Annotated in this window: 52 protein-coding genes (2 of these 52 only partly in view); 35 read left to right on the forward strand and 17 right to left on the reverse strand. The window is 64.6% G+C overall.

From position 1 onward, the window contains the following. The 7 genes from FJ419_RS01500 to FJ419_RS01530 all read left to right on the forward strand — a co-directional run. Positions 1-49 carry the 3' end of a hypothetical protein gene (locus FJ419_RS01500; protein ID WP_140686933.1) on the forward strand. It extends 545 nt beyond the left edge of the window, so only the last 49 of its 594 coding nucleotides appear in the window; its start codon lies beyond the left edge, outside the window; it ends in the stop codon at positions 47-49. A 58-nt stretch (positions 50-107) separates the two neighbouring features. After that, complete coding sequence (locus tag FJ419_RS01505; RefSeq protein WP_140688099.1) at positions 108-713, forward strand: glutathione S-transferase family protein; 606 nt, start codon at positions 108-110, stop codon at positions 711-713. Continuing rightward, positions 710-1,276, forward strand: a complete 567-nt coding sequence (gene ureE, locus FJ419_RS01510; protein ID WP_140686934.1) for an urease accessory protein UreE — start codon at positions 710-712, stop codon at positions 1,274-1,276. The genes FJ419_RS01505 and ureE overlap by 4 nt, the downstream gene beginning before the upstream one ends. Then, positions 1,269-1,940, forward strand: coding sequence for an urease accessory protein UreF (locus FJ419_RS01515; protein ID WP_140688102.1), 672 nt, complete (start codon positions 1,269-1,271; stop codon positions 1,938-1,940). The genes ureE and FJ419_RS01515 overlap by 8 nt, the downstream gene beginning before the upstream one ends. Beyond that, positions 1,937-2,377, forward strand: coding sequence for a DUF3995 domain-containing protein (locus tag FJ419_RS01520; protein ID WP_140686935.1), 441 nt, complete (start codon positions 1,937-1,939; stop codon positions 2,375-2,377). The genes FJ419_RS01515 and FJ419_RS01520 overlap by 4 nt, the downstream gene beginning before the upstream one ends. Continuing rightward, positions 2,374-3,006, forward strand: a complete 633-nt coding sequence (gene ureG / locus FJ419_RS01525) for an urease accessory protein UreG (RefSeq protein ID WP_140686936.1) — start codon at positions 2,374-2,376, stop codon at positions 3,004-3,006. Before FJ419_RS01520 ends, ureG begins: the two co-directional genes overlap by 4 nt. 82 nt (positions 3,007-3,088) lie before the next feature. Continuing rightward, on the forward strand, positions 3,089-3,856 hold the full coding sequence (locus tag FJ419_RS01530; protein ID WP_140628305.1) for a class II aldolase and adducin N-terminal domain-containing protein: 768 nt from the start codon (positions 3,089-3,091) through the stop codon (positions 3,854-3,856). 262 nt (positions 3,857-4,118) lie between these two features. Here FJ419_RS01530 and FJ419_RS01535 read toward each other — a convergent pair whose 3' ends face one another. Then, complete coding sequence (locus FJ419_RS01535; protein ID WP_140686937.1) at positions 4,119-4,751, reverse strand: HAD family phosphatase; 633 nt, start codon at positions 4,749-4,751, stop codon at positions 4,119-4,121. A gap of 209 nt (positions 4,752-4,960) precedes the next feature. Here FJ419_RS01535 and FJ419_RS01540 point away from each other — a divergent pair, with 209 nt between their 5' ends. Then, entirely contained in the window at positions 4,961-5,917 is a 957-nt protein-coding gene (locus FJ419_RS01540) for a sugar-binding transcriptional regulator (RefSeq protein ID WP_140686938.1), read from the forward strand. Positions 5,918-5,937: 20 nt separating this feature from the next. Here the strand turns inward: FJ419_RS01540 and FJ419_RS01545 are convergent, their stop codons facing one another. Further along, positions 5,938-6,123, reverse strand: coding sequence for a hypothetical protein (locus tag FJ419_RS01545; protein ID WP_140628312.1), 186 nt, complete (start codon positions 6,121-6,123; stop codon positions 5,938-5,940). Between the two features lie 110 nt (positions 6,124-6,233). Between FJ419_RS01545 and gcvA (FJ419_RS01550) the strand changes: the two genes are divergently transcribed. The 9 genes from gcvA (FJ419_RS01550) (at position 6,234) to FJ419_RS01590 (ending at position 16,209) form a co-directional block, all read left to right on the forward strand. Further along, positions 6,234-7,142, forward strand: a complete 909-nt coding sequence (gene gcvA / locus FJ419_RS01550; RefSeq protein ID WP_140686939.1) for a transcriptional regulator GcvA — start codon at positions 6,234-6,236, stop codon at positions 7,140-7,142. A gap of 174 nt (positions 7,143-7,316) precedes the next feature. After that, the gene (locus tag FJ419_RS01555) at positions 7,317-8,627 is read left to right on the forward strand and encodes a sugar ABC transporter substrate-binding protein (protein WP_140628318.1); all 1,311 of its coding nucleotides are present in this window, start codon (positions 7,317-7,319) and stop codon (positions 8,625-8,627) included. Positions 8,628-8,770: 143 nt separating this feature from the next. Next, positions 8,771-9,643 (forward strand): sugar ABC transporter permease, encoded by an 873-nt coding sequence (locus tag FJ419_RS01560; RefSeq protein WP_140686940.1) that lies wholly within the window; start codon positions 8,771-8,773, stop codon positions 9,641-9,643. Positions 9,644-9,653: 10 nt separating this feature from the next. Next, on the forward strand, positions 9,654-10,478 hold the full coding sequence (locus FJ419_RS01565) for a carbohydrate ABC transporter permease (RefSeq protein WP_140686941.1): 825 nt from the start codon (positions 9,654-9,656) through the stop codon (positions 10,476-10,478). A 46-nt stretch (positions 10,479-10,524) separates the two neighbouring features. After that, complete coding sequence (locus tag FJ419_RS01570) at positions 10,525-11,529, forward strand: ABC transporter ATP-binding protein (protein ID WP_140686942.1); 1,005 nt, start codon at positions 10,525-10,527, stop codon at positions 11,527-11,529. After that, positions 11,526-12,296: an L-iditol 2-dehydrogenase gene (locus FJ419_RS01575; RefSeq protein WP_140686943.1), complete on the forward strand. Its 771-nt coding sequence runs from the start codon at positions 11,526-11,528 to the stop codon at positions 12,294-12,296. The genes FJ419_RS01570 and FJ419_RS01575 overlap by 4 nt, the downstream gene beginning before the upstream one ends. A gap of 147 nt (positions 12,297-12,443) precedes the next feature. Then, positions 12,444-13,922, forward strand: a complete 1,479-nt coding sequence (locus tag FJ419_RS01580; RefSeq protein WP_140686944.1) for a mannitol dehydrogenase family protein — start codon at positions 12,444-12,446, stop codon at positions 13,920-13,922. A gap of 20 nt (positions 13,923-13,942) precedes the next feature. Further along, positions 13,943-14,626: an HAD family hydrolase gene (locus FJ419_RS01585; protein WP_140686945.1), complete on the forward strand. Its 684-nt coding sequence runs from the start codon at positions 13,943-13,945 to the stop codon at positions 14,624-14,626. Continuing rightward, positions 14,623-16,209, forward strand: a complete 1,587-nt coding sequence (locus tag FJ419_RS01590) for an FGGY-family carbohydrate kinase (protein ID WP_140686946.1) — start codon at positions 14,623-14,625, stop codon at positions 16,207-16,209. The genes FJ419_RS01585 and FJ419_RS01590 overlap by 4 nt, the downstream gene beginning before the upstream one ends. Positions 16,210-16,224: 15 nt before the next feature. Here FJ419_RS01590 and ugpC read toward each other — a convergent pair whose 3' ends face one another. The 6 genes from ugpC to FJ419_RS01620 all read right to left on the reverse strand — a co-directional run bounded on the left by ugpC (position 16,225) and on the right by FJ419_RS01620 (position 22,597). Further along, a complete protein-coding gene (ugpC, locus tag FJ419_RS01595; RefSeq protein WP_140686947.1) occupies positions 16,225-17,310 on the reverse strand; it encodes a sn-glycerol-3-phosphate ABC transporter ATP-binding protein UgpC in 1,086 nt (361 codons plus the stop codon). A gap of 2 nt (positions 17,311-17,312) precedes the next feature. Further along, positions 17,313-18,359, reverse strand: coding sequence for an NAD(P)-dependent alcohol dehydrogenase (locus FJ419_RS01600; protein ID WP_140688104.1), 1,047 nt, complete (start codon positions 18,357-18,359; stop codon positions 17,313-17,315). A gap of 14 nt (positions 18,360-18,373) precedes the next feature. Continuing rightward, positions 18,374-19,201, reverse strand: coding sequence for a carbohydrate ABC transporter permease (locus FJ419_RS01605; protein ID WP_181170576.1), 828 nt, complete (start codon positions 19,199-19,201; stop codon positions 18,374-18,376). Continuing rightward, positions 19,198-20,064, reverse strand: a complete 867-nt coding sequence (locus FJ419_RS01610; protein ID WP_140686949.1) for a sugar ABC transporter permease — start codon at positions 20,062-20,064, stop codon at positions 19,198-19,200. The genes FJ419_RS01605 and FJ419_RS01610 overlap by 4 nt, the downstream gene beginning before the upstream one ends. Before the next feature lie 102 nt (positions 20,065-20,166). Further along, a complete protein-coding gene (locus FJ419_RS01615; protein ID WP_140686950.1) occupies positions 20,167-21,438 on the reverse strand; it encodes an extracellular solute-binding protein in 1,272 nt (423 codons plus the stop codon). 241 nt (positions 21,439-21,679) lie between these two features. Further along, positions 21,680-22,597 carry an AraC family transcriptional regulator gene (locus tag FJ419_RS01620; RefSeq protein ID WP_140686951.1) on the reverse strand — a complete coding sequence of 306 codons (918 nt, stop codon included), beginning with the start codon at positions 22,595-22,597 and terminating at the stop codon, positions 21,680-21,682. 242 nt (positions 22,598-22,839) lie between these two features. Between FJ419_RS01620 and FJ419_RS01625 the strand changes: the two genes are divergently transcribed. Then, positions 22,840-24,243, forward strand: a complete 1,404-nt coding sequence (locus FJ419_RS01625) for an MATE family efflux transporter (protein ID WP_140686952.1) — start codon at positions 22,840-22,842, stop codon at positions 24,241-24,243. Between the two features lie 40 nt (positions 24,244-24,283). Here the strand turns inward: FJ419_RS01625 and FJ419_RS01630 are convergent, their stop codons facing one another. From FJ419_RS01630 to speB, 5 genes are all read right to left on the reverse strand, one after another. Beyond that, on the reverse strand, positions 24,284-24,931 hold the full coding sequence (locus FJ419_RS01630; protein ID WP_140686953.1) for an amino acid ABC transporter permease: 648 nt from the start codon (positions 24,929-24,931) through the stop codon (positions 24,284-24,286). After that, complete coding sequence (locus FJ419_RS01635) at positions 24,928-25,596, reverse strand: amino acid ABC transporter permease (protein ID WP_140686954.1); 669 nt, start codon at positions 25,594-25,596, stop codon at positions 24,928-24,930. The genes FJ419_RS01630 and FJ419_RS01635 overlap by 4 nt, the downstream gene beginning before the upstream one ends. 66 nt (positions 25,597-25,662) lie before the next feature. Further along, positions 25,663-26,463 (reverse strand): transporter substrate-binding domain-containing protein, encoded by an 801-nt coding sequence (locus FJ419_RS01640; RefSeq protein ID WP_140686955.1) that lies wholly within the window; start codon positions 26,461-26,463, stop codon positions 25,663-25,665. Between the two features lie 2 nt (positions 26,464-26,465). Beyond that, positions 26,466-26,603 (reverse strand): hypothetical protein, encoded by a 138-nt coding sequence (locus FJ419_RS30675; protein WP_181170577.1) that lies wholly within the window; start codon positions 26,601-26,603, stop codon positions 26,466-26,468. After that, a complete protein-coding gene (speB, locus tag FJ419_RS01645) occupies positions 26,603-27,658 on the reverse strand; it encodes an agmatinase (protein ID WP_140686956.1) in 1,056 nt (351 codons plus the stop codon). The genes FJ419_RS30675 and speB overlap by 1 nt, the downstream gene beginning before the upstream one ends. Positions 27,659-27,871: 213 nt before the next feature. On the opposite strand from speB, the gene gcvA (FJ419_RS01650) reads away from it, so the two are divergent. The 8 genes from gcvA (FJ419_RS01650) to FJ419_RS01690 all read left to right on the forward strand — a co-directional run bounded on the left by gcvA (FJ419_RS01650) (position 27,872) and on the right by FJ419_RS01690 (position 37,166). Continuing rightward, complete coding sequence (gcvA, locus tag FJ419_RS01650; RefSeq protein ID WP_140686957.1) at positions 27,872-28,846, forward strand: transcriptional regulator GcvA; 975 nt, start codon at positions 27,872-27,874, stop codon at positions 28,844-28,846. A 189-nt stretch (positions 28,847-29,035) separates the two neighbouring features. Then, positions 29,036-30,340 carry a nicotinate phosphoribosyltransferase gene (pncB, locus tag FJ419_RS01655; protein WP_140686958.1) on the forward strand — a complete coding sequence of 435 codons (1,305 nt, stop codon included), beginning with the start codon at positions 29,036-29,038 and terminating at the stop codon, positions 30,338-30,340. A 183-nt stretch (positions 30,341-30,523) separates the two neighbouring features. Then, a complete protein-coding gene (locus FJ419_RS01665) occupies positions 30,524-31,963 on the forward strand; it encodes a hypothetical protein (RefSeq protein WP_140686959.1) in 1,440 nt (479 codons plus the stop codon). Between the two features lie 151 nt (positions 31,964-32,114). After that, positions 32,115-33,419 (forward strand): ABC transporter substrate-binding protein, encoded by a 1,305-nt coding sequence (locus tag FJ419_RS01670; RefSeq protein ID WP_140686960.1) that lies wholly within the window; start codon positions 32,115-32,117, stop codon positions 33,417-33,419. A gap of 460 nt (positions 33,420-33,879) precedes the next feature. After that, on the forward strand, positions 33,880-34,761 hold the full coding sequence (locus FJ419_RS01675; RefSeq protein WP_140686961.1) for a branched-chain amino acid ABC transporter permease: 882 nt from the start codon (positions 33,880-33,882) through the stop codon (positions 34,759-34,761). Next, positions 34,758-35,720 carry a branched-chain amino acid ABC transporter permease gene (locus FJ419_RS01680; protein ID WP_140686962.1) on the forward strand — a complete coding sequence of 321 codons (963 nt, stop codon included), beginning with the start codon at positions 34,758-34,760 and terminating at the stop codon, positions 35,718-35,720. Before FJ419_RS01675 ends, FJ419_RS01680 begins: the two co-directional genes overlap by 4 nt. Beyond that, a complete protein-coding gene (locus tag FJ419_RS01685; RefSeq protein WP_140686963.1) occupies positions 35,717-36,445 on the forward strand; it encodes an ABC transporter ATP-binding protein in 729 nt (242 codons plus the stop codon). The genes FJ419_RS01680 and FJ419_RS01685 overlap by 4 nt, the downstream gene beginning before the upstream one ends. Next, on the forward strand, positions 36,438-37,166 hold the full coding sequence (locus FJ419_RS01690) for an ABC transporter ATP-binding protein (RefSeq protein WP_140686964.1): 729 nt from the start codon (positions 36,438-36,440) through the stop codon (positions 37,164-37,166). Before FJ419_RS01685 ends, FJ419_RS01690 begins: the two co-directional genes overlap by 8 nt. Before the next feature lie 238 nt (positions 37,167-37,404). Here FJ419_RS01690 and FJ419_RS01695 read toward each other — a convergent pair whose 3' ends face one another. Further along, positions 37,405-38,826, reverse strand: coding sequence for a sodium:proton antiporter (locus FJ419_RS01695; RefSeq protein ID WP_140686965.1), 1,422 nt, complete (start codon positions 38,824-38,826; stop codon positions 37,405-37,407). A gap of 548 nt (positions 38,827-39,374) precedes the next feature. Next, the gene (pncA, locus tag FJ419_RS01700; RefSeq protein WP_140686966.1) at positions 39,375-39,989 is read right to left on the reverse strand and encodes a bifunctional nicotinamidase/pyrazinamidase; all 615 of its coding nucleotides are present in this window, start codon (positions 39,987-39,989) and stop codon (positions 39,375-39,377) included. A 301-nt stretch (positions 39,990-40,290) separates the two neighbouring features. Here pncA and FJ419_RS01705 point away from each other — a divergent pair, with 301 nt between their 5' ends. From FJ419_RS01705 to FJ419_RS01730, 6 genes are all read left to right on the forward strand, one after another. Next, entirely contained in the window at positions 40,291-41,148 is an 858-nt protein-coding gene (locus FJ419_RS01705; RefSeq protein ID WP_140686967.1) for a xanthine dehydrogenase family protein subunit M, read from the forward strand. A gap of 62 nt (positions 41,149-41,210) precedes the next feature. Then, positions 41,211-43,958, forward strand: coding sequence for a molybdopterin-dependent oxidoreductase (locus FJ419_RS01710; protein WP_181170607.1), 2,748 nt, complete (start codon positions 41,211-41,213; stop codon positions 43,956-43,958). Beyond that, positions 43,955-45,496: a 6-hydroxynicotinate reductase gene (locus FJ419_RS01715; RefSeq protein WP_140686969.1), complete on the forward strand. Its 1,542-nt coding sequence runs from the start codon at positions 43,955-43,957 to the stop codon at positions 45,494-45,496. The genes FJ419_RS01710 and FJ419_RS01715 overlap by 4 nt, the downstream gene beginning before the upstream one ends. Further along, positions 45,496-46,380: a UPF0280 family protein gene (locus FJ419_RS01720; protein WP_140686970.1), complete on the forward strand. Its 885-nt coding sequence runs from the start codon at positions 45,496-45,498 to the stop codon at positions 46,378-46,380. The genes FJ419_RS01715 and FJ419_RS01720 overlap by 1 nt, the downstream gene beginning before the upstream one ends. Further along, positions 46,373-46,957 carry an amino acid synthesis family protein gene (locus FJ419_RS01725; RefSeq protein WP_140686971.1) on the forward strand — a complete coding sequence of 195 codons (585 nt, stop codon included), beginning with the start codon at positions 46,373-46,375 and terminating at the stop codon, positions 46,955-46,957. Before FJ419_RS01720 ends, FJ419_RS01725 begins: the two co-directional genes overlap by 8 nt. Next, on the forward strand, positions 46,954-47,415 hold the full coding sequence (locus FJ419_RS01730; protein ID WP_140688106.1) for a MarR family transcriptional regulator: 462 nt from the start codon (positions 46,954-46,956) through the stop codon (positions 47,413-47,415). The genes FJ419_RS01725 and FJ419_RS01730 overlap by 4 nt, the downstream gene beginning before the upstream one ends. Before the next feature lie 289 nt (positions 47,416-47,704). On the opposite strand, the gene FJ419_RS01735 is transcribed toward FJ419_RS01730, so the two are convergent. Next, on the reverse strand, positions 47,705-49,393 hold the full coding sequence (locus FJ419_RS01735; protein WP_140686972.1) for a hydantoinase B/oxoprolinase family protein: 1,689 nt from the start codon (positions 49,391-49,393) through the stop codon (positions 47,705-47,707). A 1-nt stretch (position 49,394) separates the two neighbouring features. Beyond that, on the reverse strand, positions 49,395-51,467 hold the full coding sequence (locus tag FJ419_RS01740) for a hydantoinase/oxoprolinase family protein (protein ID WP_140686973.1): 2,073 nt from the start codon (positions 51,465-51,467) through the stop codon (positions 49,395-49,397). A 221-nt stretch (positions 51,468-51,688) separates the two neighbouring features. Between FJ419_RS01740 and FJ419_RS01745 the strand changes: the two genes are divergently transcribed. From FJ419_RS01745 to FJ419_RS01755, 3 genes are all read left to right on the forward strand, one after another. Continuing rightward, a complete protein-coding gene (locus tag FJ419_RS01745; RefSeq protein WP_140686974.1) occupies positions 51,689-52,516 on the forward strand; it encodes a ferredoxin--NADP reductase in 828 nt (275 codons plus the stop codon). A gap of 433 nt (positions 52,517-52,949) precedes the next feature. Beyond that, positions 52,950-53,996 carry a deoxyribose-phosphate aldolase gene (gene deoC, locus FJ419_RS01750; protein WP_095768140.1) on the forward strand — a complete coding sequence of 349 codons (1,047 nt, stop codon included), beginning with the start codon at positions 52,950-52,952 and terminating at the stop codon, positions 53,994-53,996. 244 nt (positions 53,997-54,240) lie between these two features. Then, a protein-coding gene (locus tag FJ419_RS01755) for an aldehyde dehydrogenase family protein (RefSeq protein ID WP_140686975.1) crosses the window boundary here: on the forward strand, positions 54,241-56,284 show its 5' portion. The gene runs 332 nt beyond the window's last position; only the first 2,044 of its 2,376 coding nucleotides appear in the window; it begins with the start codon at positions 54,241-54,243; the stop codon falls past the right edge of the window.

Consider the following 56,284-nt stretch of genomic DNA (forward strand, 5'->3'; position numbering starts at 1 on the left):
GATCTATCAGATATCGTTTATCCTGCGGCTCTTCGACACCATCGTTTAACCGCCATTGGGTTGATCCTTGCATTGATCTAGGATTTGGGGAAATGCAGGACTCAACCATGTACAAGGCCGTCGGATCGCGCGGCTCCCGGGTCAGCCGGGTGCTCTGGATGCTGGAGGAACTCGGCCAGCCCTACGAGTTCGTCGAGGTGAGACTGCGCTCGCCGGAGGCCTATGCGCTCAACCCCTCCGGCAAGGTGCCGATCCTGATCGACGGCGACCTCAAGGTGACCGACTCGGCGGCGATCTGCGTCTATCTGGCCGACAAGCACGCCGATAAGGGTATGGGCGCCAATCCCGGTCTCGCCGGCCGCGCCGAGATGGATTCCTGGATGCATTTTGCCCAGAGCGAATTGGAAGCGCCGCTTTGGAACAAGCTGCGTCATCGCTTCCTGCTGCCGAAGGACTTGCGGGTCGATGTCGGCCCGGCCGCGGCCTATGATTTCGCATCCGAAATAAAGGCGCTGGAACGGCGGCTTGGCGACAAGCCCTTTGCGCTGGGCGACCGCTTCTCGGCCGTCGACGTGTTGCTGGGCGATATTGGCGGCTGGGCTCGTGCCGGCCGTTTCCCGATCGATTCCCAGCGCGTCAACGCCTATTTCGACCGTGTCCTTCAGCGCCCCGCCCGTGCAAGGGCGCAAGCCAATGGCGGAGCCATGAAATGAAACTCAACATCACCACCGATTTCACCAAATTCCCGCGCGCCGTCTTGGTGTTGCCAGCTGGCGAGGCCGGTTCGACGTCAGCCTATGACAAGGCCGTGCTGCCGCATGACGAGCGGCATCTGCGTCGCCGCGCCATCGAGACGGCGGGTGGCGAAAAGGTGCTGGTCGACCTGCCCGAGCCGGTGGCGCTCGCAAATGGCGACCGGCTGGTGCTGGAGGATGGGCGCCAGCTTGAGATCGTCGCGGCACCGGAGGAGGTCTACGACATACGCGCCCGCGACGCGGTTCATCTCGCCGAGCTCGCCTGGCACATCGGCAACCGTCACCTCGCCGCGGCCATCGAGGCGGAGCGCATCCTCATCCTGCGCGATCACGTCATCAAGGCGATGCTGGAAGGCCTCGGCGCCACGGTGAACGAGGTTTCGCAGCCGTTCAGCCCGGTCCGCGGCGCCTATTCCGGACATGGCAGCGACCACGGCCATTCGCATGACCATCACGATCATGATCATCATGACCACGGCCACCACGACCACGACCACGGCCACCACCATCATCATGACTGAGGAGCTTTCCAGCATCGCGCTGCTGCGGCTGATGGCTTGGCTGTCGCCGGCCTTTCCGGTCGGTAGCTTCTCTTACAGCCACGGGATCGAGCGCGCCGTGCAGGATCGGCTAATCGCGGATCGCGAAGATCTCTCCGGCTGGCTGGAGACGCTGGTCGAGGTCGGCTCGGGCTGGAACGACGCTGTGCTCTTCGCCGAAAGCTGGCGGCGCGGACGTGACGGCGGCGATCTCCAGGAGACAGCAGCGCTGGCCGAAGCGCTTGCCGGGTCGCAGGAGCGGCACATGGAAACCATGCTGCAGGGCACGGCCTTCCTCCAGGCGGCGTCGGCCTGGTCGTCTCGAGCGCTGGAGCGCCTGCCGGCCGATTGCCCCTATTGCGTAGCAGTCGGCGCCGTTGCGGGCAGCAGCGGCATCGGACTTTCGGAGGCGCTCTCCGCCTTCCTGCAGGCTTTCTTCTCCAACCTCCTGCAGGCGGCAATCAGGTTGGGTATCGTCGGCCAGGTCGACGCCGTCGCATTGTTAGCCGGCTTCGAACCTCTGGCGCTGGCGACCGCATCGCGCGCCGCCGCTTCCAGCCTGGACGATCTGGGCGGCGCGGCCGTCATGTCCGACATCATGGCGATGCAGCATGAGACGCAATACTCCAGGCTGTTCCGCTCATGATCGTGCTTGCCGTCATCCTCTCTTCCGTCCTGCTCCTGATCACAACGCTGCATGTCTATTGGGGCATAGGCGGCATCTGGCCGGGCACGGACCAGGCATCCTGCGCCCGCGCCGTCGTCGGTTTTCGCGGCGTCGATGAGATGCCGTCGCCCTTCGCGAGTTTTGCTGTCGCCGCTTGCCTCGTGCTCGCGACGCTGTGGCCACTGGCGCTCACGGGTGTCTTTGCGACGCCGTTTCCAAGAGAAGGCCTGGCGGCCACGGCATTGATGATCGGCCTCGTCTTCCTCGGTCGCGGCATTGCCGGCTTCACGCCCTGGTGGCGCCGGCTTGCGCCCGAACAGCCTTTCGCGCGGCTCGACCAAAGCCTTTATTCGCCGTTTTGCCTCTTGATCGGGGCAGGCTTCGCAATCCTTGCCATCACGGAGTTTCCGGCATGACATCGAAAAACGGTCCTCTTCGCATCGGCATCGGCGGGCCGGTCGGCTCCGGCAAGACGACGCTCACCGAAAAGCTCTGCAAGGCGCTGCGCGACGACTTTTCGATCGCCGTCGTCACCAACGACATCTACACCAAGGAGGATGCTATGATGCTCGCGCGGCTACAAGCATTGCCCGAAGAGCGCATCGTCGGCGTCGAGACCGGCGGCTGCCCGCACACCGCCATCCGCGAGGACGCCTCGATCAACCTGCGCGCCATCGCCGAGCTGAACAAGAAATTCCCCGATCTCGACATCATCTTCATCGAATCCGGCGGCGACAACCTCGCCGCCACCTTCTCGCCCGACCTTGCCGACTTGACCCTCTACGTCATCTCGGTCTGCCAGGGCGAGGAGATCCCGCGCAAGGGCGGCCCGGCCATCACCCGCTCGGATTTCCTGATCATCAACAAGAGCGATCTGGCACCCTATGTGAACGTCAACCTCGACGTCATGGAGAGCGACGCCGGCCGCATGCGCGGCAAAAGGCCGTTCGGCTTCACCGACCTGTCGCGCGGCAAGGGATTGCAGCAAGTGATCGACTTCATCGTCGAGCAGGGCGGGTTGCAGTCGGCGCGCCCGGCGGCTTGATCCACTGAGCCAGCGTTTATCGGTTGCTGGCAGCCGCTATGCGCGGCATTCTCGGAAAACAAACCCAAGCGGAGGATTTTCGATGAGCCTTGCCCGCCTGCACAAGGAACCGCTGAGCAACCTGCCCTATTATGAGGAGCGGGTCGATCTCGCCGCCGCCTTCCGCTGGACGGCGCGGCTCAACATGCATGAGGCGGTGGCCAACCATTTCTCGCTGTCCGTCAACGACGAAGGCACGAAGTTCCTGATGAATCCCAACCAGGTGCATTTCTCGCGCATCAAGGCGAGCGACCTTCTTCTGATCGACGCCAACGATCCCGACACGCTGTCCGGCCCCAACGCGCCCGACCCGACCGCCTGGGGCCTGCACGGCGCCATCCACCGCAACGTCCCGCATGCGCGCTGCGCCATGCATGTCCATTCAATCCACGCCACCGTGCTTGCTTCGCTCGCCGATTCGACGCTGCCGCCGGTCGACCAGAACTCAGCCATGTTCTTCAATCGCCATGTCGTCGACGCCAATTATGGCGGCTTGGCCTTCGAGGAAGAGGGCGAGCGCTGCTCGCAGCTTCTCACCGACCCCAAGGTCAAGGTGATGGTCATGGGCAACCACGGCGTCATGGTCATCGGCGACACCGTCGCTGACACCTTCAACCGCATGTTCTATTTCGAGCGTGCCGCCGAGACCTACATCAAGGCGCTGTGGACCGGCCGCCCGCTGCGCACGCTCTCCGACGAGATCGCCGAGAAGACCGCGCGCGAGATGGACGATTATCCCGGCCAGGCCGAGCGCCATCTGGCCGAGCTGAAGGCGATCCTCGACGAGGAGGAGCCTGTTTATCGGAATTGAGGGCTGCCGGTTTCGGAATGACCGGTCGGCGAAAGGCGGGAATTGCCGGCCTGTCGCGGTTGTCTTCGGGCTTGGCGTCTCGCGCCCCGTCATCCTCGGGCTTGTCCCGAGGATCTACCGAGCTCCCAAGAATGATCGCCCCATATTCCCGTTGGACGGCAGATCCTTGGGACAAGCCCAAGGATGACGGCGCTGGGCTGGGGTGAGGGGCCTACGATGGCTGCGTGAAGCCCCGGATGTCCGCGCCAAACTCGCCCGCGCCTCAGAGCCCCAACTGCGCCCGCAGCTCTTCAGCGCTGTTGATGACGATCGCTCCTGCCGGGCCTTCCATCGGCGCCTCCGGCCAAAAGATCGTCTTCATGCCCGCCGCCAGTCCGGCCATGGCGCCCGTTAGGCTGTCGTCGACGGCAAAAGCATCCGCCGGATCGACGCCGGCGAGATAGGCGGCGCGCAGGAATGGTTCGGGAAGCGGCTTGCCGTCGATCACATCGTTGCGGCTGACCGTCATCATGCCCGGATAGGTGAGGCCGACGGCGCGCAGATTGGCGTCGACGATCAGCCGGTCGGAGTTGGACACCACCGCCTGCTCGACGCCGAGCGCGCGCAATTCGTTGAACACTTCGATTGCGCCGGGGCGTGGCTTCAGCGTTTCGGCCAGCGGCAGATAGTGATCGTATTTGCGCACGATCCAGTCGTCGAAGGGCAGGCCAAGGCCGAACTCGTCGCGCAGCATTTCGTAGACCGGCCATGCCGCGATGCCCAGCACGCGCTGATGCAGGTCGGGCGGCGGGGCGATACCGACGCTGCGCAGCGCCGCTACAAGTGCCGCCTCGTGCAGCGGCTCGCTGTCGACCAGCGTCCCGTCCATATCCCAGAAAACGGCTTTCGGCACCATGCGCGGCTCCCTTCGCCGATCCCCTTAATCGGTTTCCCGGTGGAGATAAACCGTCCCGCCGGCAAATGGTTGGACAAGCGGCGGATTGATCCTTCAGGCATCGAGGAGCCTTCCAAGCAATTGCTCTTTCGATAGACAATTGCGCGTTGGCGCAATCGCTGTAAGCTATGGCGCCCGTTTCAGCATTCTTGCGGGCTGGGAGGCGAGACGTGAATTCGCGACAGGAAATCGGCAGCACCAGGTTGGACGACGCCGCGCGCGCCGGCTGGCTTTATTATGTTGCCGGCAACACGCAGGACCAGATCGCCGCCAAATTAGGCATCTCCAGGCAGACGGCGCAGCGGCTGGTATCGCTCGCCATGTCGGAGGGCCTGATCAAGGTGCGGGTCGATCATCCGATCGCCAACTGCCTGGACCTCGCCGCGCGGCTGAAGTCGCGCTTCGCGCTCGACCTTGTCGAAGTGGTGCCGAGCGATCCGACCTCGAGCTCGACGACGATCGGCATCGCCGAGGCGGCCGCGGCCGAGATCGAACGCCGGCTGCGCTCCGAGGCTCCTATCGTCATGGCGATCGGCACCGGGCGCACGCTGAAGGCGGCGATCGAGCAACTGCCGCCGATGGAATGCCCGCAGCACAAGGTCGTGTCCTTGACCGGCAACATCTCGCCCGATGGCTCGGCAGCCTTCTACAACGTCATCTTCACCATGGCCGACCGCGTCAAGGCGCGGTCCTTCCCGATGCCGCTGCCGGTCATTGCGTCCTCGCCGGAAGAGCGCGAGATGCTGCTCAACCAGCCGATGATCCAGCCTACATTGGCGCTGGCGGCCGAGGCCGATGTCACCTTCGTCGGCATCGGAGATCTCGGACCCAAGGCCCCGCTCTACGAGGACGGCTTCATTTCCGAAAACGAGTTGAAGGCGCTGCAGAAGGCCGGCGGCATCGCCGAGATCGTCGGCTGGGTGTACGACCGCGAAGGCCGCATGATCGAAGGCATCACCAACGACCGCGTGTCTTCCGCCGCGCTGCCGTCGCGGGAAAGGTCGTTGGTCATCGCTCTGGCCATGGGCGAACGCAAGCTGGCGGGCATCCTGGCCGCCGTCAATCGCCGGCTGGTCAACGGCCTCATCACCGACGAACGCACGGCCGAAGCACTGCTTGCCGGCTGATTGCCAATAAAAAGTGCCGGCTATTGCGAGCGGCCGCGCGGATCGTTGCCGTCGAGAAAACCCATGTCGCGCTGCAGATGCTCGGAAAATTCCCGGACATCGAGATAGCCGCGCCTGCGGCCCGAAAACCTTGCAAATTCCCGCACGAGCGTGAAAAACCAGCCTTGTGCCGGGGTGGAAACGAGCTTTTCCTGAACCGTGACCATGATCGTCAGCCTTCGCGATGCTTGAACTGGATTGACCGTCGACCCCAAATATCGGCCTGGCCGGTTCGTGCTTCCAATCAAACCTCGATCATGACCCATAAGGAGGCCTTATGCCCGATCTCAGCTCTCCGCAGCTTGCGCCCCTGCCGCCGCTGCAGGCGATCCGGGTGTTCGAGGCGGTGGCCAGACACCTGTCCTTCACCAAGGCCGCGCAGGAGCTGGGCATGACCCAGGCGGCTGCGAGCTACCAGATCAAGTTGCTCGAGGAGCGCATCGGCGCGCCGCTGTTCCTGCGCCGGCCGCGGCAGATCGAATTGACCGAGCCCGGCCAGCGCCTGGCGCCCGCCGTCAGCGAAGCCTTCGCTATCCTGGGCCAGGCCTATGCCGCGGCGCGCGGCGGCGCCGACGGCCTGCTCTGCATCACCACCGTGCTGACCTTTGCCTCGAACTGGCTGGCGCAGCATCTGGGCGCGTTCCAGCTCGCGCATCCGGCACTTGCCGTGCGGCTCGACACGTCGAGCCGCCTGACCGATTTCGCGCGCGAGGATGTCGATCTCGCCATCCGCTCCGGCGCCGGCAAATGGCCTGGCCTGGAGGCGCATAAGCTGCTCGATGCCGATTTCACGCCGATGCTGAGCCCGAAGCTAGCGGCGAGCATCGGCGGCGTCAGGGAGCCGGCGGACCTGTTGCGCCTGCCGATCCTCGACCCGGGCGACATCTGGTGGACGCAATGGTTCGAGGCCGCCGGCGTGACCGGGCACGACCTCGCCAAACGGCCGGGTTCCAGCATGGGCGCGCAGGCCTATGAAGCGAACGCGGCCATGGCCGGCCATGGCGTTGCGATCTTGACGAGGGCGTTGTTCAAGAACGAGATCGCCGACGGCCGCCTAGTCCAGCCCTTCGATCTGGTCGGCGACGACGGCCATGCCTATTGGCTGGTCTATCCGACGGCGCGCCGCAACGTGCCGAAGATCCGCGCCTTCCGTGACTGGCTCCTGGCCGAGATCGCCTGCCCGTAAGCCAATCGCCCTCACTTTCCTCCCTCCGAAGGTACCGGCGCGTCGGCCGACCGGGTCGTGCGGCGTCATTTCTGCTGCGCTGCAGCACAGATTCAGGGTTGACATAATTCATGCCAAGTGAGTAATTGCCCACAGCCAAGGCAAATGCTCATCTTGGTTTATGGGAGGAATTTGATGAAACTTCGCACGCTCACCCTGGGCCTGTTGTCGGCCAGCGCCCTCGCTTTCGCCGCGCATGCCGAATCCATCACCATCGCCACCGTCAACAATGGCGACATGGTCCGCATGCAGAAGCTGACGGACGACTTCACCAAGGCCAACCCCGACATCCAGCTCAACTGGGTCACGCTTGAAGAGAACGTGCTGCGCGAGCGCGTCACGACCGATATCGCCACCAAGGGCGGCCAGTACGACGTCATGACCATCGGCACCTACGAGGTTCCGATCTGGGCGAAGCAGAGCTGGCTCCTGCCGCTCGACAAGCTCGGCGACGACTATGACGTCAAGGACATCATCCCGGCCATCGCCGGCGGTCTTTCGGTCGACGGCAAGCTCTATGCCGCGCCCTTCTACGGCGAGAGCTCCTTCGTCATGTACCGCAAGGACCTGATGGAGAAAGCGGGCTTGAAGATGCCCGACGCGCCGACCTGGGACTTCATCAAGCAGGCCGCCGACAAGATGACCGACCGCGCCAACGGCGTGAACGGCGTGTGCCTGCGCGGCAAGGCCGGCTGGGGCGAGAATATGGCCTTCCTCACCGCCATGTCGAACTCCTTCGGCGCCCGCTGGTTCGACGAGAACTGGAAGCCGCAATTCGATCAGCCGGAATGGAAGAACACGCTGCAGTTCTATGTCGACCTGATGAAGGCCGACGGTCCGGAAGGCGCTTCGTCCAACGGCTTCAACGAGAACCTGGCACTGTTCCAGCAGGGCAAGTGCGGCATGTGGATCGACGCCACCGTCGCGGCGTCCTTCGTCTCCGATCCGAAGGCCTCGCAGGTCGCCGACAAGGTCGGCTACGCGCTGGCGCCCGACAATGGCCTCGGCAAGCGCGGCAACTGGCTGTGGGCATGGTCGCTGGCGATCCCCGCCGGCACCCAGAAGGCCGATGCCGCCGAGAAGTTCGTCTCCTGGGCAACCAGCAAGCATTATGCCGAGCTGGTCGCTTCCAAGGAAGGCTGGGCCAACGTTCCTCCTGGAACACGCTCCTCGCTGTACGCCAATCCGGAATACCAGAAGGCAGCGCCCTTCGCGAAGATGACGCTGGACTCCATCAACGCCGCCGACCCGACGCATCCGACGGTCAAGCCGGTGCCCTATGTCGGCGTGCAGTTCGTCGCCATTCCTGAATTCCAGGGCCTCGGCACCACCGTCGGCCAGCTCTTCTCGGCCGCCCTTGCCGGCCAGTCGAGCGTCGACGACGCGCTCAAGCAGGCTCAGGACGCCGCCACCGCGACGATGACCGAAGGCGGCTACATCAAGTAAGGCTCCTCCCGGTGCCGAACGCCGGTCGCCCATCATGACCGGCAAGGGGCCGCCCGAAACCCAGTTCGGGCGGCCACCCTTCAAAATCGGGAAAATTCTGGCACAACGCTGAAAATCCGGCTGACATTGGGAGGGTGACCGTCATGGCTACTCAGCAAACCCGTTCGCTTGCCCGTTTCATGATGGCGCCATCGGTGATCCTGCTGTTCGTCTGGATGATCGTGCCGTTGCTGTTCACGCTGTGGTTCTCGTTCCTGCAATACAATCCGCTGAACCCGATCCGCGACGGCTTCGTCGGTCTCTCCAACTACAAGCTGTTCTACGACAATCCGGCTTTCTTCGCCGCCATTCTCAACACGCTGACCATCGTCGTGGCGGTCCTGCTGATCACCATCATCGGCGGCATTCTTCTTGCGCTGCTGCTCGATCAGCCGATCTGGGGCCAGGGGATCGTGCGCATCCTGGTCATCTCGCCGTTCTTCGTCATGCCGCCGGTTGCGGCGCTAGTCTGGAAGAACATGATCATGCACCCGCAATACGGCGTCTTCGCCGACATTGCGCGCTTCTTCGGCGCCCAGCCGGTCGACTGGTTCGGGCAGCACCCGCTGACGGCGGTGATCATCATCGTCGCCTGGCAATGGTTGCCCTTCGCAACGCTGATCCTGCTCACCTCGCTGCAGTCGCTCGACGGCGAGCAGAAGGAGGCGGCCGAGATGGACGGCGCCGGCTTCCTCAGCCGCTTCTGGTATCTGACGCTGCCGCACATGTCGCGCGCCATCACTGTCGTCATCCTGATCCAGACGATCTTCCTGCTCTCGATCTATGCCGAGATCCTGGTCACCACCAATGGCGGCCCGGGCTACGCCTCCACCAACCTGCCCTTCCTCGTCTATCAGAAGGCGCTGCTGGAGTTCAAAATCGGCCAGGCCTCCGCCGGTGGCGTGATCGCCGTCATTCTCGCCAACATCGTTGCCTTCTTCGCCATGCGCGCCGTCGGCAAGAACCTCGACAAATAGGGAGGTCAAGATGGCACGCGCAGTCACCACCCAGCACAAGACCATTGCCACGGCCGCGGCCTGGATCGTCGCCTTGTTGATTTTCTTTCCGATCCTTTACACGATCATCACCTCGTTCAAGTCCGAGCAGGAGGCGATCCAGGGCTTTGCCCTGATCCCGTCCGGCACCACGGAAAGCTACGCCGAGGTGCAGGCGCAGAGCGGTTATTTCAAGTTCTTCCTGAACTCGGTGATCCTGTCGGTCGGCTCGACCATCCTGGCGCTGCTGGTCGCGGTACCGGCGGCATGGTCTATGGCCTTCTCGCCGACCAAGCGCACCAAGGACATCCTGATGTGGATGCTGTCCACCAAGATGATGCCGGCCGTCGCGGTGCTGTTCCCGATCTACCTGATCTTCCGCGACACCGGCCTGCTCGACAGCCGCATCGGCCTTACCGTGATGCTGATGCTGATCAACCTGCCGATCGTGGTCTGGATGCTCTACACCTATTTCCGCGAGATACCGGGCGAGATCCTGGAAGCGGCGCGCATGGACGGCGCCTCGCTGTGGAACGAGATCATCTATGTGCTGACGCCGATGGCCGTGCCCGGCATCGCCTCGACCATGCTGCTCAACATCATCCTGGCCTGGAACGAGGCGTTCTGGACCATCCGGCTAACCACCACCAATGCCGCCCCGCTGACGGCCTTCATCAGCTCCTTCTCCAGTCCGCAAGGCCTGTTCTGGGCAAAGCTGTCGGCGGCCTCGACGCTGGCGATCGCGCCGATCCTGATCATGGGCTGGTTCAGCCAGAAGCAGCTGGTGCGCGGCCTCACCTTCGGCGCCGTGAAGTAACAACGCCCAAGCGGCGGACGACGAAGACCATCCCCGGGAGGAAGCCATGGGAAACATCACGCTCAAGAACGTCTCCAAGTCCTTCGGGTCGACGGTGATCATTCCGGACATCGACCTCAATATCGAGGACGGTGAGTTCGTCGTGTTCGTCGGCCCTTCGGGTTGCGGCAAGTCCACGCTGCTCAGGCTGATCGCCGGGCTCGAGGACACCAGCGGCGGCACCATCAGCATCGATGGCCGCGACGTCACCCGCGAGGCGCCGGCCAAGCGCAAGCTTGCCATGGTGTTCCAGTCCTATGCGCTCTACCCGCATATGACGGTCGCCAAGAACATCGCCTTCCCGTTGAAGATGGCCGGCGAGGACCAGGCGACCATCGACAAGAAGGTGAAGGACGCCGCGCGTGTCCTCAACCTCACCAATTATCTCGAGCGTCGCCCAGGCCAGCTGTCCGGCGGCCAGCGCCAGCGCGTCGCCATCGGCCGCGCCATCGTGCGCCAGCCCTCGGCCTTCCTGTTCGACGAGCCGCTGTCCAACCTCGATGCCGCGCTTCGCGGCACCATGCGCCTGGAGATCAGCGAGCTGCACCATCAGCTCAAGACGACGATGATCTACGTCACCCACGACCAGGTCGAAGCCATGACCATGGCTGACAAGATCGTCGTGCTCAATGCCGGCAATATCGAGCAGGTCGGCTCGCCGATGGAGCTTTACAAGACGCCGAAGAACCTCTTCGTCGCCGGTTTCATCGGCTCGCCCAAGATGAACCTCATCGAAGGCGCGCCGGCCGACAAATATGGCGCCAAGACCATCGGCATCCGCCCCGAGCATCTCAACATCTCGACCACCGCCGGCGACTGGAAGGCGACGGTGGGCGTTGCCGAGCACCTCGGCTCCGACACCTTCCTGCACGTCCAGGCGGACGGCATCGGCACCGTCAATGTCCGCGCCGACGGCGAGGTTGCGGTGAGGCATGGCGATACCGTCTACCTGACCCCCGACAAGACCAAGCTCCATCGCTTCGGCGCCGACGGCAAGGCGCTGCTGCAGTGAGGTTGAAAGGCAAATCGGCGCTGATCACCGGATCGGCGCGCGGCATCGGCAGGGCCTTCGCCGAAGCCTATGTTCGCGAAGGCGCGACGGTGGCGATCGCCGACATCGACCTGGAAGCCGCGCAAGCGACGGCGAAAGCGATCGGTTCCGCCGCTTACGCAGTCCGGCTCGACGTCACCGACCAGGCTTCGATCGAGGCGGCGGTGAAAGCAGTCGAGGCCAAGACCGGCGGCCTCGACGTGCTGATCAACAACGCGGCGGTCTTCGACCTCGCGCCGGTCGTCGAGATAACCAAGGCAAGCTACGAAAAACTGTTTTCCGTCAATGTCGCCGGCACACTGTTCATGCTGCAGGCGGCTGCCCGTTCGATGATAGCGCGTGGCAAAGGCGGCAGGATCATCAACATGGCGAGCCAGGCCGGCCGGCGCGGCGAGCCGCTGGTCGCGGTCTACTGCGCCACCAAGGCCGCCGTCATCTCGCTCACCCAATCGGCCGGGCTCGACCTGATCAAGCATCGCATCAACGTCAACGGCATCGCGCCGGGTGTCGTCGACAGCGACATGTGGGATCAGGTCGATGCGCTCTTCGCAAAATATGAGAACCGGCCCAGAGGCGAGAAGAAGCGGCTGGTCGGCGAAGGCGTGCCTTACGGCCGCATGGGCAAGCCGGAGGATCTCGCCGGCATGGCCGTGTTCCTCGCAAGTGACGAGGCCGAATACATTGTCGCCCAGACCTACAATGTCGACGGCGGCCAATGGATGAGTTGAGGGGGAGGCGCTTCTCTTCTTCCTCCGGAGAAGACGCCATGGGGCAGGTGAGGGGCAGCATACTGGAATACCGGGTGTTGCCCCTCATCCTCGCCCTCCGAAGGAGGCGGAACAGTCGGGCTGCAGATCGGCCAAAAGGTAAATGAGATGACCGTAAGACTCTCTTCCTCGAATCTCGCCATGCTGCCGGCCAAGGTCGCCGGCCCGAAATATGACCGCTCCACCCTGAAGGCGGGCATCGTCCATTTCGGCGTCGGCAACTTCCATCGCTCGCATCAGGCGGTCTATCTCGACGACCTGTTCGGCACCGGCGAGGGCCATGACTGGGCGCTGATCGGCGCCGGCGTGTTCGAAGGCGAGAAGATCGGCCGCTCCAAGCTTGAAGAGCAGGATTGGCTGACCACGGTGGTCGAGCAGGACCAGGGTCATATGAGCGCCCGCGTCACCGGCGCCATGATCGATTTCCTGATGCCCGGCGATGCGGCCGCGACCATCGAGCGGCTTGCCGATCCGGCGATCAAGATCGTGTCGCTGACCATCACCGAGGGCGGCTATTTCATCGACCCGGCCTCCGGCAAGTTCAACCCGGCCCATCCCGATATCGTCGCCGACGCGCAGCCGGGCGCTGTGCCGAAGACCGTCTTCGGCATCATCCTTGCCGGGCTGCTGCGTCGGCGGGCCGACGGCATCGTGCCGTTCACCGTCATGTCCTGCGACAACATCCCCCATAACGGCCACGTCACCACCGACGGCGTCGTCGGCCTTGCGCGGCTGATCGACCAGGACCTCGCCAAATGGGTGGAGGACAAGGTCGCCTTCCCGAATGGCATGGTCGATCGCATCACCCCTGCCACCACCGACCGCGAGCGCAAGATCCTCGCCGACGATTTCGGGCTGGAGGACAATTGGCCGGTGTTCTGCGAGCCGTTCAAGCAATGGGTGCTGGAGGACCGTTTCACCGCCGGCCGCCCGGCGTTGGAGAAGGTCGGCGTGCAATTCGTCGACGATGTCTCGCCTTACGAGCTGATGAAGATACGCATCCTCAATGGCGGTCACGCCACGATCGCTTATCCGGCCGGGCTGATGGATATCCATTTCGTGCATGAAGCCATGCAGGAGCCGCTGGTGCGCGCCTTCCTGTCGAAGCTCGAGCATGACGAGATCATCCCGACCGTACCGCCGGTGCCGGATACGGATCTGGAGGACTACTACCAGCTCATCGAACGGCGCTTCTCCAATCCCAAGATCGGCGACACCATCCGCCGGCTTTGCCTCGACGGCTCTAACCGTCAGCCGAAATTCATCATCCCGACGATCGCCGACCGGCTGAAGGCGGGCGAGGGTGTCGCCGGCCTCGCGCTGGAATCGGCCCTGTGGTGCCGCTATTGCTTCGGCACCACCGACAGCGGCGCCGTCATCGAGCCGAACGACCCGAGCTGGGACCGCATGCAGGCGACCGCGAAGGCGGCCAAGGACGATTCAAAGGCCTGGCTGGCGATGGAGGACATCTATGGCGATGTCGGCCGCTCGTCTGTCTTTGCCGAGGCCTTCGCCCACGCCTTGAAGACCCTGTGGGCGCACGGCGCGCGCGAAACCCTGACGCGTTACCTCGCCGGCAAGCTCTGAAAGCGCCGGACGCAGCAGCCATGACGCCGGAACTGGTCATCTTCGACTGTGACGGCGTGCTGGTCGACAGCGAGGCGCTTTCGGTCTCGGCGCTGCTCGGCATGATCGAGCTGGCCGGCGGCACGGTGAGCGAGGATGCCGCCTACGAGCATTTCCTGGGCAAGAGCATGAAGAGCGTGCGCGAGATCCTCGGCCGCGATTTCGGGCTCGAGATCAGCGACCGGCATCTGACCGCCATGCGCGTCGACCTGATGCGCAAATTCCGCGAGGAGTTGAAGCCGATTCTCGGCGTCAAGGAACTGTTGCCGAGGCTCGGCCGGCCCTTCTGTGTCGCCTCGTCCGGCACGCTGGAACGCATCCGCTATGCGCTCGACGTCACCGGCCTGCTTCCGCTGCTGGAGCCGCATTTGTTCAGCGCCAGCATGGTCGAACGCGGCAAGCCGGCGCCTGACCTTTTCCTGCATGCCGCGGCAAGCATGCAGGCGCGGCCTCGCAATTGTCTGGTCATCGAGGACAGCCCGGCCGGGGTCGCCGCCGCCCGCGCGGCGGGCATGTACGTCTTTGCCTTCACCGGCGGCTCGCATGCCTCCAATCCCGCCCTCAAGGCGCGGCTTGCGTCGACGGAACCGGACTTTATATTCGCTGACATGCTGCAATTGCCCGATTTGATTGCAGGCCTGGGAGCGAGAGAAAAAGCATCTTGATCAAGAGTTTCGTTTGCGCGGTCGATGTCGGCACCGGAAGCGCCCGCGCGGGCATTCTCGACGCGCGCGGCAACCTGCTCGGCCGCGCCGATCATCCGATCGCCATGCATCAGCCCAAGCCCGATCACGCCGAGCATGATTCGGAAGACATCTGGTCGGCGGTGTGCAAGTCCGTGCGGTCAGCGCTCCAAAAATCCGGCGTCGCCGCCGGCGATATCGCCGGAATCTCTTTCGACGCGACCTGCTCGCTGGTCGCGCGCGACAGGCAAGGCGGCCAGCTCAGCGTCTCGGTTACCGGCGAGAAGCGCTGGGACACGATGGTCTGGCTCGATCACCGCGCCATCGCCGAAGCCGATGAATGCACCGCAAGCGGTCACACCGTTCTCGATTATATCGGCGGTGTGATGTCGCCGGAGATGGAAACGCCGAAGCTGATGTGGCTGAAGCGTCATCTGCCGAGGACATGGAATGAAGCCGGCTATCTATTGGACCTTGCCGATTTCCTGACCTGGAAGGCATCCGGCTCGCTCGCCCGCTCGCAATGCACTCTGACGGCGAAATGGACCTATCTCGCGCATGAGGAAAAAAGCTGGCGGCGCGATTTCTTCGAGTTGGTCGGGCTCGGCGATCTTTTCGAGCGTGGCAATCTGCCGGAGAAGGCAAGCCCGGTCGGCGCCGATATCGGTCAGCTGACGGCGAAGGCCGCCGACGAGCTCGGCCTCACCGAAAAATGCCGGGTGGGCGCCGGCGTCATCGATGCCTATGCCGGCGCGCTCGGCGTTTTGGGCGGTTTTGCCGGCGACGTGAGGAACATCAGCCGGCATTTGGCGCTGATTGCCGGCACATCCTCCTGCGTCATGGCGATGTCGCCCGACCCGCAGCCCTTTGCCGGCGTCTGGGGCCCCTATTTCGGCGCCGCATTGCCGACGCTGTGGCTGTCTGAAGGCGGCCAGTCGGCCACCGGCGCGCTGCTCGACCACGTCATCCGCTGGCATGGCGCCGGCGGCGAGCCGGACGCGGCCATGCATATGAAGATCGCAAGGCGCGTCGCCGAGCTGCGCGCCGAGGACGGCGATACGCTGGCGGCAAGGTTGCATGTGCTGCCGGATTTCCACGGCAACCGTTCGCCGCTCGCCGACCCACATGCGGTCGGCGTCATCAGCGGCCTGACGCTCGATTCCTCCTTCGACAGCCTATGCAAGCTCTACTGGCGCACCGCCGTCGGCATTGCGCTCGGCGTGCGCCATGTGCTCGAGGCGCTGAACGAGAACGGTTACCTGATCGACACGCTGCATGTCACCGGTGGCCACACCAAGAACCCGCTTTTGATGGAGCTCTACGCCGATGCCACCGGCTGCACCGTGGTCGAGCCCTTGGCCGACGAGGCGGTGCTGCTCGGCACCGGCATGGTGGCGGCGACCGCCGCCGGACTCTACCCTGACCTCAACGCGGCCTGTGTCGCGATGCAGCAAGGCGGCCGCACGCGCGCGCCCAACAAGCAAGCCGGCGCCCGCTTCGACCGCGACTACCGGATCTTCCTCGAGATGCATCGCCAGCGGCAGGCGCTCGACGCGATCCGCTGATGCTGGAACATCGCCCTACTGCTTGCGCAACGACGCGCCCGACGTCGCGTCGAACAAATGGATGCTTTCCTCGTCGAAGCTGTAGCGCACCGGCGCGCGCAACTCCGGGCATTCGCGCGCCGGCACCAGCGCGCTGATCTCCTTGCCGCCCGAGCCGAACGTCACCAGCGCGTCATTGCCGTGGAACTCGATGAGATCGGCGGTGCCTTGCAGCAGGTTTGCTGCGCCGGTTTGCGCCGTCTTCAGATCCGGAGGCCGGATGCCGAGCATCACGCGATCGCCATGCCTCAGGTTGAAGTCGCCGCCCTGCAGCGACAGCACTGTCCCCGCGCCGGTCAGCGTCCAGCCATCCTTGCCCTTGCCGACCGTCACCTCGATGAAATTCATATTCGGCGTTCCGATGAAGCCGGCCACGAACAGATTGCCCGGGCGGCGATAGATCTCCGCCGGCGAGCCGATCTGCTCGATCACGCCGTCCTTCAACAAGACGATGCGGTCGGCCAGCGTCATCGCCTCGAGCTGGTCATGCGTGACATAGACGGTGGTGGTCTTCAGCGACTGGTGTAGCCTGGCGATCTCGACGCGCATATGGTTGCGCAGCTTGGCGTCGAGGTTGGAGAGCGGCTCGTCGAACAGGAACACTTTCGGCGTCTTGATCATGGCGCGCGCGATCGCCACGCGCTGCTGCTGGCCGCCGGAAAGCTCGGTCGGCTTGCGGCCGAGATAAGGTTCCAACCCAAGTGTCCTGGAAACTGCCACGACCCGCTTCCTGATCTCGGCCGCCGGTACCTTCTGCCGCTTCAGTCCGAAGGCGACGTTGTCGAAAATCGTCATATGCGGATAGAGCGCATAGTTCTGGAACACCATGGCGATGCCGCGGTCGCCCGGCTCGAGATCGTTCACCACCGTGCCTCCGATCGACACCTCGCCGCCGCTGATATCCTCCAGCCCGGCCAGCATCCGAAGAAGCGTGGACTTGCCGCAGCCGGACGGACCGAGGAACACGACGAACTCATGCTCTTCGATCGCGAGGTTGAGGTCGCGGATGACGGTCGTGGCGCCATAGGCCTTGTCGACATGGGAGCAAACGATCGCGGACATCTTTATCCCTTCTCGCCGGTCAGCAGGATCTGCAGCTTGACGTCCTGCGGCCTGCCTTGCGCCGCGCGCTCGAACGCCTTGATGCTCTCGGAGAAATCATACGTGCCGGTGATCAGCGGCTTGAGGTCGACCTTGCCGGAGGCGATCAACTGCAGGGCGCGATCGAAGATGTTGGCATAGCGGAACACGGTCTCGATGCGCACTTCCTTGGAAATCGCCGCCGGCACGTTGAGCTCGACCGCCTCCACCGGCAGCCCGACCAGCACCACCGCGCCGCCCGGCCGCACCACGTCGAACAGGTTGGCGAAGGCCATCGGGCTGCCGCTCGCCTCGAACACGATATCGGCGCCCCAATTGTCGGTCGCGGCCCGCACCGCGTCGACCAGCGACTGCTTGCCGATATCGACCGGCACGATGCCGGGATACTGGGCGGCGATCGCAAGCTTCGGCGCGGAGAAGTCCGAGATCAGGACTTTGGAGCAGCCGCCCGCCAGCGCGGCGAGCGCGATCATGATGCCGATCGGGCCGCAGCCGACGACGACGGCGACATCGCCGGGCACGATGCGCGCGCGCGCCGCCGCCTGCATGCCGATGGCGAAGGGCTCGACCATCGCGCCCTCGGCGAAGGAGACATTGTCCGGCAATTTGTAAGTGAAAGCGGCCGGGTGGACGGCGTAGGGTGCGAGCACGCCATGCACCGGCGGCGTTGCCCAGAAGCGGACGTCCGGGTCGACATTGTAGATGCCGAGCTTCGTCGCGCGCGATGAAAGGTTCGGCACGCCGGGCTCCATGCAGACGCGGTCGCCGACCTTCAGGCTCGTGACATTGGCGCCGACCTCGACGATCGTCCCAGAGGCTTCGTGGCCGAGCACCATGGGCTCGCGCACGATGTAGCTGCCGATGGCGCCGTGCGTGTAGTAATGCACGTCGCTGCCGCAGACGCCGACCGTGTGGATGGCGATCCTGACGTCGTCCGCTCCAATGTCTTGCGGCAACGCGATCTCGCGCAGCGACAGTTCGCCTTTTTTCTCAAGCACCAGTGCCCGCATCGGGTATCCTCGCATCAACTTTTCTTTTGCCGGAAAACGGAATTCAGGAAGCCGCTCAAAACGCCGAGGAACAAAAGCGGCGGCAGCGACAGAAGCACGACCGAAGCGTTGAGGATTCCCCACGGCACGTTCATGCCTTGCTGGGAGAGTTCGGAAGCCACGATCGGCAGCGTCTTGGCGTTGGAGCTCGACAGCATCAGCGCGATCAGGAATTCGTTCCAGACCAGCACGAAGCTGAAGGCGATGGCGCCGATCAGCGAGCGCGCCGCGATGGGAAGCGCGATCCGCCAGAAGACGGCATAAGCGCCGTAACCGTCCACGAAGGCCGCCTCTTCGATCTCCTTCGGCACACCCTGGAAGGCGGGAATGGCGAGCCACATGATCACCGATATGGTCAGCAGCGAATAGGTGACGATCAGCGCCGGCAAAGTGTCGTAGAGCCCGACCTGCAGCCAGATCACCATCAGCGGGATGGCCACCGCCACCGGCGGCAGGAAGCGCAGCGACAGGACGAAGAACTGGATGTCGCCGGCGAAGCGGTTGGGATAGCGCGCCACCGCATAGGCCGCCGGCAGGCCGAGCACGACGCCGATCAGCACCGCCGCGCCGCAGGCGGCAGCGGAGTTGTAGAGCCCGGTCAGCACGCTGTCGCGGCCGAGGATGTAGCCGATATTGGCGAGCGTCGGCGTGAAGATCACCTTCGGCACGCGCGTGATGATGTCGACATTGTTCTTCAGCGCGTTGAGCGCCGTCCAGGCGAGCGGGAACACGGCCAGGAACCCGGCCAGCGCCAGGATGGCCTTGGCGACCAGGCGGCCCGGTCTTATCGGATACGGCTTCATGCCTGCACCCGCTTCCACAGCATGGTGAAGGTGATGACCGTCGCGATCATCATCAGCACCGCCATGGCCGATGCGTAGGAGACCTTGCCGGACTCGATGAAGCCTTGCGAGAAGGCGTACATGTCGAGCGTTTCGGTCGCGACGCCCGGCCCGCCGCGCGTCATCACATAGATCAGGTCGAAGGAGCGAAGCGACTCGATCATCTTGACGAACATCAGGCTGATCAGCGGCGCCTTCAGCATCGGCAAGGTGACATAGGCGTGGATCTGCCAGCGCTTGGCGTGGTCGAGCCTGGCCGCCTCGATCGGTTGCGGCGGCAAGGTTTCAAGCAGCTTCAGCACGATGACGGCGAAGAACAGCCCCCATTGCCAGACGTCCACCGAAGCGACGGCGAACAATGCGGTGCCCGGCTTGGATAGCGGATCGAAGATCAGCCCGCCGGTGACGAGCCGGTAGGGATAGGTGGCGATGCCGTAGAGCGGATGATAGGCGAACTTCCAGACGAAGGCGGCCGAGACGCGCGGCAAAAGCACCGGGATGATGAACAAAAGGCAATAGAAATTGCGCAGGCGTGGACCGGCGACTTCGAACATCAAGACGCCCAGTCCGATCGCCACCACCATCGTCGCTACCACGGTGACGATCTCCCATTTCACCGAAACCCAGACGGCGTTGAGGAAGCGGCGGTCGAGGAAGAGATCGGCGAAGTTCGAGAACCACACCCAGGAGTAACCGGTCGTGCTCAACTCGCGGTTCTGCAAGGCGATCACGATGGCGTAGAGCGTCGGCACCATCGACAGCACCAGGAGGATGGCGAGGGTAGGAACCAGAAATGTGACCGGCAGGGAAGATCGTCGGCGCATTGCCTATCCTTGGATTTTTACTGCTGTCTGGTGAAGGTCCCGCGGCGTGCAGGTTCCGGCATTCGGACGAATGCCGCGAACCGCGCGCCGCGGGCGGGAGGATTACTTCTTCACCAGCTCATTGGCATAGGCCTCGAGCTCGTTGAGGCCGCCCTTGATGTCGGTGCGGGTGCCGGTGACCAGTTCCTCGAGGATGATGCCCCAGCGGTCGCCGAGATCCGGCCAGCGCGGATCCTGCCAGAAGTTCACCGCCGTCACCTTGCCGGTGTCGGCCAGCGCCTTGCCGAGGTCGGCGCCGTAGATGTCAGCGAATTCCTTGCTGGAGAGGACGCTGGTGCGGTTCAACTCGCCGAACTGATGCGCATCGAGCCGGCGCTTCTCGTTCTCCTTCGAGGTCGCCCAGGCGATGAACAGGCCGGCGCATTTCTTCGCGGCGTCATCCGCATTGGCCTTGGTGCCGATGGCAAGGCCATGCCCGTAGCCGCCGCCCGGCAGCGGCGAGGGCGGCGGCAGGAAGCCGACCTCGCCGACCACTTGCGAGGTCTTCGGGTCCACCGCCATGCCCGACAGCGGCGTCGATTCGACGAGGATGGCGACCTGGCCGGAGAGGAAGGCGCCGGTCGATTCATCCCAGCTGCCGGTCTGCGTGCCGGGGGCCGAGTCCTTGAACAGCTTGAGATAGGTCTCCGTCGCCTTGACTGCGGCGTCCGAATTGAAAGCCGGCTTGTCGCCGTCGAACCACTTGCCGCCATAGGCCTTGAAGAAAGGCATCCAGCGCCAGACATTGGCGCCCGAGCCGCGCGCGCCGCGCAGCGCGATGCCGTACACGCCCTTGTCGGCATTGGTCAGCTTCGGCACGTCGGCGATCAGCTCGTCCAGCGTCTTCGGCGGCTGGATGCCGGTGGCCTCGAGCACGTCCTTGCGGTAGACCATCAGGTCGCCGCCGCCGGTCAGCGGCGCGAACCAGACCTTGCCGTCATAGGTGGCGACCTTCTGGCGGCCCGGATCGAAGTCGGCGAAATCGTATTCAGCCGGATAATAATCGGTCAGCGGCACGATCCAGCCCGAGGAAGCGAACAGCGCGACGTTGGCCTCGTCGACATAGTAGACATTGTAGTTGCCGATGGTGGAGGCGTCGGCGCGCGACTTGGCGCGGCGGTCGTTCTCGTTGAGGTAATCGATCTGGAACGAGGCGCCGGACAGCTTCTTGAACTCGTCCTTGGAGTCCTCCAGAAGCGTCAGCCCGTCGCGCGGCTGCGCCAACACCTTGACCGGCGCGGAGCAGACCGGCGCTTGCGCCAGTGCTGCGGTTGATACGGAAGCGGTAAGCACGAACGCTGCACCGAGGCTGGCAGCAAGCCGGTTTGAATTCATTGGTTTTTCTCCTCCAGGAACACTCGCGAAAGCGGCAGGTCCTCGGACCAAGCGACCCTCACCGTCGCCCGGTCGACCTTCCACCCGCTGCCAAAATGAGCGGTTGGAAGGGGCGAGACTAGAAGCCCCGTTGCAGCAGACCTGTACTTTTATGCATTGTGCGGCGCAAAAAAATGGCGCCGACAGAGGCTGTCCGTCACACGAGTATCAGCTCCATCAAGCGCAACCGCCTCCGGCTCGATCAGGCCCGCAGCGTCAGCCGCTGCCGCGATAGCTTGCGGTAGGATGACGGCGTCATCTTGTGCTTGCGCAGGAAGGCGCGGTTGAAGTTCGAGATGTTCATGTAGCCGACCTGGAAGCAGATGTCGGTGATCGGGATATCGGTGTCGGCGAGCAGCTTGCAGGCCTGCCAGAGTCTCAGCTTGGCGACATGGTCGCTGAACGAGTTGCCGGTGTTCTTCTGGAAGAAGCGCGAGAAAGTGCTTTCGCTCATCCCGGCCAATTGAGCCACCTTCGGCAGCTTCAGATCCTCGGCAAAGTGCTGGAACAGATAGGTCAGCGAGCGCTGGATAATATCCAGCGATTCCGCGTCGAGAAGCGGGGAAAAATCCGGAGAGGACAAAAGCTCGTATTCCTCGGTGGTGGCCAGAAGGTCCAGCAATTCGAGGAACATGCGCAATCTCGCCAGTCCATGCACCTTCCCCATTCGTTCCATCAGCTCGGCGCCGTCGAGCGCCGTCTGGCCATGAAAGACCATGCCGCGCAGCGAGCGTTCCAGGAACGGCTCCAGCTCGCGCAGCTCCGGCAGCAGCCCCGACGAGCCGCGCAGCCGTTCCGGATCGAATTGCAGCACGATATCGCGGCCTTCGATCAGCTCGCCGGGCTGCACCGCCGTCACCCAGTCATGCGGCAGCCCGCCGCCGACGATGGTCAGATAGCCCGGCCCGAACTCGCCGATATGGTCGCCGACCAGCACGACGCCGGACGATTTCCGCAAGAGATGGATTTCGTATTCGGGATGGAAATTCCAGACATTGCGCTCCCATGGATAATCGTCCAGCCGCCACAGGAAACTGTCGCTGGCCTCGGTCACGATGTGCTCGAAGGCAGGCACCGTGCGCGGAATCGCGGCCGTATTCTTTCTGCGCCTGAACGGCATTCGTTCCTCCCGGCGTGGCGGCCGGCTGCATATGCCTGGGCATCCCTAGCAGCCCCCGGCCGGCAAATGAAAGAGGCGTCGCGGAATCCCGGTTCCGCCTGGATCAATCGCTAGCTGCGCCTCGTCCCTTGCCAACATGTCGCATTTCGTTCACAAGGCGACGCAACTGGCGCCATTTTGCGCCATTGTTGTTCGGCTTCCGGCCCTTTGGCCGACGCGCCGTGTTCTGAAAGAGCGGAACAATGTCTGCGATCGAAGCCGGCGCTCGCGCGCCGGAAAACCTTTGGCGTCAGGAAATCATGGCAACGATCGGGCTCGCTTGGCCGATGGTGCTGACCAATCTCGGCCAGACCGCCATGACCGCGACCGACGTCATGATGATGGGCCGCCTCGGGTCCGACACGCTCGCCGCCGGCGCGCTCGGCTCCAACCTCTATTTCATGCCGCTGATCTTCGGCCTCGGCCTGATGCTGGCCACCTCGCCGATGATGGCGACCGAGCTTGGCCGTCGCCGCCATTCGGTGCGCGACCTGCGCCGCACCGTGCGCCAGGGCCTGTGGCTGGCGATCCTCATCTCGATCCCGATCTGGATTTTTCTCTGGCATGGCGAAGCGGTGCTCTTGGCAATGGGCCAGAAGCCGGAGCTCGCGCATGAGGCCGGCATTTATCTGCATTGGCTGCAATGGGCGGTGCTGCCCTTCTATGGCTATATCGTGCTGCGCTCCTTCATCTCGGCGCTGGAGCGGCCGGGCTGGGCGCTGATCATCGTTTTCGTCGCGGTCGCCTGCAACGCTTTCTTCAACTGGGTGTTCATGTTCGGCAATCTCGGCGTCAAGTCGATGGGCATTGCCGGCTCCGGCCTCGCGACCACTCTGTCCAGCATGCTGATGTTCGCCGGCCTGGCGGCGGTGGTGATGCTGGAAAAAAAGTTCCGCCGCTACCGTCTGTTCGGCCGTTTCTGGCGTTCCGACTGGCCGCGCTTCCGCGGCCTGCTCAGGCTCGGCTTGCCGATCGCCGGCATCCTCGCCTTCGAGGTGACGATCTTCAATGCGGCGGCCCTGCTCATGGGCCTGATCGATGCGGATTCGCTGGCCGCGCATGCCATCGCCATCCAGATCGCCTCGATCTCCTTCATGGTGCCGCTCGGGCTCAACCAGGCGGTCACGGTCCGGGTCGGCCTGGCGCACGGCGCCGGCAATCCGGAAGGCGTTTCGCGCGCCGGCTGGACGGCCTTCGTCATCGGCGTCTCGTTCATGGCGCTGATGGGCCTGGTGATGATCCTGTGGCCGCATGCGCTGATCAGCGCCTTCATCGATCTCACCGATCCCAAGAACGCCAGGGTGATCACGCTTGCCGTGTCGTTCCTGGTGTTTGCAGCGCTGTTCCAGATTTTCGACGGCGCCCAGGCGGTCGCGGCCGGCATGCTGCGCGGCCTGCACGACACCAAGGTGCCGATGATCTACGCCGCGATCGGCTATTGGGGCGTCGGCCTGCCGCTCGGCGTGCTGCTCGCCTTTCATTTCGGCTTGAACGGCGTCGGCATCTGGATCGGCCTGGCCTCGGGACTTGCCGTGGTGGCGGCGCTGCTCCTGGCGCGCTGGCTCAGGCGCGACCGCATCGCGCCGCAACTCGCCTTCGGGCATTGATCGACAAAGGCTGCGGGTCCAGTCGGCAGCCTTTCGCGGCTCAGCGCGCCCCTGCGCGTCGCTCCAGCCGCCGTGCGTACTGCGTTAGCGGAAAGCACATGACGAAGAAGATCAGCGCCACCAGCCCGTAGACTTTGAACGGCTCGAAGGTCGCGTTGTTGATGGCGTTGGAGGTCCTGACCAGTTCCTCGAAGCCGATGATCGAGGTCAGCGCCGTCGACTTGATGAGCTGCACCAGGAAGCCGACGGTCGGCGCACGGGTGATGGCGAAGGCCTGCGGCAGGATGATCAGCCTCAGCTCCTGCAGATAATGCAGCCCAAGGCTGGCGCCGGCGTCCCATTGGCCGCGCGGCAGCGCGTCGACGCCGCCGCGCCAGATCTCGGCCAGATAGGCGCTGGCGAAGAAGGTGAGACCGAGCGCCGCTGCCGTCCAGGGTTCGATGCGCAATCCCAGCATCGGCAGCCCGAAGAACATCAAAAAGAGCTGCATCAAGAGCGGCGTGCCCTGGAAGAGCGCGATATAGGCCGAGGCGATCCGCTTCACCCATTTATTCCGGGCGATGCGAAAGAACAGCACCGCCAGCCCGACCAGCGCGCCGCCGATGAAGGCGGCGAGCGACAACAGCACCGTCCAGCGCGCGGCGAGCAGCAGGTTGCGGACGATGTCCCAGAAGGTGAACTCGATCATGACACGCCCGCCCCCAGAACACGGCGGCCGCCGCCGACCAGCAGCCGGCGCAGCCCCATCGACAGGCCGAGATAGACCATCGTCACCACGAAATAGGTCTCGAAGGCGCGAAAAGTGCGCGCCTGCAGCATGTCGGCCTCGTAGGTCAATTCGCGCACGGCGATCTGCGATACCACGGCCGATTCAAGCATCATGATGACGATCTGGCTGGTCAGCGCCGGGTAGATCACCTTCAGCGCCTGCGGCAGCACGATCTTGATGAACACCTGCCGGGGCCTGAGGCCGAGCGCCAGCGCGGCTTCACTCTGGCCGCGCGGCACGGCGTCGAGCCCGGCGCCGACGATCTCGATCGTATAGGCCGCCATATTGAGCGTCATCGCCAGCATCGCGGCCAGGATCGGGTCGAGCCTGACGCCTAGGCTGGGCAGCCCGAAGAAGATGAAGAACAGCTGCACCAGGAATGGCGTGTTGCGCATCACCTCGACATAGATGCCGATCGCCAGCTGAAGTGGCTTGGGGCCGTTTCTCTTGCCGGCTGCGCCCAGGATACTGAGAAAAGTTCCCGCCAGCGTGGTGACGGCGATCAGAAGGATCGTCGTCGCCGCGCCGCGCGCGATAACGCCCACGGCGCCCGCAAGCCAGCCGAAGTCCAGGCTGTAGCCCATGGCGATTGACCTTGTTGGAACAGTCGGAGCGGCTCAGCGCTTGTCGTGGCTGGGCCGCCCTCGAGATCAATCCTTGAGGTTGTCCGGATTGAGCGGCGTCTTCAGCCAGGCCTTCGAGCTCTCGTCAAGCTTGCCGTCGGCCAGCATCTTGGCGACGGCGTCGTTCACCGCCTTCTTCAGCCGGTCCTCGTTCTTGTTGAGGCCGATATGCGAAGGCGAGGTGAGCAGCTGGAACTTCTGCTCCGGCTTCAGCACGTCCTGCTTGGCCAGCACCTGGGCGCCGACATCGTTGCCCACGACCATCAACTGGGTCTGGCCGGAGATGAAGGCCTGGATGACGGAATTATAGTTGTCGAAGCGGCGGATGTCGGCCGAAGCCGGCGCCGCCTGGGTCAGCGAGGTGTCCTCCAGCGTGCCGCGATTGACGGCGACCGACTTGTCGGCGAGGTCTTCCTTGCCCTTGACGGCAAGCTCGGCCGGGCCGATGACGGCGATGTAATAGGGCGCGTAGGGGGCGGCGAAATCGATCACCTGCTCGCGCTCCTTGGAATAGCCGACGCTCATCAAAATATCGACGCGCTTGTCGGTGAGATAAGGGATGCGGTTCTGGCCGGTGACGCTGACCAGGTTGAGCTTCACCTTGAGTGAATCGGCGATCGCCTGCGCGACGTCGATGTCATAGCCCTTGATGCTCATATCGGCGCTGGCCGAAGAGAACGGCGGGAAGTCCGAGAAGATGCCGACATTGATGGCGCCGGCCTTGGTGATGTCGTCGACGGCGTCGGCCTTCGCTTGCGTGGCGAGGCCGGCGGCGCCGAGCATCATCGCCGCTGTGATTACGGATTTCAGTGCGTTGCGAAGTAACATTGTTATTCCCCTGCTGGAAGCTTGTTGTTGAAACCGGCCGCCGGCTCCAGCGCGGCGGCCGTGTTGGAGAGCAATTCCGGAAGACGCGGTTTAGGCTTGGCGCCTTCGCCATAGCTTCCGTCCGAAATTGCGCGAGGCATCAGCCTTTCTTGATCGCCGGGCTGAACACCATCAGGCTGAGAATCTCGAACAGGACCTGGGCGCCGACATGGGCGGTGTTGGTGGTCGCGTCATATTGCGGCGCAACCTCGACCACGTCGCCGCCGACGATGTTGAGACCCTTCAGGCCGCGCAGCAGTTCGAGTACCTCGCGCGTCGTCAACCCGCCGACTTCCGGCGTGCCGGTGCCGGGCGCGAAGGCCGGATCGATGCTGTCGACGTCGAAGGAAATGTAGGTCGGGCCGTCGCCGATGATTTTGCGCGCCTTCTCGATGATTGCCGGGATACCGAGGCCGGTCACTTCCTCGGCATGCACGACCGTCATGCCGGACTCGTAGGTGAATTCCCACAGATATTCGGCCGAGCCGCGAATGCCGATCTGGATCGTGCGCGAGGGATCGAGCACGCCGTCCAGCACCGCGTTGCGGAACGGTCCGCCATGGTGGAACTTGGTCATGTCGAACAGCCCGCTGGTGTCGCAATGGGCGTCGATATGGATCATGCCGACCGGTGCCTTTTTGCCGACCGCCTTCAGGATCGGATGGCTGATCGAATGGTCGCCGCCGACCGAGAGCGGCAGCACGCCGGCATCGACGATTTGGTTGGTGCGCTTTTCGATGTCCTCATGGCTGATCTCCAGCCGATAGCGGCTGCGGAACGGCGTGTCGCCGATATCGGCGACGCGAAGCTCATGCGTCGGCGCGCATTCCAGCACATGATTGTAGGGGCCTATGCGCTCGATGGCGCGCAGCGCGCGCGGCCCGAAGCGCGAGCCGGGACGGTTGGTGACGCCGAGATCCATCGGCACGCCCATAATCGCCACCTGCAAGTCGCCGAAATCCGGGTTCTCGGCGGCGATCTCGCGATAGGGCGCGGCAACGAAGGTCGGGATGCCTGAATAGGGCGCCAGCCTTGTGCCCGACTTGTTGAAGATCTTGTCGGCGACCTTGCGGAATTTCGGGTCGAACATCTCGCCGCCATGGCTCTCGCCATATTTACGGCGCAACGCTTCGAGCTTGCCGCGATCGTAACCCATGTCCGGTCCTCCTCTTGCCTGCCTGCAGCGCTGCCCGCATGGACGATTTGCCAAGCCAGCCTGTTGTCCGGCTGGATCGTTGCCCGCCGCTGCGCTGCGGATTCCACGTCTCTTGAAGCTGTTCCGGAAAGTGTCGGGCAGCCGCATTGAAAAATCAATTGATATTGTTAGGGTCTCGGCTGTGAGAAAATCTCACAAACCAGGAGCCTCTCCATGGCCAAGCGCCTGCCGCCGCTGAACCCCCTGCGCGCCTTCGAGGCCACGGCGCGGCATGCTTCGCTGACCAAGGCGGCGGGTGAGCTCAACGTCACGCATGGCGCCGTCAGCCACCAGATCAAGGCGCTGGAGCAGTCGCTGGGCGTGAAGCTCTTCGAGCGTACCGGTCAGCGCGTGAAGCTCACGCCGCATGGCGCCGAATTCCTGCCGGCGGTGTCGGCCGCCTTCGACGGCATTGCCGCCGCCACCCAGCGCATGACGCGGCCGGCAAGCGCCGGCGCGCTGTCGGTCTCCTGCGTGCCGGCGCTGCTCTTGCTCTGGATGACGCCGCGGCTCGGCTCCTTCACAGCGCAATATCCGGACATCCAGCTGACGCTGATCCCGTCCAACGATCCCAAAGACATCCGCGCCGCGGATATCGACGTCTGCGTGCATTATGGCGACGGCAGCTGGAGCGACTGCTGGATACGCAAGTGGTCCGGCCTGGAGTTGTTTCCGGTGGTCAGTCCGACGCTGATCAACAACCGCCCGATCCGCAGCGTCCGCGACCTCGCCGACCACGTCTTCCTGCATGGCGACGATGGCCGTGAATGGCACACCTGGCTGGCCGCCGCCGACGCGCTCGATCTGGAACGCGGCCGTCGCCACCGTCTGGGCGATGCGCGCATGGCGACGGAGGCCGCCGTGCACGGTCATGGCGTGGCGCTCGGCGATTCCGTCACCGCGCGCGCCTTGCTCGCCAGGGGCATGCTCGTGGCACCCTTCACCCTGTCGGTGCCGGCGGTCGACGATTTCTATGTCGTCTGCCGCAACGAGATGCGCTCGGCGCCGATCGTCCAGATATTCATCGAATGGCTGTTCGCCGAGAAGGAACAGGACGAGGGCCGCGCCGGCGCGCCCGTGGCCGGCCGCGTGCCCAGCCGCAGAAAACGCCCGTCCCTCAAAGTCATAGGCGCCAGGACCGCGTCCTGACGGCTGGACTTGCAAAGCTGCTTTTTGTCGGGCCAGCTTGCAAAGCAGCAAGCGCGTTCGGAAATACGGTGCTAAGAGGCAGTTGCTAAAGCAATTCCGTGCAACGGGGGTTCCGTCCGGAATTGATCGAACAAGGATTTGAAGCGTGACGCCCCTGTTCCCGAGCGTTGTGCTTATGGATGAGCGAGCATGGCAAAGACCGATATAGCGCGGCGCGTCTACAACCACACCTGGAAGCTCGACCCGATCGTCCGCAGCCTGCTGGACACCGACTTCTACAAGCTTTTGATGCTGCAGATGATCTGGGGCATGTATCCCAAGGTCGATGCCACCTTCACGCTGATCAACCGCACCACCTCGGTGCGCCTCGCCGACGAGATCGATGAGCAGGAACTGCGCGACCAGCTCGACCACGCTCGCACCTTGCGTTTCTCCAAGAAGGAGATGATCTGGCTGGGCGGCAACAATTTCTATGGCCGCAAACAGATCTTCGAACCTGAATTTTTGGCCTGGCTGGAAGGTTTCAGGCTGCCAGATTACGAGCTCACCAGGCGCAACGGCCAATATGAGCTCTCCTTCCCGGGTCCGTGGATGTACACCACGCTTTGGGAGATCCCGGCTTTAGCCATCATCAACGAGCTGCGCTCGCGGGCGGCGATGCGCTCCTTCGGTCCGTTCGCGCTCGATGTGCTCTATGCCCGCGCCAAGGCCAAGATGTGGGCCAAGACCGAGCGGCTGAAGGCGCTGCCCGGCATCCGCATTTCCGATTTCGGCACGCGCCGCCGCCATTCCTTCCTGTGGCAGCGTTGGTGCGTCGAGGCGCTGAAGGAAGGCATCGGCGATGCCTTCACCGGCACTTCCAACGTGCTTCTGGCCATGGATAACGACCTCGAGGCTTTGGGCACCAATGCGCACGAACTGCCCATGGTCTTCGCGGCGCTTGCCAATTCCGAGGAGGAAATGCGTGAAGCGCCCTACAGGGTGCTGCAGGACTGGCAGCGCTATTATGGCGGCAATCTCCTGATCGTGCTGCCCGACACTTTCGGCACCGCCGCGTTCCTGCGCGATGCGCCGGACTGGATCGCCGACTGGACCGGCTTCCGGCCGGACAGCGCGCCGCCGATCGAAGGCGGCGAGAAGATCCTCTCCTGGTGGCGCGAGAAGGGCAAGGATCCCAAGCAGAAGCTGCTGATCTTCTCCGACGGCCTGGAGGTCGAGACCATCGAGGAGACCTACAGGCATTTCCGCGGCAACGTGCGCATGTCCTTCGGCTGGGGCACCAACCTCACCAATGATTTCGAGGGTTGCGCGCCGACCGAAACCAAGAGCCTCGACGCCATCTCGCTCGTCTGCAAGGTCAGCGAAGCCAATGGCCGGCCGGCGGTGAAGCTGTCGGATAACCCCGCCAAGGCGACCGGGGACGAGAGGGAGATCAAGCGGTATCTGAGGATTTTTGGCGAGAAGGGCCGGGTGGAGCAGCTGGTGAAGGTGTGAGGCTTAAGGCCTGGACGAATGGAATTCCTGGATAAGCCGAGTTCCTTCGCGCCCCCCTCTGTCCTGCCGGACATCTCCCCCACAAGGGGGGAGATTGAGCTCTCATCTCCGCTTTCGCCAATCTCTAGCGTTGAAAGAAAAGCGCCGGCGGCCGAACCGCCAATCTCCCCCCTTGTGGGGGAGATGTCCGGCAGGACAGAGGGGGGCGCCGTAGAGCGCTATCGTCATAGGTTGGCTTTCTTAGCCGCCGCCCTAGCCGCTCTCCCCACGCCCGCCTTCGCCCATGCCTCCGACCGCGGCCACGTCCTGCTTCTCCCGACCGGCTACTACATCGCAGGTGGCGCTTTTGCCGTAGCCGTCAGCTTCCTCGTCCTGGCGCTGCTTTCACCTGCCGCCCTCGACCGCTTCTGGCGCCGGCGCCTGCCTCTGTTCACCTTCAGCGACACCCCCCGCATTGTCGTCAGCCTGATTTCATTTGCCGGCTTTGCGCTTCTCATCGCCGCTGGCCTCGTCGGCAGCCGCGACCCGCTTTCCAACCCTCTCCCACTTGTGGTCTGGACGCTGCTCTGGGCCGGCTTCACCCTGCTGCAAGGCGTGCTTGGCGACCTCTGGTCGTGGCTCAACCCGTGGTGCGGCCCTTGGCGCGTCGTAAGCCGGCTTGTCGGCGACCGATGGAGCGAAGCCCAGCCGTCACGTCTGCCGTCAAGGCTCGGCTACTGGCCGGCCTTCGCGCTGTTCTTCGCCTTCGCCTGGTTCGAGCTGATCGATCCGGCGCCCGACGATCCGGCCCGCCTGGCTTTTGCCTTCGGCATCTATTGGTTGGCGAGCTTTGTCGCGATGCTCGTCTTCGACTACGAGGCTTGGAGCCGGCGGGGCGAATTCCTCACGGTCTTCTTCGCCATGGTTGCCCGCTTCGCGCCTGTCGAACGCCTCGATGGTCGGCTCTCGCTCTGCTGGCCCGGTGCGAAGCTGCTGACGGCCGCGCCGCTGCCGCCAAGCGGCACAGCCTTTCTCCTCTTGGCCTTGTCCTCGGTGTCGTTCGACGGCCTGTCGAAAACCTTCTTCTGGCTCAGCCTGTTCGGCGTCAACCCGCTGGAATTTCCCGGCCGCACGGCGCTGATCGGCGTCGGAAGCTTTGGCCTCGTCCTGACTTTCGTCCTGCTGGCAGCGGTATTCGCGTTGGCCGTCTTTCTTGGACAGCGCCTCGCCGGCGATGCGCAGTCGTTCGCAAAAGCCGCCGGTCTCCTGGTTTGGTCGATCGTGCCGATCGCGCTCGCCTATCACATCGCGCATTACCTCACCGCGCTCCTGGTCGACGGTCAGTATGCGCTGGTCGCGCTCTCCGATCCTTTCGCGCTCGGCTGGAACCTGTTCGGCACCGCCGACAGGATGGTCGAGGCCGGCGTCGTCGCCGGAGCCGGGTCCGCCTGGTGGCTATGGAATCTGCAGGCCGGCGTCATCATCGCCGGCCATGTGCTGGCGGTTTTGGTCGCGCAAGGCCTTGCCTGGCGTCTCCACCCGCGGCCGTCGCGTGCCACGCTCAGCCAGCTGCCGCTCACGGTGCTTATGATCGCCTACACCATCTTCGGCCTATGGTTGCTTGCCACGCCGACGGCGGGATGAGACAAGGGCCGCCGTCATGACGCGAGGGAAGCTCGCTTGCCAGGCCAGGGCTTTGGTGATTTAGTTTGTACACATGCAATTTTCCATCCTTCGAAAGAAGATGGTTTAGCCGCCTTATCGCTGGTCAAAACTGAAAAACAGGGGAACCGACATGGCTGACAAGAACGGATTTTTCGACCTCTCCAAGACGACGCTGTCGCGCCGCACCGCGCTGAAGGGCATTGCCGCCGGGGCCGGCCTGGCGCTGGCGCCGGGCTTCGTCCGTTACAGCCAGGCGCAGAGCTCGGCGCCGATCAAAATAGGCTTCCAGTTGCACCGCACCGGCATCGGCGCCGCCTATGGCCGCTGGTACGAGAAAACGAGCGCCGCCGCCGTCAAGGCGATCAACGACGCCGGCGGCATCGGCGGCCGCAAGGTCGAGCTGGTCATCGAGGACGACGGCACCGATCCGGCGCGCGGCGCCGAGGTGGTCAACAAATTCGCCAAGCAGCACAAGACCGACATCGTCTTCGGCACTCTGTTCTCGCATGTCGTGATCGGCTCGGCGCCCGCCGCCGGCGAGAACAAGATCCCTTATTTCGTCGTCAGCGAAGGCCATCACGTCGCTTCCACCAAGCTCAACCGCTACGTCTTCCAGCCCGGCATCACAGACGTGAAGAGCCAGATCCAGTCGATGGCGCCGTGGATCGCGGCGAACGCCGGCAAGAAGGTGACACAGATATTCCCCGACTTCGCCTTCGGCTACGACCACCGCGACTACCTGCCGCCGGCGCTGAAGGCGCAGGGCGCCGACGTGATCGCCCAGATCGCCATCCCGCCGACGGAGAGCTCGTTCACAAAGTACTTTCCGCAGATCCCTGCCGAGACCGATGTGATCTACCACGTCATGGTCGGCCCTGCGGTGCTGACCTTTGTCAAGGAGCTCGGCGAGTTCTATGGCTCGCAGCGGCCGCAGCTCTTCGGCTTCATCGATTCGCTCGAAGCCGTCGACATCAACAGCCCCGGCCTCGAATTCCTCGACGGCAGCCATTTCTGGGAAGGCTCGCCGCGCTATGCGCAGCCCGATGACTCGGCGGCGCAGAAAGCCTACCGCGCCGCCGTCGGCATCGACGACAATGGCGCCGCCGTTGGCGATCCCAAGGACGTCTCCACCGCCGCCCACATGTTCGGCTGCTGGGAAACGCTCTATGTCGTTAAGAAGGCGATGGAGGACGCCGGCTACAAGGGACCGGAGGATCGCGCCAAGCTGGTCGAGGCGACCGAGGCGCTGAAGGAATTCGCCGAGGGGCCGGAGCATCCGCAGGGTCCGAAAACCTTCAACGGCAAGATCCACCAGTGCTTCGGCATCCAGAACATCTCCAAGGTCGAGGGCGGCAAGCTCAAGGTCGTCCACAAGACCAAGATCGAGGACGGCCTCTATGAGCCGGAAGGGGATTATACGACGCAGGCGCTATAGGCCCATTCCGGCCAGCGTGAGCGCCCAGGCCCCCCTCTCTGTCCTGCCGGACATCTCCCCCTCAAGGGGGGAGATTGGCAGTTCGTGCGAAGGCACATACTCGCCGACGCTGGTGGTTGGCGAAGACATTCGCGATATCCAATCTCTCCCTCTGAGGGATAGGGCAATCGCATATGGGGTTTATCGGCGAAGGCCAGCACAAGGCCGTCATCCTCGGGCTTGTCCCGAGGGTCCACCGTCGCACGCGGATATAGCGCGACCAGTTCAGGGGCCGGTAGATCCTCGGGACAAGCCCGAGGATGACGCCAAGACATGCCGGGTTGTCCAAACTCCCAAAGCCACAGGAGATTGCCCTGCCCTTAGGGGGAGATGCCCGGTTTACCCTGCGAAGCGGCAGCGCAGCTGCTGCGGAGGACGGGCAGGGCAGAGGGGGGTGCCTCGCGCATCCGTTCGCGTTTAAATGCATTTCGGCCCGCACCTCCTCCTCGCCGCGCTCGAAGGCCTCGTCACCTCCGCCGTGCTGGCGCTGACGGCGCTTGGCCTGTCGCTGGTGTTCGGCGTCATGCGCGTCGTCAATGTCGCGCATGGCGAGTTCTTCATGCTGGGCGCGGTGCTCGCCTGGGCCGTCTCGACGGCGATTTCCGGCCACCCGGCGATCGGTTTCGTCGCCGCGCTGGTGATCGCGCCCTTGCTGGTCGGGCTGGTCGCGCTGATTGCCGAACGCCTGGTGCTGCGCCGGCTCCACTACAATCCCGAAGGCACCATCGTCGCCACCATCGGCATGCTCTACATCATCCAGCAGCTGGCGCTGACCTTCTATGGTCCCGAGGCGCGCCCGGTGGAGCCGCCCTTCACCTACCGCATCCTTCTGCCGTGGTTCGGCTATTCCGGCTACAAGCTCTCGGTGGTCGCCGCCTCGGCCATTGTGCTGGTGATCACCTGGCTGGTGCTGACGCGAACGAAGATCGGCCTGATCATGCGGGCAACCCAGTATGACCGCGAGACGGCGCAGGCCTTCGGCATCCCGGTCGAGCGCGTCTATGCCGGCGTCTTCGCCGTCGGCGCCATGCTGGCGGCGATCGCCGCGGTGCTGATCGTGCCGATCAGCCAGGCGCATTACCTGATGGGGCAGGATCCGCTGCTCTTATCCTTCATCGTCGTCATCATCGGTGGCCTGGGGTCGCTGCGCGGCACCGTTGCGGCAGCCGTCCTGATAGGCCTCTCCGACGGCATCATCTCGATGTTCTTCTCGCCGACCCTGGCCAAGATCATCGCCACGCTGGTCGTCGCCATGGTGCTGGTGTTCCGGCCGCAAGGCCTGTTCGGGACCACGCCGCGATGAGGGATGCTTCGCCGGCAAAGACCTACGCGCTGCATGTCGGCGTCATCGCGCTGCTGTTCGCGCTGAACTTCGTCCTGCCGGACTACCACCAGGGCCTGTTCGCCCGCATCATGGCGCTCGCCGTTTTCGCCATGGGCAACAATCTGCTCTTCGGCTATGTCGGCCTGCTCAGCCTCGGCCACGCCATGTTCTTCTCGGCCGGCCTCTACGGTGCGGGCTTGGCCGTCTATCATCTCGGCTGGGGCGTCCCGGAAGCTTTTGTCGCCGGCGTCGGCTGTGGCGCGCTGCTCGCCCTGGTCATCGGCCTGCTGGCGCTGCGCACATCCGGCGTTGCCTTCATGATCGTCACCATGATGTTCGCCCAGGTCTTCTATCTGCTGATCCTCTATTTCGCCGCCTGGACCGGCGGTGACCAGGGCCTTGTCATCCAGCAGGCATCGCGGGTAATCGCGATCGGCGGCGCGTCCTTCGACCTGACCAATCCGAACGTGCGCTACATGAGCGCCCTGGCGCTTTTCTCGACCATTCTGCTCGTCACTTTAGCCGTCGTCCGCTCCCGCTTCGGCCGCGTGCTGGTCGCCATTCGCGAGAACGAGGAGCGCACCAAGATGCTCGGCTACGACACGCTCGCCAACAAGCTCGCCGCGGTCGTCGCCTCCGGGGCCATCTGCGCGGCCTCGGGCGCGGCCTATGCGCTGCTGTTCGGCTATGTCGGCTCGAGCTTCGCTTCCGTGCAATATTCGATCCTGCCGCTGCTCTGGGTGCTGCTCGGGGGTGCCGCGACCACGCTCGGGCCGCTGATCGGCACGCTGTTCATGTACTATGTCACCGACATCACCAGCGGCTTCACCTCGGCCTATCTGCTGATCGTCGGCGTGGCGCTGATCCTGTTGGTGCTGTTCTTCCCGAAAGGCATCTTGGGCAGCATCCGCGAGCGCTGGCTGGGGTGGCTGCCATGATGCCGCTGCTTACCACCAAGGGCCTGTCGCGTCATTTCGGCGGCCTGCGCGCGGTCGACGGAGTCGACTTCGCGCTGATGCCGGGCGAGATCCGCGCCATCATCGGCCCCAACGGCGCCGGCAAGACCACCTTCGTCAGCCTGCTCTCAGGCCGCATCCGGCCATCCTCGGGCATGGTCGTCTTCGACGGCGCCGACATCACCGCCATGCCGGCCTACAAAAGAGTTCGCCTCGGCGTCGCCTATACGTTCCAGATCACCAGCGTCTTCGCCAATATCACCGCCTTCGACAATGTCGCGCTGCCGGTGCAGCGCACGTTGACCGACGGCCGCACGAAGGGCCAGGTGAGAAACGGCGTGATGGCGGCACTCGAACGGACCGGTCTCGCCGACCGCGCCGGCACGCTTGCCGGGCAGCTTTCCTATGGCCACCAGCGCCTGCTGGAAGTCGCGATGGGCCTGGCGCTGAAGCCGCGTCTGCTGATCCTCGACGAGCCGACGCAGGGTCTGGCCGACAGCGAGATCGACAATTTCATCACTTTGGTGCGCGAGATCGCCAGGGACGCAACGGTGCTTTTGATCGAGCACAACATGCCGGTGGTCATGCAGCTTGCCGACCGCATCACCGTCTTCAATTCGGGAAGGATCCTCGCCGAGGGAACGCCGGAGCAGATCCGCGCCAACACGCAAGTTCAGGATGCCTATCTCGGAGCGACCCATGGCTGACTCCGTTGGAACCAATGGCGGATTGCTCACCATTTCCGGCCTCGATTGCTTCTACGGCGAGGTGCAGGTGCTCTACGGCCTCGACCTCACGCTGAACAAGGGCGAGGTGCTTTGCCTGTTCGGCCGCAACGGCGCCGGCAAGACGACGACGCTGAAGGCGATCATGGGTCTGGTTCCGGCGGCTGCCGGCTCGATCAAGCTGGACGGCAAGGAGCTGACCGGGCTTGCCGCGCATGACGTGCCGAAGGCCGGCGTCGCCTATGTGCCGCAGGGCAGGCGATTGTTCGCCGAGATGACGGTGGCGGAAAACATCGAGATCGGCCTGATGGCGCGCGGCAGGGGCAGAGAGACGCGTGAAAACGTGCTCGATCTCTTCCCGTTGCTCAGGGAACGGTTGAGGCAGCGTTCCGGCACGCTGTCGGGCGGCGAGCAGCAGATGCTGGCGATGGCCCGCGCGCTCTGCCTCGAGCCGCAGGTGCTGCTGCTCGACGAGCCGACCGAAGGGCTGATGCCGTCGATGATCGCCAAGATCCGCGAGACGGTGGCGAAGCTGCGCGAGCTCGGCGTCTCGACCATCCTGGTCGAGCAGCGCGTCGACGCTGTGCTGTCGGTCGCCGACCGCGTCGCATTCATCGAAAACGGCCGCAACCGCGAGACGGTCGATGTCGAGGCGTTGCGGGCGGATCCGTCGGCGGTGCGCAGGTATGTGGGCGTTGGGTAAGGCGCCGAATGCGCGTCGGTGCCAAGACTATCGGCGGCTGCGCTGCCCCTCATTGCCCTGCCGGGCATTTCTCCCCGTGAACGGGGAGAAAGAAGCCGGCCGCGATCTCGGCGGTCATACTGCAACGTTGGTGATTGGCGAAATCGGCGATGCCAGGTCCCTTCTCCCCGTTCACGGGGAGAAGATGGCGGCAGCCAGATGAGGGGCAGCGCCGGCGGTGGAAATTGAGTAGCTCAGCTCATCGAAAAAACAAAAGCCCCGCAACCAAGAACGTCGGGATCAGCACCAAGCCGGACCACGCCATATAGCCGAAGAAGCCGGGCATCTTGAAGCCGCGATGCCGGGCGATGGCGAAGACCATGAAGTTCGGCGCATTGCCGATATAGGTGTTGGCGCCCATGAATACGGCGCCCGCCGAGATCGCGGCCAATGTCGAGGCGGCCTCGGTCATCAAGTGGTTCGCATCGCCGCCGGCAAGCTCGAAGAACACGAGATAGGTCGGCGCATTGTCTAGGAACGACGACAACGCCCCGGTCAGCCAGAAATAGGCGAGGTTATTCGGCTGGCCGTCGGCGGATGTGACCAGGGCCACCAGCGGCGCCAGAGCGCCGTTATGGCCGGCCCGCAGGATGGCGATCACCGGCACGATGCAGGTGAATATGCCAGCAAAGAGTTTCGCCACCTCGGCGATCGGCTCCCAGGTGAAGCCGTTCGCCTCGCGGTGGCTCTTGTACGACACCTTGAGGGACAGCAAGGCGAGCGCCAGGATGATGGCGTCGCGCACCAGGTTCTGCAGCTCGAGGCCGACGCCGAGGATCGGGATGCTGACGCCCGGCTTCCAGCTCGCCGAAAGCAGGATCGCGCCGATCACGCCGGCAAGCAGCGGCAGGTTGGCAAGGCCGCGCAGGCGCACCTTTGTGTCCGGCGTCGGATCCTTGATCTTCGGCATGCCGCCTTCGCGACGATGCAGCACGATATCGAGCGCCAGGAAGACGACGAGCACCAGCCCGCCGGTGACCAGCGTCTCGCGCCACAGGTTCGTGGTCGTCCAGAAGAAATCGACGCCGCGCAGGAAGCCGACGAACAGCGGCGGGTCGCCAAGCGGCGTCAGCGAGCCGCCGATGTTGGAGACCAGGAAGATGAAGAAGATCACCACATGCGCGTTGAACGGCCGGTTGTCGTTGGCGCGCAGCATCGGCCGGATCAGGATCATCGAGGCGCCGGTCGTGCCGATCACCGAGGCAAGCAGCGCACCGATGAGCAGCAGGCCGGCATTGGTGAGCGGCGTGCCGTGGATGTTGCCGGCAAGCAGGATGCCGCCCGAGATGGTGTAGAGCGCGAACAGGAGGATGATGAAGGACAGATATTCGGTAAGCAGCGTGTGCAGCACCGCTTCGCCTGCCGACGGAAGGCCGAAGGCGATCGTCAGCGGCACCACCGCCAGCATGGCCCAGGCAGCGGCGATCTTGCCGTAATGATGCTCCCACGCATGCGGGAAAAGCAGCGGTCCGGTCGCGATCGACAACAGCAGGCCGGCAAAAGGCAATCCCCACCACAGCGGCATCGCGGCGCCCGGCAGCCCGTGAATTTCGGCCGCGAGCGCCTGCGCTGGAAACAGCATCGCGATGGCGAGCGCGATGAATGATAAAAGCCCCCTCATCCGGCCGATCCGCGCTCTCCCTTCTCCCCTTGTGGGAGAAGGTGGATCGGCGCGCAGCGCCGAGACGGATGAGGGCGGCTGGTGGGTTTATCGGCGAAGGCCAACGCAACGCCGTCATCCTCGGGCTTGTCCCGAGGATCCGCCGTCGCACGCGGGTATAGCGCGTCCAGTTCAGGGATGCCGGTAGATCCTCGGGACAAGCCCGAGGATGACGCCATCAAGGTATGCCGGCTATTCGAACTTCCAAGTCCAGATGCGATTGACGAGAGGTCGCCCGAATTGCCGTTCGCGATTCGGTTGGTAGGCTTATCGGCAAAGGCCAACGCAACGCCGTCATCCTCGGGCTTGTCCCGAGGATCCGCCGTCGCACGCGGGTATAGCGCGTCTAGTTTAAGGAGGCCGGTAGATCCTCGGGACAAGCCCGAGGATGACGCCATCAAGGTATGCCGGCTATTCGAACTTCCAAGTCCATATGTGATTGACGAGAGGTCGCCCGAATTGCCGTTCGCGATTCGGTTGGCGATCCAGGTGAGGGGGACCTTCCCCACTCAATCCGCCGAATGGTCTTCGAGCGCCACGCCGACGTCGCGCATCCGCTTCAGCATCGCCTCGACCGAGCCGTTGAGATCGATGCCGCGGCAGGCGTCGAGCCGCACGGTCGTCCTGAAACCTTGCTTGACCGCGTCGAGCGCCGAGAAGGCGACGCAGAAATCGGTGGCGAGGCCGACCAGGGTGATCGTGTCGATGCCGCGTTCCTTCAGATAGCCTCCGAGGCCGGTCGGCGTCTTATGGTCGTTCTCGAAGAAGGCGGAATAAGAATCGATCGCGGTACGAAATCCCTTGCGGATCACCAGTTCCGCCTTGGTCCAGGCGAGCCCGGAATGGAAATCGGAGCCGAGGCTTCCCTGGATGCAGTGATCGGGCCACAGCGTCTGCGGCCCATACGGCATCTCGATGCTTTCAAAAGGCTGCTTGCCGGGATGGCTGGAGGCAAAGCTCGAATGCCCGGCCGGGTGCCAGTCCTGTGTCAGGATAACATGCTCGGTCCGCCGGATCAGGTCGTTGACCAAGGGCACGATCTCGTCGCCGCCGGCAACCGCCAGCGCGCCGCCGGGGCAAAAATCATTCTGCAGGTCGATGACGATGAGCGCTTCTTCGGCCATGCGGTCCCTTTCGTTTCGGCCCTCTCGTCTGGCTTGGGGCACCTGTCCAAAAGCCGCTGACGCGACCGGACACGGAACCTTGACCAGATGGCCGGCTGCGTCAACCTCCGGCGCCATAACAATCGCGTTCAGCTCTTCGCCGCGCCAACTCCGGCTTTGACAATTCCGGCCGGCCTGATATCATTTGCATACGAATGAATTTGACCGGTCTGGAGATCGGCAACAAGACCTGAAGCGGCACTTCGGGAGGCCCGGGGAAGGCCTAAACTCTGGGAAGGCCCAATTGTCTGGAAGGCAGAGCGTGATCCGTTACGCAAAACCCACCACGGTCGACGAAGCGCTCGCTTTGCTTGGCGAGGACCGTTGGCGCGTTCTCGCCGGCGGCACGGATTTCTATCCGGCACAGGGCGCGAAACCCTTCCGCGACAACGTCCTCGACATCAACGCTCTCGCCGAACTGCGCGGCGTCGCCGAAACCGCCGAGCATTGGCGGATCGGCGCCCGCACGACCTGGATCGACATCGTGCACCAGCCGCTCCCGCCCGCCTTCGACGCGCTGAAGGCGGCCGCGCGCGAGGTCGGCTCGGTCCAGATTCAGAACGTCGCATCAATTGCCGGCAATCTCTGCAATGCCTCGCCGGCGGCGGATGGCGTGCCGGCGCTTTTGGCCCTCGATGCCGATGTCGAATTGCGCTCGGCGAAAGCCGTCCGCCATCTGGCCCTCAGTGAATTCATCCTCGGCAATCGCCGCACGGCGCTGCAGCCGGGCGAGATGGTCACCGCCATCCGTGTCCCGAAGCATTCCACTGCCGGCACCTCGGCCTTCGTCAAGCTCGGCGCCCGGCGTTATCTCGTCATCTCGATCGCCATGGCCGCGGCGCGGCTGGTGGTCGAGAATGGCGTCGTCGCCGATGCGGCGATCGCCGTCGGCGCTTGCTCGGCGGTCGCCCGCCGTCTCGCCGGCGTCGAGACGGCGTTGCGCGGGCAGCCAGTTACTTCCGCTCTTGCCGATGCGGTGCTGTCGGCGCCGTTCGATGAATTGTCGCCGATCGCCGATGTGCGTGGCAGCGCGGAATACCGACAAGCAGCCGCGCGCGAGATCGTAGCCCGCGCGGTGCGCGCTGCGATCGGCCACGGCGAAGGCAAGGTGGCCGCATGAGCATGACCCAGTCCGGTGCTGCCAAATCCGGCATGGCTCAATCTGGCATGGCCCGGTCCGGTATGGACCGCTCCGAGATCGCCTTCGAGGTCAACGGCGCCGCCGTCAGCGTGTCGGTGCCGCCGGTCAGGCGTCTCTCGCAGGTGTTGCGCGACGAGTTGCGGCTGACCGGCACCAAGGTCGGCTGCGATGCCGGCGATTGCGGCGCCTGCACGGTGCTGGTCGACGGCAATCCGGTTTGCGCCTGCCTGATGCCGGCGGCCTCCGTAGCCGGCGCCTCCGTCACCACTGTCGAAGGCCTCGCCAATGGCCGGCTGTCCGCCTTGCAGGCGTCGTTCCTGGAACATGGCGCCGCGCAATGCGGCATCTGCACGCCCGGCCTGCTTGTGGCGGCCACCGCGCTGCTGGATCGCAATCCTACGCCGAGCGAGGCCGAGACGCAGGACGCGTTGGGCGGCGTCCTCTGCCGCTGCACCGGCTACAGGAAGATCGTCGCGGCGGTGATGCAGGCCTCGCAGCACATGAACAGCGTGGATCTTCGCCTGCCGGAAGCTGGCCATGCCGTCGGTGCCTCGCCGGTCCGGCTCGACGGCGTGCCGAAAGTCACCGGTGACGAAAAATTCGGCGGCGATTCCTTTCCAGCCGACGCACTGGCGGTGCTTGTGGTGCGCTCGCCGCATTATCACGCCCGCTTCAGCCTCGGCGATGTCGACGCCTGGACGGAAGCGCATCCCGGCATTGCCGGCGTCTTCACGGCGGCGGATATCCCTGGCCACAACTGCTTCGGCGTCATCGGCCCCTTCGCCGACCAGCCGGCGCTTGCCGATGGTTTTGCGCGCCTGCGCGGCGAGGCCGTGGCGCTCGTCGCCGGCGAGCGCGAAGCGATCCTCGAACTCGACCTGACGGATTTCCCTATCGCCTGGACCGAGCTGCCGCATATGCTGCAGCCCCGCGAGGCGAAGGCCGAAGGCGCTGCGCTGATCCATTCGCACCGCCCGGCGAATCTCCTGACCTCCGGCTATGTCGAGCGCGGCGATCCCGATGGCGCGCTCGCCGGGGCAGCAGCCACTGTCTCAGGCGCCATCGAGACGTCCTTCGTCGAGCACGCCTATATCGAGCCGGAAGCCGGCTACGCCTATTTGGATGGCGACACGCTGGTGGTCGTCGCCTGCACCCAGGCGCCCTATATGGACCGCGATGACACGGCCAAGGTGCTGGGCCTTGCCGTAGACAAGGTGCGCATCGTGCCGACAGCGACAGGCGGCGGCTTCGGCTCGAAGCTAGATGTCTCGCTGCAGCCTCTCATCGGCCTCGTGGCGATGAAGACCGGCCGGCCGGCGGCACTTGCCTACACGCGCAACGAATCGATGATGTCGACCACCAAGCGCCATCCGGCCGAGATGAAGGCGACCATCGGCGCCGATGCCGAGGGCCGGGTCACCGGCATGGTCTTCGAAGGCGATTTCAACACCGGCGCCTATGCCAGCTGGGGTCCGACCGTCGCCAACCGCGTGCCGGTGCATGCCTCCGGCCCTTACCTCACGCCGAACTACCGGGCGACGGGCTACGCCATCCACACCAATGGACCGATCGCCGGCGCGTTCCGCGGCTTCGGTGTGCCGCAGGCCACCATCATGCAGGAGACGCTCTATGACGAGCTCGCCGCAAAGCTCGGCCTGGATCGTCTCGATTTCCGGCTGAAGAACTGCCTTCGTAACGGGTACGAAACAGTCACGGGTCAGCGCCTGGAATCCGGTGTCGGTATCGGCGAATGCCTGGAACAGCTCAAGCCGCATTGGGCGCGTGCGCTGGCGGACGCGGAGGCGTTCAACGCAGCCCATACGGCGAGCAAGCGCGGCGTTGGCGTCGCCTCCTGCTGGTATGGCTGCGGCAACACTTCGCTGCCCAATCCGTCCACCATCAAGGTCGGCATCTCGGCCGCGGGTGACGTCGTCCTGCACCAGGGCGCGGTCGACATCGGCCAAGGCTCCAACACCGTCATCAGCCAGATATGTGCCGACGCGCTCGGCCTGCCGCTGGCCTGTTTCAAGCTGAAGAGCGCCGATACCGCCATCACGCCCGACGCCGGCAAAACATCTGCATCGCGGCAGACTTTTGTAACGGGCAAGGCGGCGGAGAAGGCCGGCCGCGCATTGCGCGAAAAAATCCTGCGCTTCGCCAATGTCTCTGGCCAGGCGACGATCGCGCTCGACGGCGCCAGCATCTCCATCCGCGAAGGCGATGCCGCGCGGCGCATCGATCTTGCGGCGCTCAAGGCCGATGCCGACGGCTTCGTCTTCGTCGCGGAAGAAACCTACGACCCGCCAACGCTGCCGCTCGATGCCAAGGGCCAGGGCAAGCCTTACGCGGTCTACGGCTATGGCGCGCAGATCGCCGAGCTTGAGGTCGATCTCAAGCTCGGCACCGTAAAGTTGATCAAGATCACCGCCGCGCATGATGTCGGCAAGGCGATCAACCCGGTGCTGGTCGAAGGCCAGATCGAGGGCGGCATTGCGCAAGGCATCGGCATGGCGCTGATGGAGGAATATATCCCCGGCCGCACCGAGAACCTGCACGACTACCTCATCCCGACCATCGGCGACGTGCCGCCAATCGAACATATATTGGTCGAGGTTCCGGATCCGGAAGGACCCTTCGGCGCCAAAGGGTTGGGCGAGCATGTGCTGATCCCGACCGTGCCGGCGATCCTCAATGCCATTCGCCATGCCACAGGCGTCCTGGTCGCCAAGGTGCCGGCGACGCCGAGCCGCATCTTGGCGGCGATCCGCGAGAAGGAGGCGCGCCGATGAGCGAGCTTGCCGAACGTTTCGAGACCCATGACCCCGGCGAGAAGCAGGTGGCGGAAAAGATCCGCTGCGATGCCTGTCCGGTCATGTGCTACATCGCCGACGGCCGCACCGGCGCCTGCGACCGCTACGGCAATGTCGGCGGCCGCATCGTGCGCATGGATCCGCTGACCATCCTCGACCACGCGGCCGAAACCGGCGGCGCGGTCGTGCCCTTCGTCGCCGAGGGCGAGGCGTGGCGCGGCGAGCTGGTCAACACCGGACGCCGCTTCGTCACCGCGATCGGCGCCGGCACCACCTATCCCGACTACAAGCCCGCGCCCTTCATCGTCAGCCAGGAGGTGGAAGGCGTCGATCTCGTCACCGTCGTCACCGAGGGCATCTTCTCCTACTGCGGCGTCAAGGTGAAGATCGACACCGACCGACACATCGGTGACGAGACGGCGATCGTGCGCGCGCAAGGCGAGGCGATCGGCCATGTCACGACGGGCGAATACGGCTCGCAGATGCTGTCGCTCGGCGGCGTCCATCATTTGACCGGCGGCTCCAAGGCCGAAGGTCGCGCCACTTGCGACGCCCTGCTCAATCTGTGCAACCGCAAGCCCGTCGAGCTCACCATCGACGGCGGCGCGACGGTCATCGTCGAAGCCGGCAAGGCGCCGGTCATCGACGGCAAGGTCGAGCATCGCATGCGCGTCGGCTGCGGCTCGGCCACCATCGGCATGTTCGCCACGCAATGGCGCGGTCTGGTCGACGAGGTGGTGGTGGTCGACGATCACATCACCGGCGTCGTCTCCGAGCATCAGGCCGGCAAGGTGCTGGGCTGGGAAGATACCGGGATAAAGATCATCGGCCGCCGTTCGACGCCCGGCCGCTATTTCAAGGTGTCGGAGCCCGGTCTCGGCTGGGGCGGCACGACGATCTCCGATCCGCTGTCGATCCTCGGCGACTGGAACGCCAAGAAGGGCGCGCGTCCCGGCCTGTCGCTGCTGATGGTGTCGACCACCGGCGAGCAGTTCGCCTATTACGAGCTGGACGACGAGCTGAAGCCGATCCAGAAGCCATTTCCCGAGCGGCTGCAAAAGTCCGTCGACCTGATCGAGGACAATTGCGAGCCGGCTTTGTGCACGGTTCTGTTCATCGGCGGCGCCGGCGGCTCGCTGCGCGCCGGCGTCACCGAAAACCCGGTAAACCTCACCCGCTCGGTGCAAGGGTTGAAGACCTATGTGACCGTGGGCGGCGCGCCGGTCTATGTCTGGCCGGGCGGCGGCATCACGCTGATGGTCGACGTCACCCGCGTGCCGGAAGGCGCCTTCGGCTATGTGCCGACGCCGGCGCTGGTGGCGCCGATCGAGTTCACCATGCGCCGCGACGATTATGTCCGGTTGGGCGGCTACGAGAACGAGATCCGCAGCGTCGACGACATCCTCGCCAAGGGCGGCGAGTATCTCAATCCGCGCCGCGGCACCGGCGCGCCCGCCGGCAATCCCTGGCCGCCGCTGGCGCAGCTGCGCCGCGACGTGGCGAACGGGGCCGGCTGATGAACGGCCCGCAGGCGCATTGGCTTGCCGACGGCAGGCGCCTCCATCTCAACCATGGGCCGATCGACCTCGTCGTCGAGGCTTTTGGTCCCACCGATGAATGCCGCGCCGCTTACGAACAGGCTGTCGCCCGCTTTCAGACGATCCTGATCGAGGTGGTCGAGGAACTGCCCGAATTGCGCTTGCCGGCCTTCTTCCTGGCGCCGCGCGACTTCGCCGGCCCGACCGCGCGCCGCATGGAGGCTGCCGTCATGCCGTTGGCGGAATGCTTCATCACGCCGATGGCCGCCGTTGCCGGTTCGGTAGCCGACGAAATTCTCAGCGCAATGCTCGCCGGTCGCCGGCTCGATCGCGCTTACGTCAACAATGGCGGCGACTGCGCTCTCCATCTTGGCATCGGCCAGACGATGACGGTGGCGATCGCCGGTACCGGGAATGGCATGGCCGACCGCGTCGCCATTCGCGCCGAGGACGACGTGCACGGCGTTGCCACCAGCGGCTGGCGCGGCCGGTCGTTTTCACTGGGCATAGCCGACGCCGTCACGGTGCTGGCGCCGACCGGCGCGGAGGCCGACGCGGCGGCAACGCTGATTGCCAACGCCGTCGACCTGCCTGGACATCCTGCCATTGCACGCGTTGCGGCGCGCGAGCTGGCGCCGGACAGCGATCTCGGCGAGATGCTGGTGACACAAAGCGTCGGCCCGCTTGACGCCTCCGAAATTGCGCGCGCGCTGGACAACGGCCTTGCCGTCGCCGAAGATTTTCGCCGGCGCGGCCTGATCGCCGCATCGGCGTTGTTTCTGGCGGGCGAGGCCCGCATCAGCGGATCGGTGACGCTCGCCGCGCCCAACAAACATAAAGCGAAGGAAACTGCCCATGCCTGATTTTCCGATCCGCAAGATCGCGGTCCTGACCGAGGAGATTTTTCACGACGGCGGACCCGTGGCGAAAGAGTCGCGCCTGCGCGCCGCAGCCATGGCTGTGGTAAAAAATCCCTTCGCCGGCCGCTATGTCGAAGACCTGCAGAGCGCCATGGAAGACCTGAAGCCGTTGGGACTTCTGCTCTCCGACAGGTTGATCGCGGCGCTCGGCGGCGACGTGAAGAAGATCGACGGCTACGGCAAGGGTGCCATCGTCGGTGCGGCAGGGGAGTTGGAACATGGCGCGCTATGGCACGTGCCCGGCGGCTACGCCATGCGCGAGCGTCTCGGCGACGCCAAGGCCATTGTGCCGTCGGCCAAGAAGGTCGGCGCCTTCGGCGCGCGGCTCGATGTGCCGCTCGGCCACATCAACGCCGCCTATGTGCGCAGCCATTTCGACGCCATGGAGGTCGGCATCAGCGACGGCCCGCGCCCGGACGAGATCCTGTTTTGCCTCGCCATGACCTGCGGTCCGCGCGTCCACAACCGCATGGGCGGCCTGGCGGCAGAGGATATCAAGGCATGGGACGGCTTGAGATGAGCGGCGAGGACAATTTGCTGCGGCTGGTCGAGGCCGAAGACGGCGACGAGAACAACTACCATCTGCAGGATCAGGTCGGCTTCATTCTGCGCAAGGCGCACCAGCGCCATGTCTCGATCTTCGCCTCGCATATCGGCGACCTGACGCCGCCGCAATTCGCGGCTTTGGCCAAGCTTCACGATATCGGCGAAACCTCGCAGAACCAGCTGGGAACGCTGATCGCCATGGATGCCGCAACCGTGAAGGGCGTTATCGACCGGCTGAAGGCGCGAGACCTTGTCGAAGTCTCCAAGCACGAGGTCGACAAAAGGCGGCTGCTGGTCAATCTGACGCCGAAAGGCCGCGAGGCGATCGAGCGGCTGATCCCGCTGGCCCGCGCCATCACCGAGGAAACGCTGGCGCCGCTGACGGCCAAGGAAACCGCGACGTTCCTGCGGCTGCTGGCGAAGCTGGCGTGAGCTCCAAGGGCTCGATTGACCGAGCCCTCCCAACTTCGTCATTCCAGGGCGGAGCAGGAGCGAAGCTCCGTCGCGAAGACCCTGGAATCCATGCCGTGACCTCAGCCGAAGAAAGCAGCGGAGCAGAATTCTGCACCGTGAGCGGCGCTCCTGCGTAACGGGATTCCATGGCCTGCGCGCATCGCTTCGCTCCTTGCTACGCCATAGAATGACGAAGCGATACGCGTTGCGGCCCATCTCCAAACCGCCGGACCCGATGGCGCAAGCATGAGTCGCCGCGCCCGTCCGCCTACACGTCCACTCCGAACATCTCCCTGGCCTGCTTCGGCGTATAGTAGCCAAGCCTGACATCCTCGGCGACCAGCTTCGGGTCGCGCTCGCGCGGATTGCCGTAACCGCCGCCGCCAGGCGTGCCGACACGCACGCGGTCGCCGGCCTTGAGCGCGATGTCCTGTTCCTTGGAAAGATGCGGCGGCACATGCGCTTCGCCGTTGCGGAACACGGTCACGCTGTTCGGCGCGCCGTCCTTGCCGCCAAGCGCGCCCTGCGGTCCGAAGCGGCCGTGGTCCATGACGAAGGACGCGCGGGCTTCACCGCGCAGGATCTCGACCTCGTACGCCAGCCCGAAGCCGCCGCGATGTTTTCCCGCGCCGCCGGAGCCTTCGCGCAGCGCGTAATGCCGGTAGAGCACCGGAAACGCCTGTTCCATGATCTCGACCGGCGGCGACTTCGAAATGCCGATGGTCGAGCAGCCATTGCTCAACCCGTCATGGCCGGCATTGCCGCCATAACCGCCGCCCGAGATCTGGTACATGACATAGTCGCGGCCGCGTGCCGGATCGTTGCCGCCGAGCGCGAAATTGCCGCTGGAGCCGGCGGGTGCCGCCGTCACCTTTTCCGGCAGCGCCTGCACCATCGCGGCGAACACGGCCTCTGCGATGCGCTGCGAGACCTCCGCCGCGCAGCCCGAGACCGGGCGCGGATATCTGGCGTCGAGGAACGTGCCTTCCGGCCGCTTGACGTTCAGCGGCTCGAAGGCGCCGGCGCTGATCGGCACTTCTGGAAAAATATGCCGCATGGCCAGATAGACCGACGACAGCGTCGTCGCCAGCACGCTGTTCATCGGTCCGGCGCAGGGTTTCGATGAGCCGGCGAAGTCGAAGGTCAGCGTGTCGCCCTGCTTCTCGACGGCGAGATTGATGGTCAGCGGCTCGTTCACCACCCCGTCGGAATCGACGAAGGCCTGCGAGCGGTAGACGCCGTCCGGGATCACGGCGATCGAGGCGCGCATCTGCTCGGCGGCGCGGCGGCGCAGTTCCGCGATTGCCTCGACGACGGTTTCGTCACCGTAACGATCCAGAATTTCGTTGAGCCTGTCCTGGCCGATCAGCAGCGCGGCGGCCTGCGCGCGGATGTCGCCGATGCGCTGGTCGGCGACCCGGATGTTGGAACAGATGATGGCGTAGATTTCCGGATCGAGCGTGCCCTTCTTGAACAGTTTTACCGGCGGCAGGCGCAGGCCTTCCTGTTCGACCGCCGTGGCCGAAGCGGAGAAGCCGCCCGGCACCGAACCGCCTATATCCGGCCAGTGGCCGGTGTTGGAAAGCCAGCAGAACATCTTGCCGCCGCGATAGACCGGCATGACGAAGCGCACATCCATCAGATGCGTGCCGCCGAGATAGGGGTCGTTGACGATGTAGATGTCGCCCGGCTCCGGCGCCAGGCATCGTCCGTCGGCGATCATCTTGATCACCGTCCTGGTCGAATATTGCATGACGCCGACAAACACCGGCAGGCCCTGGCTGCCCTGCGCGATCAGCGACCCGTCGACGGCCGAATAGATGCCGTCCGAACGGTCATTGGCCTCGGCGATGACCGGCGAGAAGGCCGCGCGCGAGAAGGTCAGGTCCATCTCGTCGCAGACCTGCTGCAGGGCAGCCTGCAGCACCGAAAGCGTGATCGTGTCGAGCTTTGCCATCTCAGGCCTCGCCGATGTCGATGATGATGTTGCCGTCGGCATCCGAGCGCGCCCGGTCGCCGGGTTCGAGCACGGTGGTGGCATCCATCTGCTCCAGGATTGCCGGCCCCTCAATTGTTGCGTCGAGCGGCAGCTTTTCGCGCGCATAGACCGGGGTGTCGTGCCAGCGCCCGCTGTACCAGACCGGCCGGATTTCGCGCCGCGCCTCGTTGAGCGTGGCGGCGCGTCCTACCGGATCGATCAGCCGCGACAGGTCGATCTGCGGCCGCACGCCGGTGACCGATGTGTTGAGGTTGACGAGATTGGCGCGGATTTCCGGCAGCTCGACCTTGAAGCGGGCGAAATAGGCTTTTTCGAACAGAAGCTGCAGTGTTTCTCGTGAAACCGACGAGGAGGGCAACGGCACGTTGATGATGTGCGTCTGGCCGACGAACTGCATGTCGGCCGAATGCGTCACGCGGATCGCGTCCGGCTTCACCGCTTCCTTCGCGATCAGCGCCTCGCCTTCGTTACGGTGCCGTTCCAACACCTCGCGAAGCGCGGTTTCGTCGAGGCCGCCGACCGGCATGTTGATCGTGTTGACGAAGTCGTGGCGCAGGTCGGCAACCACGCAGCCGAGCGCATTGGTGATGCCCGGGCGCGCCGGCACCAGCACTCTCGGCAGGCCGAGCTCGCGGGCAAGCGCCGTCGCGTGCAAGGGCCCGGCGCCGCCGAAGGCGAACAGCGCGAAATCGCGCGGATCGTGGCCGCGCGAGACCGAGACCATGCGGATGGCGCCCGCCATCTTCATGTTGCCGAGCCTCAAGACGGCACCCGCCGCTTCGACGCCGGAGAGCCCTGTGCGCTTGCCGATCCTGTCTTCGAAAATACCGGTGACGCGCTCGACGGTGACGGGATTGTCGACGGCGAGCAATTTCTTGGGCGCCAGGCGACCGAGCACCAGATTGGCGTCGGTGATGGTCGGCTCGATGCCGCCGCGCCCGTAGCAGATCGGGCCGGGATTGGCGCCGGCGCTTTCGGGGCCGATCTGGATCAGCCCGGCCGCATCGACGCGCGCGATCGAGCCGCCGCCGGCGCCCACCGTGTGCACCGCCACCATCGGCACATGGATCGGCATCGCATATTCGATCTCGATCTCGTTGGAGACGGCGGGCTCGGCATTGCGGATCAGCGCCACGTCGGTCGAGGTGCCGCCCATGTCGTAGGTGACGAGATTGCCGAAGCCGGCGCGCTTTCCCGTATAGGCGGCGGCGATCACGCCCGACGCCGGGCCCGACATCACCGTCTTGGCCGATTCCTGCGTGACGAAGCGGGCCGAGATCATGCCGCCATTGCCGTTCATGATCAGGAAGTCGCGGGCGTAGCCCTTTGCCGCCAGCTCCTTGCGCAGCCGCTCGACATAGCGTTCCAGGATCGGCTGCACCGAGGCGTTCACCGCCGCGGTGACGCCGCGTTCGAACTCGCGCGCTTCCGAAAGCAGCGCGTGTCCGGTGGTGATATGGCCGTTCGGCCAGAGCTCCGCCGCGATCTCTGCCGCGCGCCGCTCATGCGACGGGTTGGCGTAGGAATGCAGGAAATGGATGACCAGCGACTCGCAACCGGCGTCGAGCAGCGTCTTCACCGCATCGCGCATCTCGGCTTCGTCGAGTGGGATACGCGCGGCGCCCGACGCCTCGACCCGTTCCGACACTTCGAGCCGAAGGTCGCGGGGAATGACGGGGACGAAGGTGCCCGTCATGCCATAGGCCTGCGGTCTTGTGCGGCGGCCAAGCTCGATCACGTCGCGGAAGCCTCGGGTGGTGATCATGCCGGTTCGCGCCAGCCGGCGCTCCAGCACGGCGTTGGTGGTCGTCGTCGTGCCGTGCACGATGAGGTCGATGCCGTCGATCGGAAAGCCGGTCGCGCCAAGGGCCGCGACCACCCCGAAGGCCTGGTTCTCCACTGTGGTCGGGGTCTTGGCGATATGGACTTTGCCGCCCGCCTTGCCGTCGATCAAAAGCAGATCGGTGAAGGTTCCGCCGACATCGATGCCGGCCACGACGCTTCCCGCCGACGCCGAAAATTTCTCATTCATTGCCGAAACCCGAAATGCCAGGACTACGGATATGCCTCGGTTTGGAAAGGCGTTTTACGCCGCCATCTTGACCTGGAGATCATTTGTATACTAATAAATTCCAGACACAAGAGCTTACCGCTTGACAGTGTGCAGGGAGCACGCCGGAACCTGACCGTTCGGGCGCGCACGAGAAGGTTTGGCGCCAGAAGGTTCCGTCTGGGCCGGAAAGTTGGGTTGGAATGAACACGACATCCGCGTTGAACGTCGCCGGCGCAAAGCCGCTGCAGTTCCCGATCCCGGCCAATGTCTATGCCGAGACCGTGGTGTCGGTGAAGCATTATACCGATCGGCTGTTCTCCTTCCGCATCACCCGGCCGCAGTCGCTGCGCTTCCGCTCCGGCGAGTTCGTTATGATCGGCCTGCCCAATGCCGAGAAGCCGATCTTCCGCGCCTATTCGGTCGCGAGCCCCGCCTGGGACGACGAGCTCGAATTCTTCTCGATCAAGGTGCCCGACGGTCCGCTGACCTCCGAGCTGCAGAAGATCGAGGTCGGCGACACCGTCATCATGCGCCAGAAGTCGACCGGCACGCTGGTGCTCGACGCGCTGACGCCCGCCAAGCGCGTGGTCATGATCTCGACCGGCACCGGCATCGCGCCCTTCGCCAGCCTGCTGCGCGACCCCGACACCTACGAAAAATTCGACCAAGTCATCCTCACCCACACCTGCCGCGACAATGCCGAGCTCACCTACGGCCAGGAGCTGGTGGCGGCGCTCGAGAGCGACCCGCTGATCGGCGAGCTGACCGGCGGCCGCGTCACGCTCTACAATTCGACCACCCGCGAGGAATCGGCGCGCATGGGCCGCATCACCGCGCTGATCGGCTCGGGCAAGTTCTATTCAGACCTCGGCATCGACAAGCTCAACCCTGAGACCGACCGCATCATGATCTGCGGCTCGATGCATATGCTGAAGGACATCAAGGAACTCGCCGAAAGCCTCGGCTTCCAGGAAGGTTCCTTGAGCCATCCGGCCAGCTTCGTCGTCGAGCGCGCCTTCGTCGGCTGAGGCGGGCAGCCGGCCAGCTCTGTTGGAAGCCACTGAGATTTACCGACGACATTCGCGCTTCGTCATTCTAGGGCGGAGCAAGGAGCGGAGCGACGCGCACAGACCCTGGAATCCATGCCGTTACGCTAAGGCGTTGCGGCGGTTACAGAATTCTGCACCGTTGCACTCTGCGGCAGAGGTCACGGCATGGATACTCGGGTCAAGCCCGAGTATGACGAAGGGATGGGCGTTGCGGCCAATCTCCAACGCCGGGAGCGCCTACCCAGCATGATGTTTTGATCATACGGTCAAAAATCTGCTGCCTGAGCCGCCTTTTTGCGCTATGACCCTTTGAAAGACTCGTGAAGCATCGCTTCACGGGCTATCTTCGTGCGTGCCACCCAATGACACCCACGAACATAAAGCGCAAAGGCGCTGAGTGAAAGGGCAGGAGATGAGCACCATCCGCGAGGCCGGCGCAGGCGCGCCCAAGGTGATGCCGCTGCCGGCGCGCGCCGCCGCCAACACGCCGCTGCCGCTGGACCACGGCATTGCCCGCAACCCCGGCATGAAGCTCGATCTCGGTTTTCTGGAATCGGTGCGCAGCGTCAACCGCTCGGCGCTGGAGCGTCGGGTCGCGACGCTCACCAAGCGGCGCTCGATCAAGGCCGACAACCAGGCCGCCTGGCTCCTGCGCGCCATCGCCTGCATGGACCTCACCACGCTGAACTCCAACGATACCGACGAGCGCGTGCGCCGGCTTTGCGCCAAGGCGATCAACCCGCTGCGCCGCGATATCGTCGAGGGCCTCGGCATATCAGGCGAGGCGATCCGTCCGGCGGCGGTCTGCGTCTATCATCCCTTCGTGGCTACGGCGGTCGACGCCGTGCGCGGCACCGGCATCCATGTCGCCGCGGTCTCGACTGCTTTCCCGCACGGGCTTGCGCCGCTCTCGACGCGCCTGCAGGAGATCGAGGCGTCGGTGAAGGACGGCGCCGACGAGATCGATGTCGTCATCCCGCGCGGCCTGGTCTACGGCGCCAAATGGCGCGAGCTGTTCAACGAGATCGTCGCCATGCGCGCGGCCTGCGGCGATGCGCATCTCAAGGTCATTCTCGGCACTGGCGACCTCGCCACGCTGCGCAACGTGATGCTCGCGTCGATGGTGGCGATGATGGCGGGCGCCGATTTCATCAAGACGTCGACCGGCAAGGAAAGCGTCAACGCCACGCTGCCCGTCGGCCTTGCCATGGTGCGCGCCATCCGCGCCTATTTCGAGGAGACCGGCTATCTTATCGGCTTCAAGCCGGCCGGCGGCATTTCCACTGCCAAAGTCTCGCTCGACTGGCTGGTGCTGATGAAGGAAGAGCTCGGCCGGCCCTGGCTCGAGCCGGATCTGTTCCGCTTCGGCGCCTCCAGCCTGCTCACCGACATCGAGCGCCAGCTCGAGCATCATTTGACCGGCCACTATTCGGCCAACCACCGCCACGCGATGGCGTAAAGCTGCGGACCACAGTTTTGAACGTCGAGTTCCTTCGCGCCCCCCTCTGTCCTGCCGGACATCTCCCCCACAAGGGGGGAGATCAGCTTGCGCCTTTGTCCGCTCCAGTCTTGCAATGCTGGCGATTGGCGAAATCGCCGATGACGGCCAATCTCCCCACAAGTGGGGGAGATGTCCGGCAGGACAGAGGGGGGCGCCGTAGAGCACCCACTTATCCAGAAATCTCCTCCGGGAGGAGCGCCCCATGAACATCCTCGAACGTTATCACGCCATGGAGTACGGCCCGGCGCCGGAAGCCCGCAACGAGGCCGACGCCTGGCTTGCCGGCCGCGATTTCTCCAAGGCGCTGTTCATCGACGGTGGTTGGAAGGCGGCGGCAAGCGGCAAGACTTTCGACACCAGCGAGCCGTCTTCCGGCAAGCTGCTTGGCAAGGTCTCGGATGCGGGCGCCGCCGACATCGACGCGGCGGTTGCTGCTGCGGCAAAAGCGCTGCCGAAATGGTCGGCGTCATCGGGCTACGCCCGCGCAAAAGTTCTCTATGCCATCGGCCGGGCCATGCAGCGCCACCAGCGCCTGTTCGCGGTGCTGGAATCGATCGACAACGGCAAGCCGATCCGCGAGAGCCGCGACATCGACGTGCCGTTGGCGATCCGCCACTTCATCCATCATGCCGGCTGGGCACAGACGCTGGACAAGGATTTTCCCGACCATAAGCCGGTCGGCGTCGTCGGCCAGGTTATCCCGTGGAATTTCCCGCTGCTGATGCTGGCCTGGAAGATCGCGCCGGCCTTGGCCGCCGGCTGCACGGTGGTGCTGAAGCCTGCCGAATTCACGCCGCTCACCGCCATATTGTTCGCCGAGATCTGCGAGCGGGCGGGCGTGCCGAAAGGCGTCGTCAACATCGTCCAGGGCGGCCCTGAGGCCGGTGCGGCCATCGTCAACCATCCCGGCGTCCAGAAGATCGCCTTCACCGGCTCTTCGGAAGTCGGCAAGATCATCCGCAAGGCCACCGCCGGTTCCGGCAAGAAGCTTTCACTTGAGCTCGGCGGCAAGTCGGCCTTCATCGTCTTCGAGGATGCCGATCTCGACAGCGCCGTCGAAGGCCTGGTCGACGGCATCTGGTTCAACCAGGGCCAGGTCTGCTGCGCCGGCTCGCGTCTGCTGGTCCAGGAAGGCGTCGCCGAAGCCTTCATCGCCAAGATCAAAGTCAGGATGAGCCGGCTGCGCGTCGGCAGCCCGCTCGACAAGAACACCGATATCGGCCCGCTTGTCGATCGCACCCAGCTCGACCGCGTCAAGGGTCTTATTGCCGAGGGCGCGAAACAGGGCGCCGTCTGCTGGCAGCCGGACGCTGCCTTGCCCTCTTCCGGCTATTATCACCTGCCGACGCTGGCGACGGGTGTTTCGCCGGCTAATATATTGGCGCAGGAAGAGGTGTTCGGGCCGGTGCTGGCGACGATGAGCTTCCGCAACACCGAGGAGGCGATCGAGCTTGCCAACAACACGCGCTACGGCCTGGCTGCTTCGGTGTGGAGCGAGAACATCAATCTGGCCCTGCATGTCGCGCCGCAATTGAAGGCGGGCGTGGTGTGGGTCAACGGCACCAACATGTTCGACGCTGCCTGCGGCTTCGGCGGCTACCGCGAAAGCGGTTTTGGCCGCGAAGGCGGCCGCGAGGGCATGTTCGAATATCTGGCGGCCAAGCTGCCCGTCGGGCCTGTCCTCAAGCCGGCAGCCGCCGGCTCGGCCCAGCCGGTCGAGCAGGCCGACGGCACGGCCATCGACCGCACCGCAAAACTGTTCATCGGCGGCAAGCAGGTCAGGCCGGATGGCAACTATTCGCTCGCCGTCGCCACCGCCAAGGGCAAGCTGGCCGGTGAAGTCGGCCTCGGCAACCGCAAGGACATTCGCGACGCGGTCGCCGCCGCCCGCGCCTGCAAGGCCTGGCCGGAGGCGACCGCCTATAACCGCAGCCAGGTGCTCTATTATTTCGCAGAGAACCTTTCGGGCCGCGCCGATGAGTTCGCCGCACGCCTTGTCCAGTTGACCGGCGTCACCGCCAAGGCCGCGCGCGAGGAGGTCGAGCAGTCGATCGAGCGGCTGTTTCTCTATGCGGGCCTGACCGACAAGTTCGAGGGCCGCGTCCACCAGCCGCCGGCCCGCGTCGTGACGCTCGCGCTGCATGAGCCGGTCGGCGTCGTCGGCATCATCGCGCCGGACAACCAGCCGCTGCTCAACTTCATTTCGCTGGTCGCGCCGGCGCTTGCCATGGGCAACACAGTCGTCG

Origin of the sequence: Mesorhizobium sp. B2-6-2 (assembly GCF_006440615.1) — a bacterium.
Lineage (GTDB): Bacteria > Pseudomonadota > Alphaproteobacteria > Rhizobiales > Rhizobiaceae > Mesorhizobium.

What these genes read in the sequence shown, in the direction of transcription:
- FJ419_RS01505 (WP_140688099.1), top strand. Translation starts at nt 108, where the DNA reads ATGTACAAGGCCGTCGGATCGCGCGGCTCCCGGGTCAGCCGGGTGCTC.
- ureE (WP_140686934.1), top strand. Translation starts at nt 710, where the DNA reads ATGAAACTCAACATCACCACCGATTTCACCAAATTCCCGCGCGCCGTC.
- FJ419_RS01515 (WP_140688102.1), top strand. Translation starts at nt 1,269, where the DNA reads ATGACTGAGGAGCTTTCCAGCATCGCGCTGCTGCGGCTGATGGCTTGG.
- FJ419_RS01520 (WP_140686935.1), top strand. Translation starts at nt 1,937, where the DNA reads ATGATCGTGCTTGCCGTCATCCTCTCTTCCGTCCTGCTCCTGATCACA.
- ureG (WP_140686936.1), top strand. Translation starts at nt 2,374, where the DNA reads ATGACATCGAAAAACGGTCCTCTTCGCATCGGCATCGGCGGGCCGGTC.
- FJ419_RS01530 (WP_140628305.1), top strand. Translation starts at nt 3,089, where the DNA reads ATGAGCCTTGCCCGCCTGCACAAGGAACCGCTGAGCAACCTGCCCTAT.
- FJ419_RS01535 (WP_140686937.1), bottom strand. Translation starts at nt 4,751, where the DNA reads ATGGTGCCGAAAGCCGTTTTCTGGGATATGGACGGGACGCTGGTCGAC.
- FJ419_RS01545 (WP_140628312.1), bottom strand. Translation starts at nt 6,123, where the DNA reads ATGGTCACGGTTCAGGAAAAGCTCGTTTCCACCCCGGCACAAGGCTGG.
- gcvA (WP_140686939.1), top strand. Translation starts at nt 6,234, where the DNA reads ATGCCCGATCTCAGCTCTCCGCAGCTTGCGCCCCTGCCGCCGCTGCAG.
- FJ419_RS01555 (WP_140628318.1), top strand. Translation starts at nt 7,317, where the DNA reads ATGAAACTTCGCACGCTCACCCTGGGCCTGTTGTCGGCCAGCGCCCTC.
- FJ419_RS01560 (WP_140686940.1), top strand. Translation starts at nt 8,771, where the DNA reads ATGGCTACTCAGCAAACCCGTTCGCTTGCCCGTTTCATGATGGCGCCA.
- FJ419_RS01565 (WP_140686941.1), top strand. Translation starts at nt 9,654, where the DNA reads ATGGCACGCGCAGTCACCACCCAGCACAAGACCATTGCCACGGCCGCG.
- FJ419_RS01570 (WP_140686942.1), top strand. Translation starts at nt 10,525, where the DNA reads ATGGGAAACATCACGCTCAAGAACGTCTCCAAGTCCTTCGGGTCGACG.
- FJ419_RS01580 (WP_140686944.1), top strand. Translation starts at nt 12,444, where the DNA reads ATGACCGTAAGACTCTCTTCCTCGAATCTCGCCATGCTGCCGGCCAAG.
- FJ419_RS01585 (WP_140686945.1), top strand. Translation starts at nt 13,943, where the DNA reads ATGACGCCGGAACTGGTCATCTTCGACTGTGACGGCGTGCTGGTCGAC.
- ugpC (WP_140686947.1), bottom strand. Translation starts at nt 17,310, where the DNA reads ATGTCCGCGATCGTTTGCTCCCATGTCGACAAGGCCTATGGCGCCACG.
- FJ419_RS01600 (WP_140688104.1), bottom strand. Translation starts at nt 18,359, where the DNA reads ATGCGGGCACTGGTGCTTGAGAAAAAAGGCGAACTGTCGCTGCGCGAG.
- FJ419_RS01605 (WP_181170576.1), bottom strand. Translation starts at nt 19,201, where the DNA reads ATGAAGCCGTATCCGATAAGACCGGGCCGCCTGGTCGCCAAGGCCATC.
- FJ419_RS01610 (WP_140686949.1), bottom strand. Translation starts at nt 20,064, where the DNA reads ATGCGCCGACGATCTTCCCTGCCGGTCACATTTCTGGTTCCTACCCTC.
- FJ419_RS01615 (WP_140686950.1), bottom strand. Translation starts at nt 21,438, where the DNA reads ATGAATTCAAACCGGCTTGCTGCCAGCCTCGGTGCAGCGTTCGTGCTT.
- FJ419_RS01620 (WP_140686951.1), bottom strand. Translation starts at nt 22,597, where the DNA reads ATGCCGTTCAGGCGCAGAAAGAATACGGCCGCGATTCCGCGCACGGTG.
- FJ419_RS01625 (WP_140686952.1), top strand. Translation starts at nt 22,840, where the DNA reads ATGTCTGCGATCGAAGCCGGCGCTCGCGCGCCGGAAAACCTTTGGCGT.
- FJ419_RS01630 (WP_140686953.1), bottom strand. Translation starts at nt 24,931, where the DNA reads ATGATCGAGTTCACCTTCTGGGACATCGTCCGCAACCTGCTGCTCGCC.
- FJ419_RS01635 (WP_140686954.1), bottom strand. Translation starts at nt 25,596, where the DNA reads ATGGGCTACAGCCTGGACTTCGGCTGGCTTGCGGGCGCCGTGGGCGTT.
- FJ419_RS01640 (WP_140686955.1), bottom strand. Translation starts at nt 26,463, where the DNA reads ATGTTACTTCGCAACGCACTGAAATCCGTAATCACAGCGGCGATGATG.
- FJ419_RS30675 (WP_181170577.1), bottom strand. Translation starts at nt 26,603, where the DNA reads ATGCCTCGCGCAATTTCGGACGGAAGCTATGGCGAAGGCGCCAAGCCT.
- speB (WP_140686956.1), bottom strand. Translation starts at nt 27,658, where the DNA reads ATGGGTTACGATCGCGGCAAGCTCGAAGCGTTGCGCCGTAAATATGGC.
- gcvA (WP_140686957.1), top strand. Translation starts at nt 27,872, where the DNA reads ATGGCCAAGCGCCTGCCGCCGCTGAACCCCCTGCGCGCCTTCGAGGCC.
- pncB (WP_140686958.1), top strand. Translation starts at nt 29,036, where the DNA reads ATGGCAAAGACCGATATAGCGCGGCGCGTCTACAACCACACCTGGAAG.
- FJ419_RS01665 (WP_140686959.1), top strand. Translation starts at nt 30,524, where the DNA reads ATGTCCGGCAGGACAGAGGGGGGCGCCGTAGAGCGCTATCGTCATAGG.
- FJ419_RS01670 (WP_140686960.1), top strand. Translation starts at nt 32,115, where the DNA reads ATGGCTGACAAGAACGGATTTTTCGACCTCTCCAAGACGACGCTGTCG.
- FJ419_RS01675 (WP_140686961.1), top strand. Translation starts at nt 33,880, where the DNA reads ATGCATTTCGGCCCGCACCTCCTCCTCGCCGCGCTCGAAGGCCTCGTC.
- FJ419_RS01680 (WP_140686962.1), top strand. Translation starts at nt 34,758, where the DNA reads ATGAGGGATGCTTCGCCGGCAAAGACCTACGCGCTGCATGTCGGCGTC.
- FJ419_RS01685 (WP_140686963.1), top strand. Translation starts at nt 35,717, where the DNA reads ATGATGCCGCTGCTTACCACCAAGGGCCTGTCGCGTCATTTCGGCGGC.
- FJ419_RS01690 (WP_140686964.1), top strand. Translation starts at nt 36,438, where the DNA reads ATGGCTGACTCCGTTGGAACCAATGGCGGATTGCTCACCATTTCCGGC.
- FJ419_RS01695 (WP_140686965.1), bottom strand. Translation starts at nt 38,826, where the DNA reads ATGAGGGGGCTTTTATCATTCATCGCGCTCGCCATCGCGATGCTGTTT.
- pncA (WP_140686966.1), bottom strand. Translation starts at nt 39,989, where the DNA reads ATGGCCGAAGAAGCGCTCATCGTCATCGACCTGCAGAATGATTTTTGC.
- FJ419_RS01710 (WP_181170607.1), top strand. Translation starts at nt 41,211, where the DNA reads ATGGACCGCTCCGAGATCGCCTTCGAGGTCAACGGCGCCGCCGTCAGC.
- FJ419_RS01715 (WP_140686969.1), top strand. Translation starts at nt 43,955, where the DNA reads ATGAGCGAGCTTGCCGAACGTTTCGAGACCCATGACCCCGGCGAGAAG.
- FJ419_RS01720 (WP_140686970.1), top strand. Translation starts at nt 45,496, where the DNA reads ATGAACGGCCCGCAGGCGCATTGGCTTGCCGACGGCAGGCGCCTCCAT.
- FJ419_RS01725 (WP_140686971.1), top strand. Translation starts at nt 46,373, where the DNA reads ATGCCTGATTTTCCGATCCGCAAGATCGCGGTCCTGACCGAGGAGATT.
- FJ419_RS01730 (WP_140688106.1), top strand. Translation starts at nt 46,954, where the DNA reads ATGAGCGGCGAGGACAATTTGCTGCGGCTGGTCGAGGCCGAAGACGGC.
- FJ419_RS01735 (WP_140686972.1), bottom strand. Translation starts at nt 49,393, where the DNA reads ATGGCAAAGCTCGACACGATCACGCTTTCGGTGCTGCAGGCTGCCCTG.
- FJ419_RS01740 (WP_140686973.1), bottom strand. Translation starts at nt 51,467, where the DNA reads ATGAATGAGAAATTTTCGGCGTCGGCGGGAAGCGTCGTGGCCGGCATC.
- FJ419_RS01745 (WP_140686974.1), top strand. Translation starts at nt 51,689, where the DNA reads ATGAACACGACATCCGCGTTGAACGTCGCCGGCGCAAAGCCGCTGCAG.
- deoC (WP_095768140.1), top strand. Translation starts at nt 52,950, where the DNA reads ATGAGCACCATCCGCGAGGCCGGCGCAGGCGCGCCCAAGGTGATGCCG.